This is a genomic window from Proteus sp. FME41, from assembly GCF_014897315.1.
Taxonomy (GTDB): Bacteria; Pseudomonadota; Gammaproteobacteria; order Enterobacterales; family Enterobacteriaceae; genus Proteus.
Genome location: NZ_JABUYL010000021.1, coordinates 1 through 57,671, shown reverse-complemented (window position 1 = coordinate 57,671; position 57,671 = coordinate 1). Strand labels below are relative to the sequence as shown.

Sequence of the window (57,671 nt, the reverse complement as noted above, 5' to 3'; positions counted from 1 at the left end):
GCCACTTGGCATAATGCCGCATCACCACCTAAAATTTTCGCATTAACTAACATCCCATCAGGTGCAATACTAATTCTTAGTTCACAAGTTTTACCTTTGTATAACTCTGGATCAATGAACTTCTGTTCTATTGCAACTTTCAGCTGACCTTTATAGCGATCGACACCTTCACCATTTGCACCAGTGCGATTTCCACCACCTTGCCCTGCTGCAGAGGCACCACTTTGTTTATTACCATCAGCCATTAAGCCATCAAGTAAACTATCAACGGCTTTACTTTGCTGTTGAGAGGCCGCTTTTGCTTTAGCTTCTGCGGCTGCTTTAGCCTTAGCATCTGCAGCAGCCTTTGCTTTGGCATCAGCTTCTGCTTTGGCTTTTGCATCGGCTTCTGCTTTGGCTTTTGCATCGGCTTCTGCTTTGGCTTTTGCCTCTTCTGCTTTCTGTTTTGCTGCTAATTCTGCTTGTTTTTTTGCTTCTGCTTCAGCTTGCTTTTTAGCATCCGCTTGTTCTTTTAAGATGCGATCACGCTCTGCTTTCGCTTGTGCGGCCGCTTCTTCTGCTACTTTTTGTTCTTCTTTCGCTTTAGTGGCAGCTAACGCAGCTTCACGTTTTTGAGCCTCTGCTGCCTCTTTAGCTTGCAAACGTTCAACTTCTAACGTTTTCAAACGTTCTTGTTCTTTCACTTGCTGCTGACGCAACTCTTCTTCTTGTTGCTCTGCACGTTCTTTACGCACTTGCTCTGCTTTTTGGACGTTAGCCTGTTGCGCTTTTTGCTGGTTATATTGTTGTACCACAGCATTAGGATCGACCATAATAGCATCAATAACTTGCCCGCCTTCTCCGCCTCCGCCGCCTAAATCCCATTTCTGAGTTAATGAACCCCAGATAAGCAACGCGATAACGAGCAAATGCAAGACGGTAGACAAGATAACTGAACCGCTCAATTTACTTCGGATTGGTTTCGTCTTCTTTCCCACGCTATTATCCAAACTTATTTCAACCTATTACATAGGCTGAGTCATTAAACCTACAGATTTCACACCTGCTTGACGTAACATGTTGAGCGCTTTAATTATCTCATCATAAGGAACATCTCTAGCACCGCCAATAAGAAACACAACTTTCGGATTTTTTTCCAATTGTCGTCTAGCTTCAGCCATAATCTGTTCTTGAGGCAATAATTCTAATACTTCTTGGTCAACTCGAATATTATATTGCCCAACGCCTGCAACTTCGACAATCACCGGAGGATTATCATTCGTTGAAACAGTTTGTGTATCTGTTGCATCAGGAAGGTCAACTTCAACACTTTGCGAGATGATAGGCGCCGTAGCCATAAATATCAGCAAAAGCACTAACAATACGTCAAGCAAAGGAACAATGTTAATCTCTGATTTTATGCCTCGGCGGTTACTGCGACCTCGTGCCATCAGCTTTCTCCTTCTGCGTTAACTATTTCTTTTCTGCTGAGGCAAAAGCTTGGCGATGTAAAATCGTCAGGAACTCTTCCATAAAGTTATCGTAACTTTGTTCCAGTTTAGTTACACGTTGCGTAAACCGGTTATAAGCCATAACTGCGGGGATCGCCGCAAATAAACCGATAGCTGTTGCAATCAACGCTTCAGCAATGCCGGGTGCGACCATTTGTAATGTTGCTTGTTTCACACTACCTAACGCAATAAAAGCATGCATAATTCCCCATACGGTACCAAACAGACCAATATATGGGCTGATAGAACCAACAGTACCGAGGAAAGGAATATGTGTTTCTAAGGATTCTAATTCACGGTTAAAGGAAACACGCATAGCTCTTGATGCGCCGTTGACCACGGCATCAGGGGCATGAACGCTCGCTTGGTGCAAACGTGCAAATTCTTTAAAGCCTGAATGAAAAATTTGCTCTGAGCCAGATAACTCATCACGACGAGCTTGGCTATCTTTATATAAACGAGCCAAATCAGTACCTGACCAGAATTTATCTTCAAAATCTGCGGCTTCACGATCAGCGGCATTCAGAACTTTAGTTCGCTGAATAATAATCGCCCAAGATGCAATAGAAAATCCGATTAAAATCAACATGATCAATTTAACTAAAAGCCCAGCTTTTAGAAAGAGATCGAAAACATTCATGTCAGCCACTACTTAAACTCCGCGATAATGGACTTAGGAAGCGCTACTGGCTTCATTTTTAATGAATCTACGCAGACAACTAGCACTTCTGCGCTACACAATATAGAACCATCTTGATTAATAAGCTTTTGAGAAAATGTCATCGAAGCACCACGTAATGTAGTAATTTCACTTTCTACTTGCAAAAGATCATCAAGTCGAGCTGGCGCAATATATTCTATTGATAATTTACGTACAACAAATACAACATGATCATACTCCCGTAAATCATGCTGATGAAAACCTTTTTCTCTAAGTAGTTCAGTTCTAGCGCGTTCAAAATATTTTAGATAATTGGCGTGATAAACAACACCACCCGCATCAGTATCTTCATAATAAACACGAACAGGCCAAAGAAACTGCATAATACCTTCCTTACATTTCCCGAGTTAAGTCCATAAATAATTAAGCTATAGGTTACTTAACTATACTTAAGAGGTGGCTCTAAGGGAATCATAGTAACGTAAAGAATAGAAAACACAGTTTTCAGCCGCCAATCATAAACTCTTCTTTGCAACACGCAATATGCTTTATGCCCTGAATAGAAAAAATATTTTTATTAGGACAGCATAAAAATGCTTGCTAATTAGAAATTCATAGATTGTCTTATTTATTAGTATTATTTTTAATAATATAAAAAAACCAGCTTTAAACTGGTTTTTCATATAAATCAATTAATTATTTACTATTGGAGTCTCATGAAGATAGTACCACTGCCAACATTCATCCTGAGAATTGCGTCTCAATAACGCGACCGACTCCCGCATAAGAATTTTCTTATTTTCATGATGTGTTTCTCGATATCTGACAACCGCCAAACAATCTGACTCATAAACTATTTTATAATCATCTGTTTTTATTTTCAGACCACTTCTTTTCCCTGCATTTTGTCTGAACAACGCAATAACCTCATCATAAGTCACTGCTTTTCCACTAACACCGACCATTGAAAAATCCGTAGATAACAAGTTTTCTATCTTGGTTATTGCATCTATTGATAATGGAAATTGCGTAAAAATAGTTTCAATCTCATCATGCAAAGATTTAATGCTTTCGATAATTAAATCGGTATTAAGATTCATCTTGTATTTCCTGTGTAATAGTTTTCTTTTTCAACGTAAATAATAAGGTCAGAGGCAATACACCAATTAAAGCACATATTAAAAACGTCATGCTATAAGCTGTTTGTGGTAAACAAAAAAGAGAAAGAATATTGAATATCATGGCAACAAATGTTGCACCGACACTAAAAACAACTTGTCTATTAATATTCCAGATAACACTCGCTTGAACTAATTTTTGTGAACTAAAATCATACAATGCTGTTGTTTGTGCCGTGTTTGCACCTATTCCCCCACCAATTCCAATAACTAAATAAGCAACAATTAGCAGTAGAACATCTGTATTACTATTCACAAATGTTAATAAGGCAATGCCAATACTGTGCAATAATAAAGCAAAAATAAATAAACGTTTCATACCCACTTTATTATAAAGCGCACCGCTTATTGTCATTGAAATAAAGGCACCTAATGCATACAGCAGCATAAAAACACCTGTACCTTGAGCTGTGAATTTTAAATATTGTTGTAAATAGAAAATAGCGAGAATATTTACCCCAGTAAAAACACCAGGAATACAGTAATAAATAAAAATAGAGAGCGATAAGTTTCTATTTTTTAATAATGCCAAATTAATAACAGGCGATGCATGATGTCGATAATGATAATAATAAAGTACTGCAAAAAAGACCGATAATATCGCTATGATTAATGCAAGTAATGTTGAGTGATACTCACCATAAGCCGATAAAGCAAACAATCCAAAAACGATAATCAAGCTAATAAGAATAATGCCTTTAATATCAGGTATTGTATTTTCTTTAGGCAAAGGTTCTTTAACCCAGATAAAAGCGAGAAATGCCGTCAGTAAGGAAAATGGAATATTGCTATAAAATACCCAACGCCAAGAAACGACATCAACAATAAATCCGCCTAGTGTGGGGGATATTGCTGGCGCTATCAGGGCTATTGCCATAATCAATGTTGAAATTTTACTTCTTTCATGACCTTGAAAATATTGAAACGTCAACGCCTGCCCAATTGGAATTAATAACCCACCACTTACGCCTTGAACAAAACGCCAGAAAATAAGCTCACTAAAAGAGTGGGAAAATCCCACCAACGCCACAGACACACTAAACATTAACATTGATGCCACCATCAATGTCTTAATACCAAAACGTTGAGATAACCAGTGGCTTAATGGAATAATTAATGTTAATCCTAAAATATAGCTATTTGAAACCCACGTGACGGAAACGATAGAGATCTGCATATCATCAGCAATAGCAGGTAATGCAATAGCTGACATAAAAATATTAATACAATCTATAAAAAAGCCCAGCAGAAATATAGATGCAATTCGATAGCGGTAAGTCATAAAAATCCTCCGCACATAGAGTACGGAAGATTGACGAATTTCGTCTATCTGACAAAATAGAACTTATTGTTTAATCAGAGTAAACAATCATGCAGAATCAAATTGATCGAATTCGCTCTTTTATTGCGGTTGTTGATACCGGATCATTTACTCAAGCAGCGAAATATTTACGTTTAAGTAAATCGATGGTAAGTATTCATATCAAAGCGTTAGAAACAGAATTAAATGTCTCACTGCTCAATCGTAATACTCGTCGATTCTCACTGACTGAGACAGGCGAAATGCTTTATCAAGATTTTCGGCAGGTGCTCATTCAGTTAGAGCAAACATTAGATAAAGCACGGTTGGGACAACAAGAATTACAAGGTTCATTACGTTTAGGTTCAACGGCTGAATTTGGTGAACATTATATTTTGCCATTGCTTAATCAATTTATGCAATTACACCCAAAACTAAAAGTACAGTACGCCTTTAATTCTTCTATTGAGGACTTAATAAATCATAAACTTGATTTAGCGGTTCGTCTTGGCACATTAAAAGACAGTAATTATCGCTCTACAAAATTGGCAGATTATGAGATAAGTTTAGTTATCTCTCCTTATTTATTGCAGAAATTTTCAATAAAAACGGTTGATGATTTAAGTATTATTCCCTATTTAGCCAACAGTAATTTACGTCAAAGTAAGCTTTCAACATCGTCGCAATTCAATGCCCTTCTCTCACAATTAGCTCAAGAGGCTTATTTTGAAACGAATACCATTGCTGCTTTAAAAAAAATGGTACTCGCGCATTCTGGAATGGCTATTTTGCCACATTGGTATATTCATCAAGAGTTATTAGATAAACAATTAGTGGTGCTGTTTCCTGAACTTTCATTTTTAACACAATCCGTTAATATTATTTTTCCTTATGGTGAACATATTCCAAGGAAAACACGCTTATTTATTGATTACTTAAAAGAAAATATTCAGTTATAGAAACAAGAGAATATGTTGTTTTAGGAAGAGTATTAGAAAATAAAATACCTTATTTCTTTTTCATTACATGAGCAGAAATAAGGTATTTTTTTAGAAGAAGAAATAACTTAACCCAACAACTAGAATAATAATTGCAGGGATTGGATGTAATAAACATTTTGCAACAACATGTTTAGGGCGAAACGCTAAGCCAAAAGTAGCCCCCGCACACACTGACCAAATCAGTAATATGCCTTGCCAAATTGCAAGTGAACTTGTGTTCGCTGCAAAACGGCTAGGGTCCCACATAATACAAAATGCCATCACCAACGCCATGATTAAAACAAGAGCCCGTATAGGGCCCTTGTCGAGTAGTTGGTAACTTTTATCCAACATTATTCTTCACTTTCTGAAGTTTTTTTAGCTTCAGCGTGCTCGTAAGCCAGTCCTGCGATCACCGCAATACTACAAGCGAAGAGTGTGCCGAGAAGCCATGCAAAATACCACATTCTCTATGCTCCTTAGTAAAGAGTATGATTATTGCCTTCGATAAATTTCTTATCAAGGCGACCATGCATTTTCCAGTAACACCAAATGGTGTACAGCAGAACCAGTGGTACGAAAATCAATGCAACAACAGTCATGACTTGCAGAGTAAACAAGCTAGAAGTTGCATCCCACATTGTTAAGCTTACATCTGGGAAAGTACTTGAAGGCATTACAAATGGGAACATTGTTACACCACAAGTTAGGATAACAGCAGCAATAGTCAGTGAAGTGAACAGGAATGCCCAACCTCCTTTATTTGCTTTAGTCGCTACAATCGCCAGTAAAGGTGCAATCAGACCTAATGCAGGCAGAGCCCATAATACTGGGTATTTATTGTAGTTAGTCATCCAAGCGCCAGCTTCATGAGAAACTGTTTTCAGTAGCGGAGATGATGGACCTGCTGTATCAATAGCACTTGTAACAATAAAGCCATCAATACCATAGATTAACCATACACCCGCTAATGCGAACGCAATGAAAGTAATTAATGAGGTAATGTAAGTTGCCTTACGAGTACGCTCATGTAATTCACCGCTAGTACGCATCTGAAGATAACTTGCACCATGTGCAACAATCATCATCAGGCTAATGACACCCGCTAATAAACCGTATGGGTTTAATAGACCTAATAGATTGATGATGCCGTTAGTTGTTCCGTTATAAGAAACACGTTGCATGCTATCGACTTCTAATGGAACACCTTGTAACAGGTTACCAAAAGCAACACCGATAACTAATGGTGGAACGAAGCTACCAATAAAGATGCCCCAATCCCACATACCACGCCATTTTGGCGACTCCAGTTTAGAACGGTAGTCAAAACCGACTGGACGGAAGAATAATGCCGCCAGTACAAGGATCATACCGAAGTAAAAACCTGAGAATGCCGCGGCATAAACCATTGGCCATGCAGCAAAGAGTGCACCACCCGCTGTGATTAACCAAACTTGGTTACCATCCCAGTGAGGTGCAATAGAGTTAATTAAAATACGGCGTTCTGTGTCATCTTTTGCGATAACTCGCAATAACACACCCACACCCATATCAAAACCGTCAGTGACCGCGAAGCCAATCAGTAAGATACCAATCAGTAGCCACCAAACAAACCGCAATACTTCATAATCAAACATAGTGGACTCCTGTGTTACTTACTTTGTGCAGAAGAAGCATTCTTCTGTTCAAAGTGATAGCGACCCGTCTTCAGGCTACTCGGCCCAAGGCGACCAAATTTGAACATCAGGAACATTTCGGCAACTAAGAACAGAGTATATAGACCACAGATAAGACCCATAGATACCAGAATATCAGCCTGTGTCAGTGATGATGTTGCTACAGCCGTAGGCAGGATTTCACCAATTGCCCATGGTTGACGTCCATATTCCGCAACAAACCAACCTGCTTCAATCGCAATCCAAGGTAATGGAATACCCAGTAACGCAGCACGCAGTAACCATCTATAGTTACCAATGCGGTTTGATAGAACGGTCCAGAAGGAGACAGCAATAATCAGTAACATTAAGAAGCCAACGGCAACCATGATACGGAATGACCAGAATAGAGGTGCAACATTAGGAATGGTGTCTTTTGCAGCAAGTTTAATTTGCGCTTCTGTTGCATCAACCACATTTTCAGTATAACGCTTCAGTAATAAGCCATAGCCTAAATCTTGTTTAGCTTCATTAAACGCCGCACGGACAGCAGGATCAGTATTACCTGAACGCAGTTCACTTAATAATTCGTAAGCTTTCATACCATTACGAATACGAACTTCATGCTGGCTCATCAGATCATTAAGACCTAATACAGGCGTATCGAAAGAACGCGTTGCAATAATCCCCATGACATAAGGGATTTGTAATGCAAACGAGTTTTCCATTTTTTCTTGATTAGGGAATGCAATTAGATTAAATGCAGCAGGCGCTGCTTCTGTATGCCATTCACCTTCAATTGCAGCCAGTTTGGTTTTCTGTACGTCACCCATTTCATAACCAGATTCATCACCCAGTACGATAACAGATAAGACAGCAGCGATACCAAAAGTAGCAGCAACGGCAAAAGAACGTTTTGCAAAACCGATATCACGGCCTTTGAGCAGGTAGTAAGAGCTGATACCCAGAACAAAGAATGCACCAGTACAGTAACCAGCAGCGACGGTGTGAACAAATTTAACTTGAGCGACAGGGTTTAAAACCAGATCAGCAAAACTCAACATTTCCATTCGCATGGTTTCAAAGTTGAAGTCTGCAGCGACAGGGTTTTGCATCCAACCATTCGCAACAAGGATCCACAGTGCAGAGAAGTTAGAACCGAAAGCAACTAACCAAGTTACCATCAAGTGCTGCTTCTTACCCAAGCGATCCCAGCCAAAGAAGAACAATCCGACGAAAGTTGATTCTAAGAAGAACGCCATCAGACCTTCGATTGCTAAAGGCGCACCGAAGATATCACCGACGTAATGAGAGAAATATGACCAGTTAGTACCAAATTGGAACTCCATGGTCAACCCAGTTGCGACACCCAGAGCAAAGTTAATACCAAATAACTTACCCCAGAACTTTGTCATATCTTTGTAAACTTGTTTACCTGACAGAACATATATCGTTTCCATGATTGCCAGCATAAACGCCATACCTAACGTTAACGGGACAAACAGGAAGTGATACATCGCTGTTAAGGCAAACTGTAACCGTGACAGTTCGACAATATCAAACATCTTGACTCCTTGCTCCTAGCAGGAAGACACCGACTTGCGGCAACCCGACTTTATTAAATTATAAAGCCTCATAACTACCAACAATAAATGCCTCTAAAAACAACAACGAATATTAAAGACCAAAAACACAATACCTTACAAATAGTACGCTTATATTTACATATAATAAATATATTTTGCGTGACCCAGATTTGAATTCTGAGTTTAGGTCAACAATACGACTTTTAGGTTTGTAATAGCATATTTGATCGCGTGCCAATTTAATCATATTCAGAAATTTTTGCCACAATTAATAACTTGACCCACATCAAAAAAACACTTTAATGTTAACTAGTTGCGAATAAATTACTCAATAGTTACCATTGTGTTAATGCAATGTTGTTTTTATTTTTAAGTGTAATTTATCTCCTTATATTTTCCATAATAAAATTAACTTTTTATTTTCATAACAGACCTAAAAATAAATACATTTAGCTGTATTTTATTAATCTTAATATCAAAATCATTTTTTTGCAGTTAAAAATAATAATGTTTAAAAAAAACAACCTATTAATTAATAAGTTGAACTTTACAAAATATAAATATATAAGGATTAACCTTAATTAAGACATCTAATACATTTTTAAATAAAGTCCAATATTGACTATCAATTTCTAATATTAGCAATATTCCACTTTATTTTTTATACTCTATATATGAAGTAGGTCAGATTTTTATTTCACTTAAAAAGAACATGTAAAAAACACCAAAAAAGATTATTTTTATATTAAAATCAAATAGATACCAAAAAACAAGTTGATATTTATTGTAAATTACTAAAAATTTTCACAATCCATTATTATTAAATACCATCACTTATAACGATACCATTTTAGTTTACTTACCCATTGTTTCCTGACATCACCTGTAGATATAAAAGAGCAAAATTTTGACATTAGTGTCATTTTTAACACATGGACTATAATAAGTACGTGTTTTTCTTTACCTATCTGTTTATCTATCGGCTTTGCAACACCTCCATTCACATGTTTGAAAACATGTTAAAAGTCAAATGAAGGTGTATTAATCGCAATATTAACTGCAGATAGGGATACTTAAGTGAAACCAAGAATAAAAAATGCCAGTTTCTTTTTTTTAGAAACTGGCATTGAAGATAGTATCAATCTAAAATTATTAACAGAATTGTTACTTACTTGATCAGTGATTTAATTGCTTCACCAATATCGGCTAAACTGCGGACAGTTTTAACGCCAGCGGCTTCAAGTGCAGCGAATTTCTCATCTGCTGTACCTTTCCCCCCTGCAATAATGGCGCCCGCATGCCCCATACGCTTGCCTTTAGGTGCTGTCACACCAGCAATGTAACCGACAACCGGTTTAGACACATGATCTTTAATATAAGCCGCTGCTTCTTCTTCCGCTGTGCCACCAATTTCACCGATCATCACAATCGCTTCCGTTTGTGGATCTTCTTGGAATAGCTTCAGAATATCAATAAAGTTAGAACCCGGAATTGGGTCACCGCCAATACCAACACACGTTGATTGACCTAAACCAACATCCGTTGTCTGTTTAACCGCTTCATAAGTTAATGTACCTGAACGAGATACAATACCAACTTTACCCGGTAAATGAATGTGACCAGGCATAATACCAATCTTACATTCACCCGGTGTGATAACTCCTGGGCAGTTAGGGCCAATCATGCGCACGCCCGCTTCATCTAATTTTACTTTTACTGTTAGCATATCCAAAGTAGGAATACCTTCTGTAATAGTAATGATGAGTTTGATACCTGCATCAATCGCTTCTAAGATTGAATCTTTGCAAAATGGTGCTGGCACATAAATAACTGTTGCAGTTGCACCTGTTGCCTCAACCGCTTCACGAACGGTATTAAATACGGGAAGTCCTAAATGTGTTGTACCACCTTTACCTGGCGTAACACCACCAACCATTTGTGTACCATAAGCAATTGCTTGCTCAGAGTGGAATGTTCCTTGGCTACCTGTAAATCCTTGGCAAATTACTTTGGTGTTTTTATCGATTAAAATAGACATTATTTTGCCTCCGCTGCTGCAACAACTTGTTTCGCGGCATCCGTTAGGCTTTTAGCTGCGATAATATTTAATCCACTATCCGCTAATTTTTTAGTGCCTAACTCTGCATTGTTTCCTTCAAGACGAACAACCACAGGAACATTTACGCCGACTTCTTCAACTGCGCCAATAATACCGTCTGCGATTAAGTCACAACGAACAATACCGCCGAAAATGTTGACTAATACAGCACTGACATTTTCATCTGACAAAATAATCTTAAATGCTTCAGTTACGCGTTCTTTTGTTGCGCCCCCCCCCACATCGAGGAAGTTTGCAGGCTCGCCACCGTGAAGCTTAACAATATCCATGGTACCCATTGCTAAACCTGCACCATTGACCATACAGCCAATGTTGCCATCTAATGCAACGTAGTTCAGTTCCCACTGTGCTGCTTGCGCTTCACGTGGATCTTCTTGCGATGGATCATGCAGTTCGCGCATTTCAGGTTGACGATATAATGCATTGCTATCTACGCCTAATTTGCCATCAAGACAAATCAGGTCATCTTCTTTCGTGATAACCAGAGGGTTAATTTCAATTAGCGCAAGGTCACGCTCTAAGAAAATCGTAGCTAATCCCATAAAGATCTTAGCAAATTGGCTGACTTGCTTGCCTTTTAAACCTAGTTTAAAAGCAAGTTCTCTTCCCTGATAAGGCATAGGGCCTGTCAGTGGATCAATAATTGCGCGATGAATAAGTTCTGGCGTTTCTTCCGCCACTTTTTCAATTTCTACGCCGCCTTCAGTTGAAGCCATAAAGACAACGCGACGGGTACCACGGTCAATAACGGCACCAAGATAAAGCTCTTTAGCGATATCGGTTGCGGCTTCGACCAAAATCTGAGTAACTGGCTGACCATTCGCGTCTGTTTGATAAGTCACTAAACGTTTGCCTAACCATTGTTCAGCAAATGCGCGGATCTCTTCTTTAGATTTAACGACTTTTACGCCGCCCGCTTTACCACGTCCACCCGCGTGAACCTGACATTTCACGACCCAAGGGCCTTGACCGATTTTTGATGCAGCTTCTTCTGCCTCGCGCGGCGTGGAGCAGGCGAAACCAGCAGGTGCTGGTAATCCATACCGTGTGAAAAGCTGTTTTGCCTGATACTCGTGTAAATTCATGATGTTCTATCCATAATCTTGTTGAAAGTCGGGCTTTCTTATTTTTTTGACTATAAGCCAGAAAAATCTGACTTCACGAACACACTGTACTTCTTTGATCCTTGTGTTTGTTGCTAAGTAGGCAGGAGGAGCATCTCCTGCCTAAAGCAATATTTATTACCTATACATCCAGTAATAAACGAGCTGGATCTTCTAGCATCTCTTTGACGGTCACTAAGAAACCGACAGACTCACGACCATCAATTAAACGGTGGTCATAAGATAAGGCCAAATACATCATTGGTAAAATAACAACCTGACCATCTACTGCCATTGGGCGATCTTTAATAGCATGCATCCCTAAAATGGCACTTTGTGGTGGATTGATAATCGGTGTTGACATTAATGAACCGAAAACACCGCCATTTGTGATAGTAAAGTTGCCACCGGTTAAGTCTTCAACGGTTAACTTACCATCACGGCCTTTTACTGCTAATGCTTTGATGTTTTTCTCAATATCCGCCATGCTCATTGCATCTGCATCACGTAATACAGGTGTTACCAGACCACGAGGTGTTGATACCGCAATACTAATATCAAAGTAGTTGTGATAAACCACATCAGTGCCATCAATAGACGCATTCACTTCAGGATAGCGTTTCAGTGCTTCAACAACCGCTTTAATATAGAAAGACATAAAGCCTAAACGAACACCGTGGCGTTTTTCGAATACTTCACCATATTGCGCACGTAAATCTTTGATTGGTTGCATGTTGATTTCATTAAATGTTGTCAACATTGCCGTGGTGTTTTTCGCTTCTAATAAACGTTCAGCAACACGTTTACGCAAACGTGTCATTGGAACACGTTTTTCACTACGGTGAGATAACAGTGCTTGAGGGACTTCGGCTGCAGGTTTTGCAACCGATTTATTGGCAACATGACCTTCAATATCTTGACGTGTTAAACGTCCACCCACACCGCTGCCTTTTACATCAGCAGGATTGACATCATGTTCAGCGACTAAACGACGCGCTGTTGGGCTTAATGCATCGTTATTGCCTTTCTCAGCAATATCAGCACTTTGTCGTTGTGCTGGAGTGCTATCTTGAACAGGTTTAACATCGGCAGGAATACCCGTACTGTCACCAAGACGAATTCGACCCAATAATTGGCGTGAACCAACGGTTGCACCTTCATCCTCAAGAATACTTTCTAATACACCCGCTTCACTTGCAGGGACTTCTAAAACCACTTTGTCTGTTTCGATTTCAACCAGCACTTCATCGCGTTGAATGCTATCACCAGGTTTTTTATGCCAAGTTGCGACCGACGCGTCAGCAACTGATTCAGGGAGATCCGGTACTAGAATGTCTACACTACTCATTTTCTATCCTTATTTATTCAACTTTCAGTGCGTCTTCAACCAGAGCTTTTTGTTGCTCCTGATGAACAGAGGTATAACCAACTGCTGGAGAGGCTGATGCAGGACGTCCTGCATAACGTAATGCGGCACCTGTTGGAATAGCATCACGGAAATTATGCTGGCTACAGTACCAAGCACCTTGATTTAGAGGCTCTTCTTGACACCAAATGAAATCTTTTACATGAGCATAAGGTGCAAGAATTTGCGCAAGATCTTCGTGTGGGAACGGATACAGTTGTTCAATACGAATAATGGCAACGTTGTTTTGCTTATTCGCACGACGTTGTTCTAATAAATCGTAATAAACCTTACCTGAACACATCACAACACGTTTTACATCAGCAGGTTTTAAATCATCAATCTCACTAATGGCAGGTAAGAACTTACCATTGGCTAATTCATCCAATTCAGAAACAGCCAATGGATGGCGTAACAGTGATTTTGGTGACATAACAATAAGTGGGCGACGCATACCACGTAATGCTTGACGGCGTAACATATGGTAAACCTGAGCCGGAGTTGATGGTACACAGACTTGCATATTTTGTTCTGCACACAGTTGTAAATAACGTTCTAAACGTGCAGAGGAGTGCTCTGGGCCTTGGCCTTCATAGCCGTGTGGTAACAGCATGACTAAACCACACATACGACCCCATTTTTGCTCACCCGAGCTAATAAATTGGTCGATAACAACCTGTGCAACGTTAGCAAAGTCACCAAATTGTGCTTCCCAAATAGTCAAGTCACGAGGTTCTGTTGTTGCATAACCATATTCAAATGCAAGAACGGCTTCTTCTGTTAATACAGAATCCCAAACATTAAATTGGCCTTGAGCATTATGAATATTCGCTAATGGCACATATACAGAACCGTTAGTTTGGTTATGAATAACAGCATGGCGATGGAAGAATGTACCACGACCAGCATCTTCACCAGAAAGACGAATGGTAATACCTTGGTCAACTAAAGTGGCATACGCTAATGTTTCTGCCGCTCCCCAGTCGAGTAACTTCTCACCTTCCGCCATAACAGCGCGGTCAGCGTAAATTTTTTCAACTCGAGATTGCATCGTAATTTCTGAAGGGACAGTACTCACACGACGCGCTAAATCTTGTAAGCGTGTTTTTTCGACTTTGTGTGGGTATTCTTCATTCCATTCATGATTTAAGTATGGTTCCCATGTGTAAGAATTCAGCCCCATTGGACGATATTCTTCAACAACACAATCTCCACGATCGAGTGCATCACGGTAAAGATTAACCAGCTCAGTAACATCATTAGCATCAAGCAGTGATTGCTCAACCAGTTTATCTGCGTAAATTTTACGTGGCGTTGGATGTTTCTTAATTTTTTGATACATCAAAGGCTGAGTTGCATTTGGCTCATCTGCTTCATTGTGACCATGACGGCGGTAACACACTAAATCAATCATCACATCACGTTTAAAGGTATTACGGAAATCCAACGCTAAGCGAGTAACAAATGCAACGGCTTCAGGATCGTCTGCATTAACGTGAAAAATAGGGGCCTGTACCATCTTCACAATATCAGTACAGTATTGTGTTGAACGGGCATCTTTTGGATTTGATGTGGTGAAACCGACTTGGTTATTGATAACAATACGAACCGTACCCCCTACTTCGTAACCACGTGCTTGCGACATATTCAAGGTTTCTTGAACAACACCTTGACCCGTTACCGCAGCATCACCATGAATCGTGATAGGAAGAACCATATTACTACGTGCTTCATCTAAACGATCACGACGTGCACGTACTGAACCAATAACAACAGGGCTGACAATTTCTAGATGTGAGGGGTTAAACGCTAAAGCAAGGTGGACTTGAGCCCCTTCTGTTGCAAAGTCGGATGAAAAACCTTGGTGATATTTAACGTCACCTGTTCCCAAATGCTCTTTATGAATGCCAGCGAACTCATCAAATAAATCAGCCGGTTTTTTACCGAGAATATTAACTAGAACGTTTAAACGCCCACGGTGCGCCATACCAAGAACCACTTCACGAGTGTCTTGTTTACCTGCATGACGAATTAAATCTTTTAACATTGGAACTAACGCATCACCACCTTCTAAAGAGAAGCGTTTTGCACCAGGGAATTTTGCGCCTAAATAGCGCTCTAAACCTTCAGCTGCCGTTAGCTCTGTCAGGAAGCGTAACTTTTCTTCTTTCGTAAATTGGTCTGCAACATTCACTGATTCTAAACGTTGTTGGATCCAACGTTTTTCTTCAGTGTTAGTGATATGCATATATTCAGCACCAATTGAACCGCAATAAATACGTTTCAGGGCTTCATATAAATCACCTAATTTCATGGTTTCTTTGCCGATAGCAAAAGAACCGACATTGAAAGTTTCTTCAAAGTCTTCTTTCGTTAGATTATGAAAAGCAGGATCTAAGTCAGGAACAGATTCTTGTTTCCATAAACCAAGTGGGTCGAGATTAGCATTTTGATGGCCACGAAAACGAAAGGCATTGATGAGCTGCAAAACTTTAACTTGTTTTGAGTCCGTCGCCGGATCGCTTACCGAGGTATGATATCGAGTGGATTCTTTTGCGAGGCGTCTGAAGTAGTCGCGGGTCTGAGAATGCGACTGTTCTACGCCTTGACTTGCGGGGAGTTGTTGAAAAATCTCTCTCCAACTTTCGTCAACAGAGTTTGGGTCAGTTAGGTAATCTTCATAGATATCTTCTATGTAAGACTGATTCTCTCCTGCTAGAAAGGTTGATTCTAGCCAGTCCTTCATTGCGCCGTTCTGCATTATGATCCCTTAAGCTATACAGCTTTAGTTCGCCGTGGATAACTAATACCGTGATTAAACGGTGTCGATTGCAAGGTTCTCTTATGACCCGCTATCTCGCAGGTTCTTTAAATATGGAGCTTTAGCTCTCAAGGTACCTTTAAGTACTGTCTAACAGTGTTTAAAGGTGCCTTACTATTTGTATCTCTCTATTTTAATAGCGTGATACAAACACACTGATTATCGCAAACGCCTAACTTAGTTTTTCCATTAACCGCCCTAACTATTTTAGGGCGGTTATTATTTTATGCACTACGTTTTAATAACATCGACTTAATATGACCAATCGCTTTTGTTGGGTTGAGTCCTTTAGGGCATACGCTGACACAGTTCATAATGCCATGGCAACGGAACACACTAAACGCATCGTTAAGATCATCAAGACGAGATTCTGTTTCTGTATCACGGCTATCAATCAAGAAACGATAAGCAGCTAACAACCCTGCTGGCCCAATAAATTTATCTGGATTCCACCAGAATGACGGGCAAGAGGTTGAACAACAAGCACAAAGGATACAATCATAAAGTCCATCAAGCTTTTCACGTTGTTCTGGTGATTGTAAGTTCTCACGAGCAGGAGGATTTTTGTCGTTATTAATTAAATACGGACGAATTTTCTCATACTGCGTATAGAACTGGGTCATATCCACTATTAAATCACGGATCACAGGTAAACCGGGTAACGGTCTGATCACAATTTTCTTACTTCCTTTCTGTAAAGATGAAATAGGTGTGATACAAGCCAAACCATTTTTACCATTCATGTTCACGCCATCAGAGCCGCAAACACCTTCACGACAAGAACGACGGAACGATAAAGTAGGATCTTTTTCCTTTAATTGAATTAATGCATCCAATAGCATCATGTCACGCCCTTCAGGAACTTCTAGGGTGTAATCTTGCATATGCGGCGCATTATCAACGTCGGGATTGTAACGATAAATCGAAAATTCAAGTTTCATATTTGAGTCTCCGCAACTTCAATAACACCGCTAATTAATATGTACGCACTTTTGGTGGGAAGGCTTCACGCAGTTTCGGCTGCATATTGACTTCACGTCGTGTCATTGTTTCGGTTTGCGGTTGATATAATGTATGACATAACCAGTTCGCATCATCACGTTCTGGGAAATCGAAACGGCTATGAGCACCACGACTTTCTGTACGGTAATTAGCTGATACCGCAGTGGCATAAGCTGTTTCCATCAAGTTATCTAATTCTAAGCATTCAATACGCTGTGTATTAAACTCACTTGAATTATCATCGAGTCGTGCATTTTGTAAGCGCTCACGAATAACTTTCAATTCTTCTAAGCCTTTCGCCATTGCATCACCTTCACGGAATACCGAGAAGTTATGTTGCATACAAGATTGCAGTGCTTTACGGATTTCAACAGGATCTTCGCCAGAGCGGTTATTTTCCCAGCGGTTTAAACGTGTTAGTGCAGCTTCAACATCAGAATCACTTGCTTCACGCATTGTCCCCTGTTCCATTAGGGACTCTTTTAAGTGAACGCCAGCTGAACGACCAAATACCACGAGGTCTAATAACGAGTTACCCCCTAAGCGGTTTGCACCATGAACAGAGACACAAGCAATTTCACCGACTGCGAACAATCCAGGAATAACAACATCTTCGCCCTTCTCATTTACACGAATAGCTTGACCTGTGACTTTTGTTGGAATTCCACCCATCATATAGTGACAAGTTGGAATAACTGGAATCGGTTCTTTAATTGGATCAACGTGTGCAAAGGTACGAGAAAGATCGAGAATACCTGGTAACCGTGATTCAAGGACCTCTTTACCAAGATGGTCGAGTTTCAATTTCGCATGAGGCCCCCAAGGACCATCGCAACCACGGCCTTCACGAATTTCAATCATGATAGAACGCGCAACCACATCACGACCTGCAAGGTCTTTGGCATTCGGAGCATAACGCTCCATAAAGCGCTCGCCGTCTTTATTCAGCAAATATCCGCCTTCACCACGACAACCTTCGGTCACTAATACACCCGCACCTGCAATACCTGTTGGGTGGAATTGCCACATTTCCATGTCTTGCAGAGGAACCCCCGCACGAACTGCCATACCGACACCATCACCTGTGTTGATATGCGCATTAGTGGTGGATTGATAAATACGCCCCGCACCGCCTGTGGCTAAAATAGTGGCATTCGCTTTAAAATAAACCACTTCACCCGTTTCAATACAAATTGCAGTACAACCCACAATATCGCCATCTTGGTTTTTCACTAAATCCAGTGAGTACCATTCTGAAAAGATAGTCGTATGATTTTTTAAATTTTGCTGATATAGGGTATGTAACAATGCGTGCCCTGTACGGTCAGCAGCTGCGGCTGTACGAGCAGCTTGTTCGCCACCAAAATTTCTGGATTGACCACCGAATGGGCGTTGATAAATACGACCATCATCTAGCCGTGAAAATGGAAGTCCCATATGTTCCAGCTCTAAAATAGCTTCAGGGCCGGTTTTACACATATATTCGATAGCGTCTTGGTCACCGATATAGTCAGAACCTTTTACGGTATCGTACATGTGCCATTCCCAGTTATCCTCATGGGTATTACCTAAAGCAACGGTAATTCCCCCTTGCGCGGAAACAGTATGAGAACGTGTTGGAAAAACTTTAGAAATTAGTGCACATGACAGACCCATTTGAGAAATCTGTAAGGCGGCGCGCATACCTGCACCACCCGCACCAATAACAACTGCATCAAACTCTCTTACTGGCAGATTCATTACACACCCCACACCACAATGGTTCCATAAATAAGATAAACCAACAGCGCAACAACAATAATTAGCTGCAACGTCAGGCGTAATGCCAGCGGTTTAATATAGTCCGTTAACACTTGCCACATTCCAATCCATGCATGGATAAGAATAGAAAGCAGCGTCAATATGGTAAACACTTTGGTTAAGGATGAGCTAAAGAACCCACGCCATACCTCATAGGTAATTTCAGTTGTTGCAATAAAGCCCACAAGGTAAAGAACATATAAAACGATGATGATGGCAGACGCGCGCAGGAATAACCAATCCTGTATGCCAGTACGGCCTAAAGTAGAAGAATTACTTACCATACTAATACCCCCGCCAATATTGATAAAACAACTGTAATAACCATGGATGCAGCCGCTGAATTGCGACCTACAATCAAGGTTTCATCAATAAAGCCGAAGTCCATTAACATGTGACGAATACCACCACAAATATGGTATGCCAATGCCGTTAGGATGCCCCATAAAATAAACTTCGCGAAGAAGCCAGTCATTATTTCAGCAGCTTGCTGAAAGCCTTCAGGTGAGGAGAGAGAGGTGCCAAGTAACCACAGTAAGATGCCAACTGCGACTAACATGATAACCCCAGAGACACGATGCAAGATCGATGCGATAGCAGGGAGTGGAAACTGTATCGTCTGTAAATCCAGATTGACAGGTCTTTGTTTTTTCACAATTTATGCCCACACAGCTTTTATAATTTTTCCTTCCTCCGGACCTGGATGGAAATCAAACAGCGAATGGGGTACAAAGGCACATTTTAAGTAAAATGTTAAATCCGTCTATTTTACGAAAATTGTGGATTCGTTACGCTGGTTCTCCATACAACAACGGTTCCGGAGACCTGCGCGCAGTATAAGTGCTTCACAAACTTATTACAATTACCACACAACTTGTGTGCCTGACATTTGCCTCGAACAGTGAGAGGGATCACTATTTAATACATATGATGCAAAAATGATTATCATTTTTGACACATAGATAACATTTGCATTACATTCACTGCATAATTTTAATGTTTATGTTTTTTTTGTGCGCAAACACGCTTCCAGAAACCTCAAACTTATGTAAAAGTGTTGTCAGTACTAATTCTAAGTGCATTGCATAAAAAAGCACCTAAAAAAACATAACATCAAAAGCTCCTTAACATAAGTGACACACTATAGACCTAGGATTTACGGGCACTAAATAAAATTCGCTAGGTACCTTACATCAACTATAGTTTCACTATCGAAGTGCATCTTTATGAAGATACCCTCGACTTTGTTAGGAGACATATAAGCGCTAAGGAGATTATAAATGGCTGGTAATAAAGCTAAGCTAACGATTGATGAAACATCTGTAGACTTGGACGTTCTATCCCCTACACTCGGTTCCAAAGTTATTGATATTCGTACTCTCGGCTCCAAAGGTTATTACACCTACGATCCCGGCTTTACCTCAACCGCATCTTGTGAGTCAAAAATCACCTTTATTGATGGTGATAACGGTATTCTACTTCACCGTGGTTTCCCAATCGGGCAATTAGCGACTGAATCAACGTACTTGGAAGTGTGTTATATCCTGCTATACGGTGAAGCACCGTCTCAAGAGCAATACGATACATTTAAAACGACGGTCACTCGCCACACAATGATCCATGAACAAATCACTCGTTTGTTCAATGGCTTTCGTCGTGACTCGCACCCAATGGCTGTACTCTGTGGTGTAACAGGCGCCTTAGCTGCGTTCTATCATGATGCATTGGATGTCAGTAATCCCGTTCACCGTGATATCACGGCATATCGCCTATTATCCAAAATGCCAACTGTAGCAGCGATGTGTTACAAGTACTCTATTGGTCAGCCTTTCGTTTATCCAAAAAATGACCTCTCTTATGCGGGTAACTTCTTGCATATGATGTTCGCAACACCTTGTGAAGAGTATGTTGTTAATCCAGTGCTTGAACGCGCAATGGATAGAATTTTCATTCTTCATGCAGATCACGAACAAAATGCATCAACCTCCACAGTACGAACTGCGGGCTCTTCTGGTGCGAATCCATTTGCCTGTATCGCAGCAGGTATTGCATCTCTTTGGGGACCTGCTCACGGTGGTGCTAACGAAGCGTGCTTACGTATGCTGGAAGAAATCAAAACGGTTGAACACATTCCTGAATTTATTAAACGTGCAAAAGACAAAAATGATTCCTTCCGTTTAATGGGCTTTGGCCACCGCGTTTACAAAAACTACGATCCTCGTGCAACAGTCATGCGTGAAACTTGTCATGAAGTGTTAAAAGAATTAAACCTCAATGACAGCTTGCTTGAAGTGGCAATGGAATTAGAGCGTATTGCATTAAACGACCCATACTTTATTGAGAAAAAACTGTACCCTAATGTTGACTTCTACTCTGGTATTATTCTTAAAGCATTAGGTATTCCATCCAATATGTTTACAGTTATTTTTGCTATTGCACGTACTATTGGTTGGATTGCTCACTGGAATGAAATGCACGAAGATGGTCTGAAAATTGCGCGTCCTCGTCAGCTTTATACTGGTTATGATGAACGCCATTTTAAAAGTGAAATTAAAAAGAAATAGTTGATTTTTATTAATTATTTATCTTACTAAGCCCCATTTAAAACCGGGGCTTTATAATTTTAGTTACTAGAAATTAATCCGCTTTTTAAATATTCTTGTGGTGTCTGACCTGTCATTTTCTTAAAAAATGTAATAAAGGCACTGTCACTGGCAAATCCTAATATCTGACTAATATCTATATAGCGATGATGAGTTGCTAATAATTCAATTGCTTTCATTAACCGCCACTGCTGACGCCATTGCTGGTAACTTAAGCCTGTATCTTTATAAAATAAACGCGTGATCGTTTTTTCACTCGCTCCCACATATTTCGCCATTTCTTGTAACGGTGGTGGCAAATCATCAAATGATAAACGCTTTAATCGCCTATCTTTCGGCATAAATAAATGATTAGGTTGTCGTTGAGCCTGTGCGATTTCATCAAAAAAAACAGCTAATAGATTCGCATAACGCCCTTCTTCCCACTGTGTATCAAAATCAGCCACTGAAATGCGCTCAAGTATTTCTCGCAAAAGAGGAGAAAGCGTAAATATCTCACTCTCTCTTGGAAATTTATCATGATATTTATCGGAAATATAAACAGAGCGATATCCCACAGAGGCATACATTTCGACTCGATGTTCTAATTTTGCGGGGATCCACGCAATTCTCATGGGAGGTAAAACAGAAACCCGAGAGGCTAAAGTAATTCGCATACATCCTGACTGCGTAAATAATAATTGTCCTCTATCATGAGAATGAAATCCTGAATCGTGCTTTCCCATTTCTGCAGCAATACCCACAACTGATGCAAGATACTCTTCTGGCACAAAGTGGTCGTATTGATTAAGCCAAGCCATCACTTGTCCTATTTGAAAAACAATATGTCTTTATGTTTATAACAAGACATTCATCATCTCGGTATTCTGTTCATCAAGATTTAAGGATGTAGGATAAAAAGATGAACAAAAAACTCTCTTTATGGTTAGCAATTGCGTTAATGATGTTCCCACAAATTGCAGAAACCATTTATAGCCCAGCACTTACTGATATTGCAAATGGCTTTCATGTCAGTGCAAACGAGGCTGGACAAACACTTTCGCTCTATTTCTTTGCGTTTGCATTGGGGGTCATTATATGGGGTCGGTTATGTGATGTCATTGGTCGTCGTCCGACAATGTTAGCTGGGTTGTTTATTTATGCTATTGCTTGTCTTGGTGTTTTCATGACACAAGATTTTTCAGTATTACTTGGATTGCGCATGCTTTCTGCTTTTGGTGCTGCAGTAGGCTCAGTAGGTACACAAACCATTATGCGTGATGTCTATAGTGGTGATGAGTTAGCGAAAGTATTCTCAGTTATGGGAGCCGCTATCGCACTAAGCCCAGCAATAGGTATGTTAAGTGGTTCATTATTAGTCAGCTATGCAGGTTACCAAGGGGTATTTAGTGGACTTGCCCTTCTTGCTGTAATTTTATTGTTATGGAGTGCTTTTGCTTTACCTGAAAGTCGCCCTGAAACAATAAAAACAGCACCATTAGGAGAAACTGCAACAAAAATGCTTAAGGATAAGCAAATTACTAAAACCGTATTATTAATTGCCTTTTTTAATATCAGCCTTTTTGCTTATTATCAGTTAGCACCTTTTATGTTTGATAAACAAGGTTATAACGCAAGCACCTTTGGTTATAGTGGTATTGTATTAGCAATAGGTGTCGGTATTGGTTCTTATATTAATAAAGCACTATTAAATCGTCATTGGTCATGTGGAAATTTAGTGTTGCTCTCTAGTATTATTGCCTTAATAAGTGCCATTAGTGTTTATGTACTACGTAACCACATTAGCTTTATTATTCCAATGATGACGAGTGTTGTTGCTTATGGTATTGCTATTCCAAATATCTTAGCCACAGCATTAGCACAATATAAAGATCGTTTAGGCACTGCAGGAGCATTATTAGGCTTATTCTACTATTTGTTAATTGGTGGCGGGCTTGCACTTGCAGGATGGGGGCAAAGTTTAGCAATCACTTTACTGATTTGTAGTCTAGGTTCATTGCTACTCTCTTTTTCTCGTCAAACGACAAAATAATAAACCTAAAAGAGCTCCTTATGTTTAATGTGAGCTCTTTTTATTTTGCTCTTTTTCTATAAAATCAGGAGGTGTAGCGTTAAAAAATGAAAAAATATAAGGATAAACTATGCCAAATGGAATGAGTGCAACTCCCAACAACCTTGAAAAGAAATTAGCCCAATTTAATAATGAAAATAATCATTATCCACTTGAATTACCTGAATTAACTCAACTTAAAGATACACCATTATCTGATAATGTATATAAACTTATCGTCAACTCATATAAAGCATTATTAAAAGAGATGAAGCAAAAGACAATTGATGAGAAAAAATGGAATAAACACTCTTCATTTGTTCATAAAAAGGCACAAGAATCTTATGAGGCCTTATCTCAATATAATGAAACCAGTCTGAAAAATATTTTAAATCAGCTTAATTCACCTGAAGGTTCACTTAATGAATTAGATCGTGAAATTATTAAGTACGACAACATTATTACAACCTTACCTGAATTCACGATTTTTCATCTTATTCGCTCATACGATAACAATATCCAGCCAAAATATATTTCGAGTTATACCTTAAATGACTCTGGATCTGCGACTGTTTTTGAAAACATCGAATTACGCCATATCGAAAAAATCTTAATTCAACGAAACTATCCTAATGCTTCTCGCCTTGTTGCTGGATTTTTTCTTGGACAATATGGTATTGAATATTTATCAAATCCCGATCAAATTTGGCCTTTTTATTATCAACACTCGGAATATATTGCGGAAGCGCTAAAACTTATTCCTGATCAGAGTAATAATGACAACAGCAAATTTAGCCTTGATTATGTACTTCGCGTATTAAAAACCTACCCTGTAATTCCATCACAATTTATTCCTAAAGTATTACAGCTTGCTTTAGGCGATATACAAATTTATCGCTTTGATGCACAAGAGCTTATTGAAAAACTGCCAGAATCTCACTTATTTATTCAAGAAGGTCTGGCTTCAAAGAAAAAAAACGCCCGAATTATTGCAATAAATTGGCTAATTGAACGTAATAATCATGATGCTGTTCCAGCGTTAATCGCCTTATTAAAGACAGAAAATGATGACGTTGTTCGTACGCTTTTAATTACTGCCCTAGAACATTTTGGTGAAGATATTTCAGATTACCTTGATCCATTAATGCTTTTTGCAGAAGCTGAAATTGGCTTAAGAAATCACATTCCAGATAATTTATCTTGGTTTGATTTTAAGGCTATACCTCAATTGACTTGGAAAAATAATAACGTTGTCGAGCCTCGTATCATTCAATGGTGGATAATTTTAGCGGTAAAATTAAAACGACCTGCGGGTAATTCGTTATTGCATCGCTATATCAATCTGCTTTCGATAAAAAGCCAACAAACATTGGCTCAATTTCTATTAATTGCATTTATTACCCAAGATGTTGATACATCATCAAAAGATAAAGTTTATCTAAGTTCAGGACTCTCTTACTCATCCCCCATGTCTGCAATTAAAGAAAAAGGCATGCTAGGGCTTATTTTTGCCATTGAAGGTTATATTGCCGTACCTTTATTACGGAATTATATGCGTGATCATTACGAACGCCGAGCACAAATAGAAGCAATGATTGACGCTATTGGCGAAAGTAACGACCCGATTATTATTCAATTTCTACTTTCTATCTCACGTCGTTATCGTGCTGCATCTATTCAAAATAAAGCACGTCAATTGATTACTCAGATAGCGCAACGTAATCATTGGACTGAAAGTGAGCTAGCGGATAGAACCATCCCCACCGCAGGACTTGATGATTCAGGTGTACTGACTTTAGAGTATGGAGAACGTACTTTTACTGCAAAAATTAACGATAAATTGCAATTTATCTTATTTAATTCAGAAGGCAAAGTAATAAAAACATTGCCTACTCCGCGCATAAATGATGACACAACATTAATTAAAGAAACTAAAAAATATTTCACAGCAAGTAAAAAAGAATTAAAGCAAATTATCGAATCACAAACAGCCCGTTTATACGAAGCAATGTGTATTCAGCGTCAATGGTCAAGTGCTGACTGGCAAGAATTTCTGAAAACAAATCCTATTATGCATAAATTAATAGAACGCTTAATTTGGCAAGAAATAAAAAATGATAAAGTGATTAATACATTTCGTCCTGCAAATGATGGCGCATTATTAAATATCGAAGATGAAGAAATTACACTACAAAGCGATTCATCGCTTCGATTAGCACACGGTATATTTTTAAATGAAGAAGAAAAGCAGGCGTGGTTAGCACATTTTAAAGATTACAAAGTGGTATTTTTATTTTCTCAAATAGAGCATAACGCCCCACTATTAGACGATAAACAAACTCAATTTGAAGATAGAAAAGGTTGGTTAACCGATGCCTATACATTAAGAGGAGCAATGGCAAAATTAGGCTACCAACGAGGCTCTGTAGAAGATGCCGGATTTTTTAATTGCTACTACAAGTATTTTTCGAGTTTAAATATTTCCGTCATAATCAATTTTAGTGGAAATGGTGTTCCTGAAGAAAATGTTACGGTCGCCCTGTTGGAATTAGTCTTTGAACGTGGTCGTCAGAGTGGATTAGAACGATACAAATTAGTGGTTAATGACATTCCTGCCATTTTATTATCTGAAAGCTATGCAGAATATTTAAAAATTGCAGAGTCTTGTGCTGGTTTCTCACCTGATTGGGAAAAAAAATTACCTTGGTAGATATTTTTATGCCTCTTCTTATCCCGTATTGATTAAAAATACGGGATTTTTAATTACGATTGAACCGATTTTTTGCTATCAATTTTTCAATTGATCTCATTAAGTGTTAATGCTTAATTTACTAAACAGACAATTCTTAAATTTTTCAAATATCACAAAAAATGCCTTTATTATCATTTATTCATTTTCAGCATTTCTTCCTGATATAGCTCTCTGTATAAAACTATATTGAATATTAATAAAGCTTAGTTATCTTTTTCAGCGTTTATCTCTATAAATTTAACAAATAGTACCTATTGGCTTTATTTGCCACATTGATAATCAAATTGTTCGTTACGCTAATTCATGGTAAAAAAAACTGTTTATCCATACATAGCTTAAGGAACTGGCGTGATAAAAAAAATCTTAGACATTTTTCCTCTTTTTGGGAAAAAAGATGTCGATATTACTGAGAAACATCTTCAAGAATCTCTTGTCCTGCTTGCTGTATTTGATGAAGGATTACCTAAGCGTGCATTAGATTATGTGCTGACAGGTACAAATCCTGAAATTCTTTTTGAATTAAATAAACTGGATGCAGCAAAAGCGGCGGTTTATTTTCATCGTGCAGGGACATTAGAGTGGTGGTATGCCAGTAATATTGATACAGGAAAGTACAGCAAAGTTATCACCCAAGGCCTTAATGCCCGTCATAAGCTCTACTCTAAGGTTGGTGAAAGCTTTTCCGCAGAACAAGTAGCGCGTTATGCAAAAGTCATTGCAGCGGCGTGTCAAGATATCAATATCAAAGTGACCACAACCGAAGTGCCAACTTGGGTTATTTATCTTTTAGTTGATGCGTTTTACACCACTTATGATAATGCACGTAATCTTAATTTAGAACATCGTAAACATTGGACGATGGCATTTATTGCCGACATGCTAGCAAATGAAGCTAATATTGCAGGAGAGAATGCGTTATTTGCAGTATTTGATAGAAAAGATGTTTCTGAATACTATGCATCAAATCTTAAACGTATTTATGAACTCACTGATTTAAAAGATTATCTGCTTTCACACCAAGATTTTATTAGAACTAAATTAATTGAAAAGCTTTCAGCTAATGGTTTAGTCGAGCTCATTAATTACTTAAATAAAAATACGGTACTACGTGATACTTTTGCAGATATTATTGTGTTACTTGCCACCAGCAGTTTAAAAAGTGTTAAAAAAGCGGCTGAGCCTATTTTAAATACCTTACCTGCTGAAATTGTAAAAGCGAATTTAACCCATGTTTTAATGAATGGGACACCAAAACAACGGACACAAGCGGCTGATTTATTTGCTCGCCAAGGCGAGAACCGCGATGTACTTGAAGAAGCATTAAAAAATGAAACCTCAAAAGCCGTTATCAAAAGTATCGAAAGTGCACTACAACGCTTTAGTGTTGTCGATAATGCCAATACGGTAGAGGCGATTGAAGCCCCTGATTTCACACCTTTAGAAGATACACCATTACCGGATAGTGCCCGCGATATTATGGTGAATAATTTTAATGAAATGTTAGCCAAAGCAAAAGAAAATGCTGAACGTGAAATTGAAGAAAATAAGACCTCTAAACACTCTTATAATTGGGCTCAGCGTCATTATAAAGATTTATCAAAGATTAATGAAAAACAGTGTCGTGCATTAGTTGATAAACTCAATAGTGGACAAGGCACGATCCAGTCGAATGAAATTCAAATTATCAAACACAAAAACCGTATTCCTAATTTACCTGAATATACGTTTTTTCATGCTGTGCGCGTAATTACTAATAACCGTCAACATGCCGATCACTTTTCATCTCACTATTTTAATGCTGATATTCCTGAGCGTTTATTAAATGATATTGAATTACGCCACGTAGAAGATGTTCTCCAAAAATGCAGTTTTCCACGCGCTTCTCGTGTTACCGCCGCATTATGCTTAGAATCTTACCAAGATGGCTTGCGCCGTTTTCGTAAACCAGAACAAGTGTGGCCATTCTTCTCTCAATATACTGACTATATTGCAGAAGCTCTAAATCTAATGCCTAATCAAAGTGAACAACGTTATCGTCAGTTTGAAACATCACAGGGCATTGAAGTCTTAGGCCGTTTCCCAACCATTCCTGCACAATTTATTCCGCGTATTATGGAATTGGCGTTAGGTGAAAATAAAACACACCGTATTACGGCACAAAAATTATTAGAAACCCTGCCAAATATCCATTTAAGTGCGCAAGAAGGATTAACCTCAAGCAAACAAGAAATTCGAGTTACTGCAATTGAATGGCTAGCACGTTTAAATAATCCAGACTCATTGCCTGCACTTAATGCATTACTGAAAAAAGAGAAGCGTGAAGTAGTTCGTGCTTCTTTATTAACGGCATTAGAGCAATTAGGCGAAGATATTTCGAGTTATTTATCCCCTAAAACCTTGTTAGCTGAAGCTGAAAAAGGCCTAAAAGCCAAAGCACCCGCCAGCCTTGCTTGGTTTAACTTCGATGCCATTCCTGCGTTAACATGGGAAAATAAGAAGGCGGTTGATCCTGCGATTATTCGTTGGTGGATTATTCTGGCTGTGAAATTAAAAATGCCAGGAGGCAATGCGTTATTACAACGCTATATTTCTTTGCTATCTAAAGAGAGTCAAAATAAGCTTTCCAGCTTTATTCTGCATACTTTTGTTGCTCAAGATATTAAAGGCCCAACGTTAGAAGAAGCCATGGTTGAAGCGCAACGTGAGGCTCCAGGTCGCTTAAGCAATTATCAAAACTGGGCTAAACGCTATCCTGAATATTACGCCAAATACGAAAATTGCACTTTAGAGTTTGTGATAGAAGAGATTAAAAACGAAGTTTTACGTCGTTATTTAGGCTCTGCCATTAGTGATAAAGGCATGCTTGCGCTTATCTGTGGTATTGAAGGCCATGTTGCGGTGTCCGTGTTACGTAATTATATGCGTGACCACTATCAGCGCCGTGCTCAAATTGAAGCAATGATTGATGCAGTTGCATCAAGTAATGACCCTATTATTATTCAGCTTCTTCTGTCGTTATCTCGTCGTTATCGTACTGCATCTGTACAAGAAAAAGCCCGTAATTTAGTCACTCAAATCGCAGAACGTAATGGTTGGAGTGCGGACGAATTAGCGGATAGAACCATTCCAACTGCGGGCTTTGACGATACAGGAACATTAGTACTGGAATATGGCGAGCGTATTTTTACTGCCAAAATGGATGCTAAACAAAAACTAGTATTGTTTAATCCAGAAGGCAAAGAAGTTAAAGCCTTGCCCGCCGCGCGCAAAAATGATGATGCAGAGCTGATTAAAGAAGCAAAAAAACTTTTCACTTCAAGTAAAAAAGAGCTCAAACAAGTTATTGAATTACAAAGTGTGCGTTTATACGAAGCCATGTGTGCTCAACGTCAATGGTTAAGCGCTGATTGGCAAGAGTATATTTTAGCTCACCCTATTATGCATAAACTGATTGAGCAACTAATTTGGCAAGAAGTGAAAGATGGCGAAGTGATCAATACATTCCGCCCTTCTGATGATGGCGCATTACTTAACCTTGAAGATGATGAAGTAACGTTACAAAATGATTCATTAATACAACTCGCTCATGCCGCGTTGGTTAATGAAGATGAGCGTAAAGCATGGATTGCACACTTTAAAGATTACAAAGTGAAGTTCTTATTCCCACAAATGGAACATAAAATCCCTGATTTAGATCTGACACAAACCGAAGTTGAAGATAGAAAGGGTTGGATCACTGATACCTTCACCTTACGAGGTATTTTAACCAAAATGGGTTATCAACGTGGCCCTGCAGAAGATGGTGGCTCGTTCTCTCACTATTACAAATTCTTCTCTAGTTTAAACTACTACGTCAACATCGGTTTCAGTGGTAGCTATGTTCCTGAAGAAAACATCCCTGCGGTCTTATTTGATTTAAGCTTTGAGAAAAATCAGCAAGATTATTGGGATCGTAACAATATTGAGTTAAAAGAAGTACCGCCAATCTTATTAGCAGAGAGCTATGCCGATTATCTGAAGATCGCAGAAGCTTGTGCAGGATTCGATCCTGAATGGGAAAAGAAAACACCTTGGTAAAAGATAGGGATAATTAGGAAAGAATATGGCTAAAAAAGCACCCGCAGATCAACAAGCAATCAGGGAAAGTGCTGAAGTTCGATTTGCTCAAGAGTTAGCGTGTTTAACAAAAGCAGATGTTAATAATCCTAAACCACAAGGATGGCTTCGCTCTCCTCGTGCTGTACGCCAATTTATTTTAGGTGATGATGCGTTAGGCATCACACCTAAGTTTTTCGGCGATGATGCCTTGGTTGATCGCGCAATTGTCACATTATTAGGTAAGCAAGGTTTAATGCTAGTTGGTGAGCCGGGTACGGCGAAATCAATGCTTTCTGAACTTTTTGCGGCAGCGATCAGTGGTGATTCTGGACTGACGATCCAAGGTACAGCGGGCACAACAGAAGATCATATCAAGTATTCATGGAACTATGCATTATTATTAGCAGAGGGCCCAACAGAGCGCGCATTAGTGGGTTCTCCGCTTTATCAAGGTATGTTGCACGGTAAAATTGTTCGCTTCGAAGAGATAACTCGTTGCCCTCCTGAAATTCAGGATGTGTTGGTTTCTTTGATGTCAGAAAAACAGTTGATGATCCCCGAAATGGGCGACGGTGCGCGCATTAGTGCAAAACCAGGTTTTAACCTTATTGGTACAGCAAACTTGCGTGACCGTGGTGTACACGAGATGTCTGCTGCATTAAAGCGTCGTTTTAATTTTGAAACCGTAAAACCTATTCGTGATCCCGCGTTTGAAATCAGCTTAATTCAATCACAACTTGAAAATGAATTAGGCTCTTTATCAAGTGAAATCACCGTACCGACTGATGTGGTGGAATTATTAGTCACAACATTCCAAGAGTTACGTTCAGGTAATACGCAAGAAGGCGGTAATATCAAAACACCTGATGCCGTTATGTCAACCGCAGAAGCAGTAAACATTGCTTATGCCTGTGCATTAGAAGCGCATTATTTAGGTGATGGCGTCATGAATGCAGGTGCCATTGCGCGCCAATTAATTGGTGTTGTATTAAAAGACAATGCTGATGACATCAAGCGTATTCGTTATTACATGGATAATGTCGCCAGAGAGCGTGCAAGAAACAGTAAAGTGTGGAAAGCGTTCTTTGATTCATCGAAAGAGTTTTGGCAATAAAACGCTGAGATTAATTGCGACACATTAAAATACGTTATTTATCTATTAAAGGCAGAGTTAACTGACTCTGCCTTTTCACCCAGAAAAGGGATCGACACGGTGACGCTACCTTCAATACCTTTGCCAGAAAGAATTGACCAAGCACGACTGAAATGGACGTCGTTACAGCAACAACATCTCTATTTTGCCCCTGTACGCCACCATAGCCCCGCTTGCGCTTATGCAGTTTTATCCTTAATTGATTCAGTAAAACCTGACTATATTTTAATTGAAGGCCCTGATACCTTTAATTCACTTATTCCTAGTTTAATCGATAAAGAGACTCAGCCACCCGTTGCCATTATGGGACAAGCCGAGTATTTGCATAATGATGGTGACCAAGAAGAGCGTGAAAAATCACTACACTCTGCTTATTTCCCCTTTTGTGAATACTCACCAGAATGGCAAGCATTGCGAGGCGGTTTACGTATTAATGCTAAAACACGCTTTATCGATTTACCTTGGGCGGCTCAAGTCAATAATGAAGAGTATAGCGATTCGCAAAGCCGTAGCTTACAAAAAGAACGTTATTTAGCCCATAGTCAATTTATTGCACAATTAGCCAAAAAATGTCATTGCCGTGATCATGATGATGTTTGGGAACATCTTTTTGAATTACGCAGTATTGAAGCCTTAGCCGATTGGCAATCTCTGTTTAATGATACTTTTATTTGGTGCGCGCTTGCACGTCTTGACTATGAACCTGAAGTGCTTGAATCTGAAGGTTCTTCACAACGTGAAACGCATATGTTGGCGCATATTCAACTCATCAAACAACAAGAACCGAATGCTAAAATTCTGATTGTTACCGGCGGTTTTCATACCCTTGCATTAATTGAAGGTTTATCGAATTCACAATCTCACTCTTTTGCCATGACTAGCACAGAACAAAAGCAATTCACTAAAATGCAAAAAATGGGTCAAAAAGAGCAAGCTTGGCTCATTCGCTATAGTTTTGACCGATTAGATGCACTTAATGGCTATGCTTCAGGTATGCCATCACCGGCTTTTTACCAACAAGCTTGGCAAAGCTTGATGCAACAGCATCATGATAAATTAGAAAATACGGACATATCTAAACAGCCCACCCACGTTTATCGCAATAAAATGGGTATCGCATTTCTAAGCTCGGTGGCTCAAGCGATCAGAGAAAAACAATTTGATAATCCACCTAGCTATTTAGCGGTAAAACTGGCGGCTGAACAGAGTTTACGCCTCGCGCTATTAAGAGATCATGCAGGTACAGGTCGCTATGATCTGCTTGATGGTTTACAAAGTGCCTTTATTAAAGGCAGTTTAGACGATAGCCAAAGTGAATTATGGGCTGAAATTAAAACCTGTTTTTCAGGCTACCTTTTAGGCAAAATTCCATTAGGTACGGCAACTCCACCCTTGGTAAATGAAACCTATGAGCGCGCCAAAGGCTTCCGCTTTAAACTGGATGATACATTAGCAAAAACCACAAAATGTGATGTTTACCGTAACCCCCAACACCGTTTAAGAAGCCGTTTTTTACATTTATTGGCTTTCTTAGACATTCACTTTGCACATCGCGTCAGTGGCCCTGATTTTCTTTCAGGTCACCAACTCGATTTGTTATTTGAAGAGTGGCAATACGCTTGGACACCTAATGTGGAAGGTGAACTGATTTCATTATCAGAGAAAGGCTCTCAACTTGAAGCTATCGCTCTAAATAAGCTGTTATCAATGGAGAAGCAGCTTGAAGAACAAGGGCAAAGTCGTTCGAGCCAGAGTGCAGTTACGTTATTAATCCAAGCAGCACTAATTGGACTCCACCAGCGCATTCCATCACTCTTTAAACTGTTAGACAGTTATATTCAGCAAGATTTTCGCCTTGAGTCCTTAACACAATGTGGGCATAAACTGATCCATTTATGGCGAGGCCGGCAATATCTTGATATTACTGACGAACTTGCGCTTGAAAATCGCCTACACCAAGTTATTCCACAGGCATTCTTTTGCTTAGAGCAACTCGCTCAGGGTGACGAACAACAACAAGAAAGCAATCTACAGGCCCTGCTCTCTTTGCGTGAACTAATTGAATTTATGCCATCACTTACTTATCAACATGATTATAAACGTGATTTCTATCAGCAACTCAATCGTCTTGATGGTCAATTAGATACCGTCCCTTTATTAAAAGGTGCTGTTGATGCGTTACGTTATTTAGGCTCATATATTGATGAAAATACGCTCGTTAGCGCATTAAATACCACCTTTAGTACGGGCAGTGATCCAGAACAATCCATCGGTTACTTTGTCGGAATTATGCGAGCTGCACCAGAGCTTGTTATTCGCTTACCTTTATTGGTTGATCACCTAAATACCCTATTACAGCAATGGGATGAAGAACGATTTATTCAGATCTTGCCTGATCTGCGTTTTGCGTTTAGCCAACTCAATCCCAAACAAAATGCAGAGCTTGCACAATATATTGCCAATGACATTGGTTTAGACACACAAGCCTTGTCATTATGGCAGTCAGAATTTAGTGCAAAACAGATGCTTGAAGCCACCAAACTCAATCAAAAATTACAACAGCGAATAATGGAACAAGGCATCATTTCTTGGTTTGATATTAAGAAAGCAGAGAAAGGAGACAATGCTCATGAGTCAGCGTGATGACGATATGCCTGAGGATAAAATACAACAAGCAAAACGCTGGCGCCTGATTTTAGGCCAATATGCTGATGATGCTTTAGGGCAAGCTACGTTTAATGCCGAGGATCTTAAAGTTGAGCGCACACTCGATTTTCTCTATCGTCGAGAATACCAGCGCCGAGGGCTTCGCCAAGAGCGTGGCCGTCATGGATCACTTGATGCATCGCAACTCACTGCCGTAAATTGGCTCAATCAAGCACGTAAGCTTTTTCCTAATAGCACCTTTGAACGTATGCAATCACAAGCTATTGAGCGCTATCAAATCAGTAGTTTTCTTAAAGATCCCAATACGTTAAAAGCAATGGAACCTACAAAAGCGTTAGCCAAAACACTATTAAGCTTACGCGGACGAATGAGCGAAGATACGCGGGATGCTGTTAAAACGATTATTCGTAAGGTAGTTGACGATATTCTACGTCAAATCCGTAATAATTTTCGCCAATCATTAACGGGTCGCCGTAATCGTTTTAGACGCTCTTTAGTGCCTAATAGTCGTAATTTTGATTGGCGTGCGACCATTGCAGCAAACTTAAAACATTATGATACTCAAAATCGCCGCTTAGTGATTGAAACCCCTTATTTTAACTCACGTATGCAACAGCATTTTCCTTGGGATGTGATCCTTTGTGTTGACCAAAGTGCGTCAATGTCTAGCTCAATTATGTATGCGGCTGTTTGTGCTAGTATTTTAGCTTCACTACCTGCGGTTAATGTCTCTTTAGTCGTTTTTGATACTCAAGTGGTCAATTTATCACATTTAGCTGACGATCCCGTTGAAGTTTTAATGACCGTACAGTTGGGCGGTGGTACTGATATTGCCGGTGCAATGCAATATTGCGAAAGCTTGGTTAAAAATCCTAAACGTACCGTGATTTCACTTATCAGTGACTTTGAAGAAGGGGGATCTCTAAGTCGTTTATTAGATTGCACGCAGCGCCTGAATAGCCAACAAGTCAAATTGCTAGGGCTTGCAGCACTTGATGATGAAGCTCAACCTGCTTATGACTCTGCGATTGCACAAAAGCTCGCAGATAGAGGTATGCAAGTTGCAGCATTAACACCTGAACATTTCGCACAATGGTTGGCAGAGGTAATGCAATGAGTTGGCAAACTGTTTACTTTCATTACGATGAAGATGCGCTCACTGTCTTTGCAAATGCAGGATTATTAAGACGCGCAAGAAAAGATGTTGAAAACGAAAAAGTTTCTCTCACTGATGCCAATACAGGGCAGTTTAGCAGTGATGGGCAACATGTTGTTTTACATGAAGCGGGTATCCAACAAGCCAGTTGCGATTGCTCTGCTTCCAGTTGTTGTAAACATATTTTAGCGGCCATTTTATGGCTACAAACCAATAACAGCACCGATAATTCCAATAATGATAATAGTGTTGATATATTGCCAGAAGCTATTACTGAACCCGTTAAAATTACCCCGCTGTTACCCACGCTATTTGCTCTTGATCCGGAAGTCTTAATCAAAAAGTCAGGTAAACCGGCATGTCGTGCCGCGATTAAATTAGTTGAACAGTGGGAAAATACAACCCTTAACTTAGAAGACACAGGTACTCAGCTAAAAATTCAATTACCCAATGTCGATGAGCCTGTTATTTTCTTACAAGCCAGTGGTTATGATGGCATGTTATCACCTTTTTCTGACTCACAGAAAAAAGCGTTTCATCTCGCTATTGTGGCAAAATTATTTGAACAACATACACAACCTTGGGTATGGCCTGAAGAGCTAATAACCGTACAATCATCAAAGCGCCCTCTTAATGAGGAAGAAATCGCGCTAATCAGCACCATTGAGCAGTTTATTTATGACTTATTGCGCCAAGGGCTATCACACATCAGCTTAAGCAGTGCCACACAGTTGCATTTACTCAATATGTCAGCGCGTGCAGAAGGTTTACCTCGTTTAGCCTCTTATTTACGGACATTGAGTACTCAAGTTAAGCTGTTAGCTGAAAGACATTTCACTATGGATGAAGCCAATGTCTTACGCTTATTAGCCCATATTTCGGCGTATCTATTTCAATTATCTAATGCGGCACCTGAACAGTTAAAAGCGTTGCGAGGGCAGCTTCGTCGTCAATATGATGATAAAAAAACCAGCCTCTCTCTCATTCCTGTTGGGGCGAATTGGTGGACAGCACAAAGCGGTGCATTAGGAGCAACCTTTACCTTTTGGGATAATGAAGAAAAACAGCTATTACAAGCAACACAAGCTCGCCCTAATCAGCTTGATACCCTGTTTAATCGTTATGGTGTTTGGAATAGTTTGTCATTATGGAAGCAGACTGCAGATAAATTAATGCGTCGCCCTTTTTTATTGCAAGAGCCTCGTATTTCTGATGAAGGAAAACTGGCGACTGTTGGCGAGAGCTTCGCTCAAAACCACACTGATTTTCTTGATATTGTGGATTACAACACCCTACAAACTGAACTAGGCATCAATAATTGGCAAGTATTACCCGATTATTTTGCCAATCAAGCTGAAGGATTTCTTTCTCCCCTTGTTTTACATATCAAAAACTACAAACCTTTAATTTGGTACGAAGTAGAGCAATGCGTTATTTGGGAGGTGTCTGATAATCATGAGAACTCAGCATTCTTGCGCCTTTATTGGGAAGGAACAACACAAAATAATCTAGAGGAATTGCGCTTTCTTACCAAAAAAGAGTTAGAAATTGTTGCAATCACAGTGCAACCTGTTCGGCGTGATCTCAATATGGATTTATTGCCAACAACCATTTGGATTAAAACAGAGAAAGGCATTGAAATGTTTTACCTCGATTTTGACCAATTTCCACGTAAGAAAAAGCAATCTGGTTTTATTAGCCGTATTCAAGAATATATGGCTAAACGTAAGCAACAAACAGCAATGCATCACAGTGAGCCTACGTTAGCACAAAAATTCTGTCGCCCTATTTTATCGGTATTAGAAGCTCAGGCGTGTACTGGGCGGGAATTACTCTCTGAAATGCAAAAAGAGCAATTAGAAATAAGCAAACACACCGCAGATGATTTAGGAATGACATTAATTGCTGATCAATTAGCCGATTATTTAGCATTAACTTCCCGTGATTCACGGGCATTATTACAGTTAATTTGGTTATGCGATAATCTGCAACAATTGCAAAGCCCATTACCTATTCAACTTAACGAGTAATTATATTAGCGAAAAAAGCTATCTCTCTAATTAAAGAGAGATAGCTTTTAAAATAAGAATAAATGGGTTTATGCGGGATTATCAATATCAACAAATGTCACATCTAAATGATGTGTTTGAGCCAGCCATTCACCTAATGCTTTAATACCATAACGTTCTGTTGCATGGTGCCCCGCAGCAAAGAAATGAACGCCCATTTCTCTTGCAATATGAATGGTCTGTTCTGAGACTTCACCTGTCACAAAAGCATCTACACCTTGCTCTGCGGCATCTTGAATAAAACCCTGACCGCCACCGGTACACCACGCAATACTACGGATAGCTTCAGGTGCATTATCACCACAATGCAATACATTGCGCTGTAACGCCTTTTCTAAACGTTCTTTTAATTCAATAGGTGTTAAAGGTAAATCAAACACACCTTTAGGCACTAAAGGTAATATTTCACCCTCAACTTTAACGCCCATTTTTAACGCTAATTGAGCATTGTTACCTAAGATTGGGTGCGCATCTAACGGCAAGTGATAACCAAAAAGATTAATATCATTACAGAGTAATGTTTTTAAACGGTTGCGTTTCATTGAGCGAATAACAACAGGCTCGTTTTTCCAAAAATAGCCGTGGTGGACTAAAATCGCATCGGCGTTTAATCGAACTGCTTCATCAAGTAAAGCTTGGCTGGCAGTCACGCCTGTGACTATCTTTTGAATATGAGGACGCCCTTCGACTTGAAGGCCATTAGGCGCATAGTCTTGAAAATTTTCAATACTGAGCTTCTCATTGATCACTAATTCCAGATCAGTGTTCTTCATTTTATTCATCTCCCTGTTATCACGAATGCCACTATTTATATAACAATCTAATAAATAGCAATAGGTTAAAAGCATCCGTTTAAGTAAACCATTATTCTTTATTGTAACGTAAAATTTGCGGATTATTTGAAGTTAAGAAAAAACAAGAAGGTAGCATTGCAAAATGCTTAAATAAGGGGGGGATAAAAATAACGCCTACTTACGCAGGCGTTAATTTGATGTTCTGTTATTTATGGCTATTTAATGCCACTTCTGATTTTGCCAGCCAAACTGGTTTATCACTTGTTTTAGACCATACACGGTGTATATAGCTATAAAATTGTGCACGTTTAGGGTGGAAAACCATAACAGGAAATGCCGCAACACCTAGCGCAACAGCACCAGTACGACGGGCCAAAACATGTTTTTTTGTATATTCGTTATAAGCTGGCATAGTGCTCTCCTGTATAGAGATTAATTTGATGTTGAAATTTTACCTCATTTGATGAAATTTTACTACTGATCAGACCACTAAATTCGTGCGAAAAATCACCTTTATTTTGCTTGATATGTAATTAAATTTCAGAACAGAAACAAAAATGAAACATAAATGACACAATCATTAACAAAATAAGATCAGTATTTTTACCTAACCAAAGTTGTAGTAAATAATTTCGATAATAAATTATCAAAAAAGAGAAAAATCAAATAAGGAAAGAGAGGTAGGATATTTAAGAATGCGGGTTTTAGTATTAATAACATAGATCTACTGCTAAGTAATATATAACTGAATAATACATTTAGCAGTAAGTAATGAAATATTTATTCAGGAAAATCAAGAGAATCAACATCCATTGAATGATGGATAAGACAAGCGATAAATAGGCATCATTTTTTAGTAGCTAATAAATTGAGTGTTTTTTAAACTCAAATTGTCTCAAATCATCACATACCCAATTGCACTCTCGCCCAATCCAAGGTGCTCGAACAAGTAGCTCAAATGTCTGTTTTAACTCATTATGGTATTTTTTTGCCTGAGTTACACCAAATTGCTGAACGGTATAACGTGCAATTTGATAAATATCTTCTTCTGCTAAATTAGAAAGTTTATACATTTAAGTCCTTTTCAGCTCTTGCAAAAATATCATCCATGTTATTTTTACTTTCTGGTGAATTCACACCATCTAGTGCCATTTTACGAACTATTTGGAGCCGTTCTTCTCTGATTTCCATCATACGTAAAGCATCTCTGATTACCTCGGAGGTATTTCCATGACGTCCTGAATTAATCATTTCACCAACAAAACCATTAAAATGTTCACCCAAAGTTACACTCGTTACTCGTGCCATAAATCCTTCCTGCATTGTATTACTAAGTAATACAACAGGAGTAATAAATGTATTTATTTGCCAGCTAATACCATAAAAAACACCCCAATATTGAAAACCAATTTTGGGGTGTTATCAATTTTATAGCTTAAAAATATCCCGAACTTATTTCTTAACCGTTTTACCTTTACCACGTAGGGTTTCGGTTAATCCTTTCAGGAAGTATCTTACCAGTTGATCACCACAGTTACGGTAGTTTTTATGTCCTGGTTTACGAAATACAGCGCTTAACTCAGGCTTAGAAACACGGAAATCCGCAAGCTCATAAATATTAAGAATATCAACATCTTTTAGCTCAAAAGCAACACGCAGTTTTTTTAAAATAATGTTATTTGTGATACGCTTTTCAACTTCTGGTGCAGGGAAGTTTTCATCTTTCCCACGACGATAAAAAATTAGGCCATTTAAAAAATGCCCCATTGCATTATCGTCACATTCGACAAATTCAGGTTCATCGTCTTTTTTTAACCAGCAATTTACCAACTCTTTTGTAACGGTGAAATCAGCCAGTTTCATGATTTCAACAACATGCGCATCACTTAAATCCAACATGTAACGGACACTGCGTAAAACAAAATTATTTTGCATTGATTATCCACTCTGTTTGTAATTCTAAATCAACCTCAATGATGGATATCAATGTTGTGATCTAAAAATATTTAATGATTAAAAAAATACACTCTACCTTTTGGTAGAGTGTATTCTATATAAATAACTTATTGCACTAACTTATTTGTTAGCAAAGACATTATTTACTATTTCAATGGCTTCTTTTTCAATTAATTCACGATGCTCAGGGCCACGGAAGCTTTCGCAGTAAATTTTATACGCTTCTTCTGTGCCTGAAGGACGAGCTGCAAACCAGCCATAATCCGTCATCACTTTTAAGCCACCAATAGACGCACCATTACCGGATGCATGTGTTAAGCGCGCAGTAATAGGATCACCCGCCAACGTACTTGCTGTTACCATTTCTGGCGATAAACGAGACAGTAGTGCTTTTTGTTCATGGGTGGCTGAGGCTTGAATGCGGTTATAACTTGGTGAGCCAAAACGCTGTGCGAGCTCGTTATAATGCTCTTGTGGATCTTTGCCTGTTACCGCTTTCATTTCTGCGGCTAACAAGCATAGAATAATACCGTCTTTATCCGTTGACCATGGTTTACCATTAAAGCGTAAGAAAGATGCACCCGCACTTTCTTCACCACCAAAGCCAAACTCACCACTAAATAAACCTTGAACAAACCATTTAAAACCTACAGGTACTTCAACTAGCTCACGGTCTAAGTCTGCCACAACACGGTCAATCATCGCACTTGAAACCAATGTTTTACCCACTTTCACCCCTTTAGCCCATTGTGGACGATGGCGGAAAAGGTAATTAATTGCAGCAGCTAAATAGTGGTTTGGATTCATTAAACCAGAAGGCGTTACAATACCATGGCGGTCATAATCTGGATCATTTGCAAAGGCTAAATCAAATTTATCACGTAGTTGCAATAAGCCTTCCATTGCCCATGGTGATGAGCAATCCATACGAATAACACCATCATGGTCAAGTGTCATAAAACGGAACGTCTGATCGACTTGATCGTTAACCAATTCAAGATCAAGACCGTAATACTCACCAATACGTTTCCAATACTCAATACCCGATCCACCTAGTGGATCAACGCCTAATTTTAAGCCTGCTTTTTTAATAGCTTCCATATCAACAACGTCACCTAACGCTTTGACATAAGGCATAATTAAATCTTGTGCTTCAATATAACCACTTGCTAATGCTTCGTCATAAGAAAGACGTTTAATACCCGCTAAGTTATTTTCAAGCAGCTCATTTGCACGTTTTTCAATAACAGAGGTTAAATCTGTATCGGCGGGCCCGCCATTGGATGGGTTATATTTAATACCGCCATCTTCGGGTGGGTTATGAGATGGTGTGATAACAATTCCGTCAGCGATGTCTTGATGTGCTTCGTTGTAAGTCAAAATAGAAAAAGAGACTGCCGGTGTGGGTGTATAGCCATTATTTTCTTGAATAATCACTTTAACTTTATTGGCGGCAAGCACTTCTAAAACAGAAATAAAGGCAGGCTCTGACAGTCCATGGGTATCTTTACCCACATAACATGGCCCTGTTACTCCATTTTTAGCACGTACTTCAGCAATAGCTTGTGCAATTGCCAAAATATGGGCTTCATTAAAGCTATGGCGATTTGCACTTCCGCGATGACCAGACGTACCAAACTTCACACGATGAGCATTATTGCTAGCTTGTGGTTTAAGTGAGTAATATTGCGACGTTAATTGTGCCACATTAATCAGATCACTTTGACGAGTATGCTGCCCTGCTCTTGGATGAATTGCCACAAATCTTCTCCTATTTAACATTACAAGCACGCTTTAAACAAAAGCCTTTGCAATGCATCAATTAACAATAGTGGTTAGATAGTTCCACACACCTTATCAATCTCATTAGCAGGAAATTGCATATCCTGCATGATGCTTTGTACCATCGTTCTTTTGCGCTCAGTATTTGAGTTAGTGATAACCCAAAATGGCGTGCCTGAAATATGGCGCGGTTTTGTATGACGTCCACTATCGAGTAATGTTTGTTCATCACCAGCAAAATAGATGCGTGTTCGTCCATGCACTGTTTCAGCAGATTGAGTAAAAGTAGCGCTATCTAGGCTATATAACGTAGAAAGGATCTGTAAAAAGCGATCAACTGATTTTGTTTTTTCTGCATAACTGTCAGATAACAGCAGTTCACGCATTTCACGGACCGGATTTTTTGCTGGTGTAATCGATTTAGGTTCAGCTTCCTGTTTAATAACAGGTGGTTGTACTGACTCAGTGACAATGACTGGCTGTACGGGCTGTTTGGCATCAAGCTTCAGTAGACGCCTTAAAATATCTGAAGCGCTTTCACCGATATGTCTAGTTTCGCTAGCAATATAGCGGTAAAGTTCGTCATCAATTTCTATCTTTTTCATTGCTACCCAGTACTATTTTCAAAAAAAAGTAATTAGGATTATAAGATATAATCTTTAAAAACAAAATAGGTAAAATTTCAATCACTTAAAGCGGATCTATTCGAGATCCTACCGTTTCAAAGGCTAAGCTTGGTATTTATCCTATTGTTTATCTCGGTATCATCTTCTATTCTTTGGACTTATTCGCACAAAGTCAGTTTTAAACACCGCCCTATCACACCACTCCAGCCATCAAATAATATAAAATTCTAAGTATTTATTTTTGAGCAATGTCAAGATTTCAACTTTTTAAATAAGTTTAGAATATACATCTAGATAACATCTATTATATAGTTTTTTATAAATTTCTCTTATCAATTATTTCTCTCCTGTATCACCCATTCATATTCTTGCGATAAGTTGGCTAAGTCCGTTTCACATGTCATCATAGAAAAAATCGCACTTATTTTGGTCACTGATATGAAACTCAATACAGTATTAAATTATCAACTGCATACACCTGAAACCCCACCTACATCCAATTTACCTATCGTCTTAATTCATGGCCTTTTTGGTGATCTCAACAATTTAGGTGTCTTAGGTCGCGCCCTTCGCCATGATAATTTGGTGATACAAATTGATGTGCGCAATCATGGTCATTCTCCCCACAGTGAAAGTATGAACTATCAAGATATGGCACAAGATGTACTCACATTGCTTGATAGCTTAAATATCCCAAAAGCGATTATTATCGGGCACTCCATGGGCGGAAAAATTGCGATGGCAATGACAGCCTTGGCGTCTGACCGCATTGCTCGGATTGTGGTCATTGATATGTCGCCCGTTGCTTACAATGTTCGTCGCCATGATAAAATTTTTGCTGCATTAGAAGCTGTCACTGACGCTCAAGTCACTCGTCGTCAAGATGCGGTAGAAATTATGCATCCTTTTATTCAAGAAGAGGGTGTTATCCCATTTTTACTTAAGTCATTTAAGAATGGTAAATGGTTATTTAATTTGCCCGCAATAAAAAAGGCCTATTCAGAGATTATTAGTTGGCAAGACGTTCCCGCTTGGCATCATCCAGTGTTATTTATTCGTGGTGGTTTATCACCATACATTTTAGATGAATATCGTGAAGATATTGCGCGTCAATTTCCACTTGCTACGGCCTTTGTTGTTGCGAACACAGGACATTGGGTACATTCAGAAAAACCAGACTCCGTTATTAAGGCTATTCGCCGCTTTTTAGCCAGAGCTTAATTGTCTAAAATCGTATTATTAATAAAATATCCATTGAGTAGAATGTCTAATTATTAGACTTAATAGTGCTATCTATTGATAAAAAGACGAAATCACAATAGGTTAAACTCAGGAAGCAGTGGCGAGACATCACTATGTGGGGTATTATTGGGCGTTTCACAATTAAGTCATTGGTATACGCCCTTTCACAGCAAAATTTATGGCAAAAGAACAAACTGATCGCACCACGCTGGATTTGTTCGCAGATGAACGCAGACCTGGGCGACCTAAAACAAACCCGCTTTCTCGGGATGAACAACTTAGAATTAATAAACGCAACCAATTAAGGCGTGACAGAGTTAATGGCTTACGTCGAGTTGAGTTAAAACTAAATGAAGATGCTGTGGATGCGCTTAATGAGTTAGCAACGGCACGAAATGTTAGTCGTAGCGAACTTATTGAAGAAATATTACTAGAGCAATTGGCACAAAATCATGCCTTAAAAATGCATCAAAATGAGAATAGCTAGCAGGTAAACCACACAAATTCGACAGAATTGCCCTGCTATTTTCGTCAGAATACATTTTTAGTTTTCGATGATGAAAACACAATGCTTATCTTTCACTAGTAATTGTTCAAACACAGACAAATAGACTCTAAATATTTCGAGGTGCAGCTAGGCGACAAGTGAATGAGTCACTAAAAGTATATAAAAGTATGCAACTAGTGCAAATAAACGCAGTCAATAACGCTACAACTTAAAATATGGCGAACATAGAATAAAAGAGGTTATCTCACTTTATGGCAATCATAGGTATATTCTTCGGCAGTGATACCGGCAACACTGAAAATATTGCCAAAATGCTTCAAGAAAGACTGGGCGCGGATAATGCCGAAGTTCACGATATCGCAAAATCCAGCCAAGAAGATATTGAAGCGTTCGATATTCTGTTACTCGGTATTCCTACTTGGTATTACGGTGAAGCACAGTGCGATTGGGATGACTTTTTCCCAACATTAGAAGATATTGATTTTAATGGTAAGCTTGTTGCGCTGTTCGGCTGTGGCGACCAAGAAGACTATGCAGAATATTTTTGTGATGCAATGGGAACAATCCGCGATATTATCGAACCTCGTGGTGCTGTCATTGTGGGTCACTGGCCAACTGAAGGTTATCATTTTGAAGCCTCTAAAGGGCTTGCAGATGATAATCACTTTATCGGTCTTGCGATTGATGAAGATCGCCAACCAGAATTAACCGAAGAGCGTGTTGACGCTTGGGTTGCTCAAATCAAAGAAGAAATGAGCTTAGACGAAATTCTGGGATAAAATAAATACTCAATATTGAGAATGATAATTATTCAATGGTGTGCTAAGATAGTGTGATAGGTAGGGGTGTTTATTTTTAAATATCATGCCTATAATCAATAAGGTTATTTATTCACCCGAGTGTTAATGAATAAACCCTATTTGTGAGCACAGAAATTAAATTCACCATTAGCAACAGGATTAAATCCGCATGACCGACAATAATAAAGCGTTAAAAAATGCTGGGTTAAAAGTTACACTTCCTCGCTTAAAGATCTTGGAAGTGCTCCAGGATCCTGAGTGCCATCATGTCAGTGCTGAAGATCTCTATAAAAAACTCATCGATATCGGTGAAGAGATTGGTCTGGCAACCGTGTATCGCGTCTTAAACCAATTTGACGATGCTGGTATTGTTACCCGACATAATTTCGAAGGTGGTAAATCAGTATTTGAATTAACTCAACAACAACATCATGATCATTTAATCTGTCTTGATTGTGGTAAAGTTATCGAGTTTACAGACGATGCGATTGAAGTACGCCAAAGAAACATCGCTGAACGTCATGGTATCAAACTTTCCAATCATAGCCTTTATTTATATGGCCACTGCGCTGAAGGCAATTGTAAAGAAGATAGCCACGCACATGATGAGAAATAATTCATTCTGGATAATCTCTCAGTAAAAAAAAGGAACTGTGAACAGTTCCTTTTTTATTGCCTAAAATCTGAGGGTAAATAGCTTTACTTAGCCACACTGATACTGTGTTTAATATGTTTTAAATGCACCACAATGGTAAATGTCACAATGACCAATAATGACCAAGAACCCCACTTACCTGCATGTACGGCAGACCACGCACCAATTTGGTTAGGATATTGCCAAACACCAAAAAATGTCCCGAAATTTTCAGCCAACCAAATAAAGAAACCAATCAGAACAAAAGCAAGTAATAGTGGCATTTTCCGTTCTTTATCATAAGGCGTAAAGTACACCACACTACGAGCATAAAGGCCTAAAATAAATGCCGTTAAATACCAGCGATAATCACCAATAAAATGATGAGAAAAGAAATTAATATAAATTGCGAGCGCAACTAAAGTTGCCATCCAATAAGGTGGGTAATGCTCAATTCGTACTTTTAAAAAGCGCCATGCTTGAATTAAATAACTTCCCACAGCAGAATACATAAACCCTGTAAATAAAGGCACTTCCCACAACTTTGTGTAAGCAAAATCTGGGTATTTCCACGAGCCAATCGCAGCCGATGTTTTAAATAACTCCATCACAAAACCCACGATATGAAAAAAACAGATCGCTTTTAATTCATCCCATGTTTCAAGTTTTCCCCAAACCATCCACAATTGGAAAATAATCGCGAGAATAAGTAAAACATCATAACGGGGTATACCGAATACCCCTTTACTTGGTGTTGCAAATAAAATAAAAAAGAAAAAGCCTGCAAATAAGCAAGATCGAGCCTCTTTTACACCGAAAAAAAGAAACTCCACAATAAATCTTTTTATACCTTTAAAAGGCCTCAATGGCGGTTCTAATAAAAAATCATCCAATCGCTTTAACATGCTTCTTCCTGAAAACTCACATTATTGAATAGCATTAAATGCAAAATAATAAATGGGGAGAGATAAAATGAATGGGAAGAAATTTGCCATAGAATGAAATAACGCACAAGGATGAAAAGGACGAAAAAGAAAGAGAGGAATGAAAAATAAAGGTATTTACCCCCCACTACGATACCCACTCTGACTGCCTTTTAGGGTAAATACCTTACGCAAATTCTGCGAAATAACTGAAGCACAAGAGATAAACATAACCCACTCACATTTATCTCAGACGACATGACATGACGACTTTACTGCATGATTTTTTACTTCATTACGTTTTACTGCATACAACTCTTTTACTTCTACGGTGTTACAACTTATTTACTGCAGAGGACAACTTCACTTTATTAACAAGACTTATTTTTATTTATCGTAACCGTATTTCGCTTTTTATTTTTATGGAGGATAAAGTGTGATTAATACACTTTATCCTCACGCAGATATTAGAAAATAGTAAATGGCATAATTACATTAAATTTAACGTCTTTTTCATCTTGGAAGATATTTCCAAAACCACCTTCATAACTTGGAATATCAGAATGGTTATCATAACGGGTATAGTGAAGCTTAAAGAGTGTTCCTTTAGCGCGACCCTCTTGAACCGTATACATAATATCCGCATTCCATGCACTTTCTCTGATACGCTGACCTTGGTCATAAATGGCTTTACCACTAGGCTTAGCATCCCACGCATAAACATAAGAAGTCCCTACCGCCCAGCCAGAGAGATCCCAATTTTTCAGATCATACATCACACCTGCATAAAGTGCTTTTTCACCATTGGCGTTAAAGTCAGAACGACCATCCCACCAAACATCAAGACGACCATTTGATGTTGCCCAACCCGGTGTCATACGCTGCAAGAAATAGCCTTGATTACCTTCCGCTTTAACCCACGTTCCTTCAACTTTGAAATCAAATACATTGTAGGTATAACCGAAAGTAAGCGCTTGTAGCCATGCCAGCCCATCATAAACATCATTAACGCCACCACCAGTAACTTTATCTTTCGCACCATAGAATTGGTAAGACGTTCTTAATGCATTATTGGCAATAGGGAAATCGTAAGAAACTTTACCAAAATACTGGTCGATATAGCCATCAGCCTGACCAAATGCACCTTCTAGCACTAAGCTATTTTTAAAATCATATTTAGCGCCAAATGAATGAAGATAACTGATGTTTGTTTCTAGATCAGCTTTACGGAAGTTATACATATTCCGATACCACGGTGCTTTATATTCATCAGTCCACATATAGGAGAAAGATAATTCACCGCTTTTATCGAAATCAAAAACGGCACCGGCTTCTGCACCACGGTAAGTTCCCGGTAAGAAGCTCCAGTGTGGACGCAATAAGCTTTGACCCTTAGGTTGAATATATCCACCTTGAGCCCAGAAGTTACCTAATTTGAATTTCGCAGCCGCTTTATACACACTCATGCCACTGCGATCGCCAGTCCAATTTTCATCCCAACGGCTTTTAGCATCACTAAAACCAATTTCATTGGGAGCAGCAGGACCACTATTATTGAGTTCAGCAGCACCAAAAGCGGCTAAATCAATACCGATAAAATCACCAAGATAACCTGATGAGAAATCTAAATTAGCGTTGAATGTAGAATGGTGTAAGTTAGCTTTGTATTTGCCGTAATCAGGGCTATTTGGTGTTAACTCTTTTCTGTCACGATCACGTTGCCAATAAAAAAGGCCACCCGTTAAGGTTGAGTCATCAATAAACCCTTCAGCATGAGACATTTTTGCAGGTAGTGCAGTTATAAGCAATGCGCCCATAACGGCAAGTGCCACCCTGCCTGGTTTAGCATGTTGCATAACCATAGCATTGTTTCCTCTTCGACTTTGACTAAAAAAGAAATAAGCACAATGCCTATTTCCAAATATAAAACCCCAAGTGGGGAAAAAACCTAAATTAGGTTAGGAACAGCATATTTTTCGCGACGCGAATTATCAACCAAAAAAAAAGAATTTTTATCAAAATATGACCAAGGGCACATAACTAAATGATCGTTTCATTTTTTTACTTTTATAAGCGCTCATGAAAAACAAATATAATTAATTGATTATATTATATTTTATGAGTCAATCTTAAAACGATATTCAATTTCGTTTCTATAGAAAGGAATAATAAGTAGTACTTATAAATAATCTTTTTTAACGATGTAAAATATGTGGCGTAAATCACACTTTTCTTACTACAGTTTTATTTAGTGTGATGGCATGAAAAAATGGAAGAATAAAGTGATAACAAGTTGATTATTTCAAATGAAATAAATAAAAATTTATCGTTTAAAATAAAAAAATCGAGCTTAATCTAACTGAAAACAATAAATATTGAAGATGAAGTGATTAAAAAGAATACAACATTAAAAATAAAATAGAAAAAAAATGCTCGATAAATAATTACCGAGCATTTTTTCATTAAGTGACTAAAGTGACTTAAAGTACGTCAGATTAACCTTGTTGAGAAATCTTTGCCCAAGTGTCACGTAAGCCCACGGTACGATTAAAGACTAACTTATCCGTTGTTGAAAGTTTATCAGCGCAGAAGTAGCCTTCACGCTCAAATTGATACGCTTTTTCGATAGCCGCATCTTTTAAGCTACGCTCAACAAAACCTTCACGAATAACTAATGATTCTGGGTTAATTGTTGATAAGAAATCATCTTCAGCCGCAGGGTTTGGCACGCTAAATAAACGGTCATAAAGACGAATTTCAGCAGGGATAGCATGTGAAATGCTTACCCAGTGGATAACACCTTTTACTTTACGTCCATCAGCAGGATCTTTATTTAGCGTCTCTGCGTCATAAGTACAGTAAATAGTTGTTATTTCACCTTGCTCATCTTTTTCAACACGCTCAGCTTTAATAACATAAGCATTACGCAAGCGAACTTCTTTACCCAATACCAGTCGTTTATATTGACGATTAGCTTCTTCTTTAAAGTCAGCGCGATCAATATAAATTTCACGGCTAAATGGCACTTCACGCGTACCCATTTCTGGTTTATTCGGGTGATTTGGTGCCGTTAAAATTTCTTCGCCTTCTGGCATATTTTCAATCACTAAACGAACCGGATCAATCACCGCCATTGCACGTGGTGCATTTTCGTTTAAATCATCACGAATACACGATTCCAGTGCTGCCATTTCAACATTGTTTTCTTGTTTGGTTACGCCAATACGTAAACAGAACTCACGGATAGAACCTGCGGTATAACCACGGCGACGTAAGCCAGAAATCGTTGGCATACGTGGATCATCCCAACCATTAACAATATTTTCTGTCACAAGTTGGTTCAACTTGCGCTTAGACATAATCGTGTATTCAAGATTAAGGCGCGAAAACTCATATTGACGAGGATGACAAGGGATAGTGATATTATCCAGCACCCAATCATATAAACGGCGGTTATCTTGGAATTCTAATGTGCATAAAGAATGCGTGATATTTTCCAGTGCATCAGAAATACAATGGGTAAAGTCATACATTGGGTAAATGCACCACTTATTCCCTGTTTGGTGATGTTCTGCAAATTTAATACGATAAAGAACAGGATCACGCATCACGATAAAAGGTGATGCCATATCGATTTTCGCACGTAAACACGCTTTACCTTCTTCAAAACCGCCCGCACGCATTTTTTCAAATAGTGCTAAGTTCTCTTCTATGCTACGTGAGCGATAAGGGCTGTTTTTACCTGGCTCTTTTAATGTACCACGGTATTCACGAATTTCTTCCGCACTCAGCTCGTCAACATAAGCTAAGCCTTTATTAATCAGCTCAATAGCATATTGATAAAGCTGGTCAAAATAGTCAGAGGAGTAATGAACGCTACCTTCCCACTGGAAACCTAACCACTGAACATCTTTTTGAATTGAATTGATATACTCCATATCCTCTTTTACAGGATTGGTATCATCAAAACGTAAATTACATTTACCCTGATAATCTTTAGCAATACCAAAATTCAGACAAATTGATTTCGCATGGCCGATATGGAGATAGCCATTAGGTTCAGGTGGGAAACGCGTTTGGACGCTATCATGTTTCCCTGTAGCCAGATCTTCGTCAATAATTTGACGAATAAAGTTCGTTGGGCGGGCATCTGCCTCATTCATGGTCATTTTTTCCTCAAAGCAAAACGCATAATTAACCCACTATAATCCAATAAGCAGGTTTCATAAATACCTTAGCTAAATACACCCCTGAGATATTTATCAAAATAGAGATAAAAAAACGGGAAGTTTGAAAGACTCCCCGTTTTATCGTCTTATTTAACCATCTCTTTATAGAGGATTAAATATCTGCATAGAATTTATTTTAATACTTTGTAGATAACGGTTTTATTTCCAACCACCTCGCCAGTGATTTGTTCAGCAATTTTATCAAAATCATCAATATTGCTGACAATTACAGGGCTTATCATCGATTTAGCATTAGCATTCAGATAATCAAGATCCATTTCTAAAATAGGCTGACCGAGTTTAACGTCTGCACCTTCTTCAACTAAACGCTTAAAGCCTTTGCCCCCTAATGCAACGGTATCAATCCCCATATGCACGATGATTTCAACACCATTATCGGTTTCGATACAAAAAGCATGGTTAGTATCAAAAATCTTAACAACCGTACCGGTTGCAGGTGCCATCACAATATTAGAGGTTGGTTTAATTGCAAGACCATCGCCTACAACACCACTGGAAAACGCTTCATCAGGTACATCTTTCAATGCCACGACTTCACCATCAAAAGGCGCCATCATCTCAAGTAATACTTTTGCATTTGTATTAGCTTGTTTTACTGGTGTTTTTTCAGTAGATACTGTTGTGGCAGAAGCCCCTTCATAAGCAGCAACAGGGCCTTGCGTTAATACATCACGCATTGCATTAGCCACTAATTCAGCGCGCGTACCCACAATAACCTGAACACTTTGTTTGTTTAAGCGAATAACACCTGATGCCCCTAAGCGTTTAGCGTAAGCATCATTAACCACAGAAGAATCTTTCACATTAAGGCGTAAACGAGTAATACACGCATCGATACCCGTTAAGTTATCAGAACCACCGATAGCCGCGATGTATTGACGTGCTTCTTGTTGAATACCTTCTTTGCTATTGGTAGGTGCTGTTTTTATATCTTCATCATAACCATCTGCGGTTTCATCACCGGTCACTTCATCTTCACGGCCTGGTGTTTTCAGGTTGAATTTAGTGATAGTGAAACGGAAAATACCGTAGTAAATAAAGAAGAAAACAATACCTTGAACAATCAGCATGTACCAATGCACAGCCAGCGGGTTACGTGATGATAAGAACATATCCACCAAGCCCGCACTAAAGCCAAACCCTGAAATCCACTCCATACTTGCGGCGATATACACCGAAATCGCCATTAAGAAGGCATGAATAACATAAAGTACAGGGGCAACGAACATAAAGGAGAATTCAAGCGGTTCAGTGATACCAGTGAAAAATGCAGCAAACGCACCCGCCATCATGATACCAGCAACTTTGGCTTTATGCTCTTTGCGCGCACAGTGGTAAATTGCAAGGGCTGCACCCGGTAAACCAAACATCATAACGGGGAAGAAACCCGCTTGGTAACGACCCGTTACTCCTACTGTAGCTAAACCAGAATCGATAGCTTGCTGACCCGCAAGGAAGTTAGGAATGTCGTTAATACCTGCAACGTCAAACCAGAATACAGAGTTTAATGCGTGGTGTAGACCAACAGGAATTAATAGACGGTTAAAGAATGCATAAATACCCGCACCTAATGCCCCCATATCTTTAATGCTTTCACCAAAACTGACTAATCCGCCATAAATCACTGGCCAGATATACATCAAAATAAAGGCGACGATGATCATGAGGAATGACGCTAAAATAGGGACTAAACGTCGGCCACTAAAGAAAGAGAGAGCGAGAGGTAATTCTACTTGGCTAAAGCGGTTGTAAAGTTCAGCGGAAAGTACCCCCACTAAAATCCCCACAAATTGGTTTTCTATTTTACCAAATGCGGCAGGTACTTGTTCTAATGGGATACCTTTGATCATGGAAACTGCCGCAGGTGAACAAAGTGTTGTGACAACCAAGAAACTCACAAAACCCGTTAATGCGGCAGCACCGTCTTTATCTCTTGACATACCATAGGCAACACCGATGGCAAACAAGACTGACATGTTTTCGATGATAGCAGCACCAGATTTGATAAGTAAGGCAGCAAGCGCGTTATCGCTACCCCAGCCTACTGGGTCAATCCAGTAGCCAATCCCCATCAGAATTGCTGCTGCAGGTAATGTAGCAACAGGCACCATCAGCGCCCGCCCTATCTTCTGCAGATAACTTAAAATATTCACAAACTCCCCCTTGGATAGTCCCTATTCGGGATCTTATTCATACTCATTCATATTTTATAATAAAATTGATGAGCTAATTATTTAATTCCATTTTCAGTCTAAAAAAATTATTTCGTATCGCAAATTAATTAGTCATAATTTGTGACTGAGGTCACCAATATAGTATATTTTTTAGCTGAAATGCTGGCTAAGTCCGAAAGCTTATTTTATGATTAAAAATATCTTTTGGCGGGACATTTGGGTCATCGACTAAAAATGAAAAGAAATTCGTGTTATAGATGAGCCACTGATAATCACACATTGAAATAACACGTTCTTGAATTATCAGATTTGTCTTTTTTCTATGAGGTTACTATGAGGTTAATCCCCCTATCCACGGCAAAACAAGTTGGTAAATGGTCTGCAAATTATATCGTTGAAAAAATCAACGCATTTAATCCAACATCAGATCGTCCTTTCGTACTTGGTTTACCGACTGGTGGCACGCCATTGGCGACATATAAAGAATTAATTGAATTACATCGTGCAGGAAAAGTTAGCTTTCAACATGTTGTTACGTTCAATATGGATGAATATGTTGGTATTCCATCAGATCATTCACAAAGTTATCGTACTTTTATGTATGAAAACTTCTTTAGCCATATTGATATTAAAGATGAAAATATCAATTTATTAAACGGTAATGCAGAAGATCCTGATACAGAATGTGCACGTTATGAGGCTAAAATAAAGTCTTATGGCAAAATCAATCTGTTTATGGGTGGTGTCGGTAATGATGGTCACATTGCATTTAATGAGCCAGCATCATCGCTTTCTTCACGTACTCGTATGAAAACACTGACTGAAGACACTCGCTTAGCCAACTCACGTTTCTTCGACAATAATGTTAATCATGTTCCTAAATACGCACTGACTGTTGGTGTTGGCACATTATTGGATGCTGAAGAATTAATGATTTTGGCAACAGGTGTTAATAAAGCGCAAGCAGTACATGCAGCCACAGAAGGCGCTGTTAACCATTTATGGACGATTTCCTGTGTTCAGCTTCACCCTAAAGCGATTTTAGTGTGTGATGATCCTGCCACAATGGAATTACGCGTAAAAACATTGCGTTATTTCCAACAGATCGAAGCGCAAGAGTGTCAGAAATACCAAGACTAAGTTTAGTAAAATAAGTACCTACTGATTAAGTAGTGGAAAAGGCTAAGCTCTCTTACTTATCAGCCAGAATTTACTGGCTGATATCGGCTTTTTAGATTGACTTCCCTTATCAGGAGACAAAGGTATGTTTGCCTTAACAAATGCTGTTATTTATACAGGTTACGACCGTTTAGAAAATCACGCCATTATTATTAACGGCTCCCGTATTGAGCAGGTTTGCCCACAGGATCAACTGCCAAAAGAGATTACAGTTCGTGATATGAAAGGGGCAATTATTTCTCCTGGTTTTATCGATTTGCAAGTGAATGGCTGTGGTGGCGTACAATTTAATGATACACCTGAAAATGTTACCGTTGAAACGCTAGAAATTATGCAAAAAGCCAATGAGCATTTAGGCTGTACCAGCTATTTACCTACGTTAATTACCTGTTCTGATGAATTGATGAAAACAGGCATTGAAGCAACACGTGCCTATATGAAAAAACATAAAAATAAAGTGCTGGGATTACATTTAGAAGGCCCTTATATCAATGTGATTAAAAAAGGGACTCATGATCCGCAATTTATTCGTCAGCCAAGTGCTCAGATGATTAGCTATTTGTGCGATAACGCCGATGTCATCGCAAAAATCACCCTTGCACCAGAAATGGTTGATGAAAAGTATGTTCGTCAATTAATCAAAGCAGGTATCATTGTTTCAGCGGGTCATTCCAACTCAACGTATGAAGAAGCGCGTAAAGGTTTCCGTAATGGTATTTCATTATCAACGCACCTTTATAACGCGATGCCTTATATTACAGGAAGAGGTCCAGGGTTAGTGGGAGCTATTTATGATACACCTGAGGTTTATGCAGGTATCATTGCCGACGGCATGCATGTTTCATGGGCAAATATTCGTAATAGTAAGCGTTTGAAAGGTGAAAAATTACTGTTAGTCACAGACGCAACCGCCCCTGCAGGGCTTGATCCTAATAAAAATGAGATGGATAGCTTCGTTTTTGCAGGAAAAACCATATATTATCGTAATGGATTATGTGTTGATGCTGATGGCACATTAAGTGGATCATCACTCACCATGATTGGCGCAATTAAAAATAGCGTGATTCATGTCGGTATTCCATTAGATGAAACATTACGAATGGCAACGCTGTATCCAGCTCGTGCCATTGGCGTAGAAAAAGAACTCGGGACAATTGAAGTAGGAAAAATCGCTAATCTCGCTTCCTTTGACAAGGACTTCAACCTTTGCACAACGTTTGTCAATGGTATTGAAATAACTGATAACTAATGGGTGTATATGCTGATGAGTCATAACAACACTGAAACGCAAATTGGCAATATCGATCTTGTTAAACAACTTAACAGTGCGATTGTGTATCGACTGATTGATCAACACGGGCCAATTTCCCGTATCCAAATAGCCGAACAAAGCCAACTAGCGCCAGCCAGTGTGACTAAAATTACTCGCCAGCTACTTGAACGCGGCTTAATTAAAGAGGTCGATCAACAAGCCTCAACCGGTGGACGCCGTGCTATTTCTATTATTGTTGAACACCGCCATTTTAATACGGTCAGTGTGCGACTGGGGCGTAACGATGCCACAGTTGCCCTTTACGATCTGAGTGGTAAAGCAATTATTGAGCAGCACTACCCTATTGAGCAAAGCACACAACATGAAGTTGAAGCCCTACTGATCAATGCTATTGATGATTTTATTAAGCAAAATCAACGTCGTATTCGTGAACTTATTTCAATTTCCGTGATCTTACCCGGTCTTGTTGATCCCAATAAAGGCATTGTGCGCTATATGCCTCATATGAATGTGGATAACTGGGCTTTAGTGAGTAGCTTAGAAAAACGTTTTAGTCTGCCTTGCTATGCGGGTCATGATATTCGAAGCTTGGCATTAGCTGAGAACTACTTTGGCGCCACAAGAGATTGTGAAGATTCACTGTTAGTCCGAATTCACCGTGGTGCTGGTGCTGGTGTTATTATTAATAATAAAATACTTCTCAATCAACGCGGTAACTTAGGCGAAATTGGTCACATTCAGATAGACCCTCTTGGTGAACGCTGCCACTGTGGTAATTTTGGTTGCTTAGAAACGATTGCATCAAACACCGCGATTGAAGCTAAAGTGCGCTATCAATTAGAGCAAGGCTATCCAAGTCAGCATTTATCACTGACACAATGTCAAATTCAAGATATTTGTCGTGCTGCTGTAAAAAATGATCCCCTAGCGGTCGAAACGATCAAACAAGTGGGTTTACATTTAGGTAAAGCTATTGCGATTGCAATTAACCTTTTTAACCCACAAAAAGTCGTCCTAGCTGGTGAATTAACTGAAGCTGCTGAAATCCTATTTCCATCTATCCAAAGTTGTATTAATACACAAGTATTGAAAGAATTTAGAGAAGAGCTTCCTGTTGTTACCTCAGAGCTTGATCACCGTTCTGCTATCGGAGCCTTTGCTCTGACTAAACGTGCAATGCTTAATGGAGAACTGCTTCAGCAGCTATTAGAAAAGTAGTTTTTTGCTGATAAATTATACTTATTCAATTGAATAGAGAGTTTTAGGCTTTTTAGCGCTAAATAATCCTAAAATTCAATCAGTAAGTTCTTATAAAAGAGAAATGTTGTGTGACTTTATCACTTCATTTCTTTTTTTATACCTTTTTTACCCCACATCTTGACTTCATTACCCCCCAAGACTTTCTTCTTATTGCTTTGTTTTTTCTTTTTATTCACTCTTTGTGCTCCCTTATTTTTAGGGATATTTTTTATCAATAAGGTTGTTTTTTGGATCTTTTTTCGACAAAATGATTAACCATCGAGCAAACGGACACGTTTCTCGAAAATTAATGCAAAAAGCAGTTGACGGATTTGTCTGTAATACGCATAATGCGCCCCGCAACGCCGACGAAGGTTATGCAAAAAAAGATGGCTATGTAGCTCAGCTGGTTAGAGCACAACACTCATAATGTTGGGGTCACAGGTTCGAATCCCGTCATAGCCACCATCTTTTTTGCGGGAGTGGCGAAATTGGTAGACGCACCAGATTTAGGTTCTGGCGCCGCAAGGTGTGCGAGTTCAAGTCTCGCCTCCCGCACCATTTTAACCTCGTCAAGTATTTATCAGTTGGGATATCGCCAAGCGGTAAGGCACCAGGTTTTGATCCTGGCATTCCCAGGTTC

The 57,671-nt window shown here is 39.0% G+C and carries 46 protein-coding genes and 2 tRNA genes (1 of these 48 running past the window's edge); 18 read left to right on the top strand and 30 right to left on the bottom strand.

Annotated elements, in window-relative coordinates:
* The 6 genes from tolA to INT04_RS16185 form a co-directional block, all read right to left on the bottom strand.
* A protein-coding gene (gene tolA, locus INT04_RS16210) for a cell envelope integrity protein TolA (protein ID WP_193017145.1) crosses the window boundary here: on the bottom strand, positions 1 to 977 show its 5' portion. It extends 91 nt beyond the left edge of the window; 977 of the gene's 1,068 nt are visible here — the first part of the coding sequence; its start codon is at positions 975 to 977; its stop codon lies beyond the left edge, outside the window.
* Positions 978 to 1,004: 27 nt separating this feature from the next.
* Positions 1,005 to 1,430 carry a colicin uptake protein TolR gene (gene tolR, locus INT04_RS16205; protein ID WP_193017144.1) on the bottom strand — a complete coding sequence of 142 codons (426 nt, stop codon included), beginning with the start codon at positions 1,428 to 1,430 and terminating at the stop codon, positions 1,005 to 1,007.
* Between the two features lie 22 nt (positions 1,431 to 1,452).
* Complete coding sequence (tolQ, locus tag INT04_RS16200) at positions 1,453 to 2,139, bottom strand: Tol-Pal system protein TolQ (RefSeq protein ID WP_193017143.1); 687 nt, start codon at positions 2,137 to 2,139, stop codon at positions 1,453 to 1,455.
* Complete coding sequence (ybgC, locus tag INT04_RS16195; protein ID WP_193017142.1) at positions 2,139 to 2,534, bottom strand: tol-pal system-associated acyl-CoA thioesterase; 396 nt, start codon at positions 2,532 to 2,534, stop codon at positions 2,139 to 2,141. The genes tolQ and ybgC overlap by 1 nt, the downstream gene beginning before the upstream one ends.
* 309 nt (positions 2,535 to 2,843) lie before the next feature.
* The gene (locus INT04_RS16190) at positions 2,844 to 3,251 is read right to left on the bottom strand and encodes a DUF4440 domain-containing protein (RefSeq protein ID WP_193017141.1); all 408 of its coding nucleotides are present in this window, start codon (positions 3,249 to 3,251) and stop codon (positions 2,844 to 2,846) included.
* The gene (locus tag INT04_RS16185; protein WP_193017140.1) at positions 3,241 to 4,611 is read right to left on the bottom strand and encodes an MFS transporter; all 1,371 of its coding nucleotides are present in this window, start codon (positions 4,609 to 4,611) and stop codon (positions 3,241 to 3,243) included. The genes INT04_RS16190 and INT04_RS16185 overlap by 11 nt, the downstream gene beginning before the upstream one ends.
* An 89-nt stretch (positions 4,612 to 4,700) precedes the next feature.
* Here INT04_RS16185 and INT04_RS16180 point away from each other — a divergent pair, with 89 nt between their 5' ends.
* On the top strand, positions 4,701 to 5,588 hold the full coding sequence (locus tag INT04_RS16180) for a LysR family transcriptional regulator (RefSeq protein ID WP_193017139.1): 888 nt from the start codon (positions 4,701 to 4,703) through the stop codon (positions 5,586 to 5,588).
* A 90-nt stretch (positions 5,589 to 5,678) separates the two neighbouring features.
* Here INT04_RS16180 and ybgE read toward each other — a convergent pair whose 3' ends face one another.
* The 12 genes from ybgE to sdhC form a co-directional block, all read right to left on the bottom strand.
* Positions 5,679 to 5,963 carry a cyd operon protein YbgE gene (gene ybgE, locus INT04_RS16175; protein ID WP_193017138.1) on the bottom strand — a complete coding sequence of 95 codons (285 nt, stop codon included), beginning with the start codon at positions 5,961 to 5,963 and terminating at the stop codon, positions 5,679 to 5,681.
* A complete protein-coding gene (gene cydX, locus INT04_RS16170; protein WP_004244425.1) occupies positions 5,963 to 6,076 on the bottom strand; it encodes a cytochrome bd-I oxidase subunit CydX in 114 nt (37 codons plus the stop codon). The genes ybgE and cydX overlap by 1 nt, the downstream gene beginning before the upstream one ends.
* A gap of 12 nt (positions 6,077 to 6,088) precedes the next feature.
* Complete coding sequence (gene cydB / locus INT04_RS16165) at positions 6,089 to 7,246, bottom strand: cytochrome d ubiquinol oxidase subunit II (RefSeq protein WP_193017137.1); 1,158 nt, start codon at positions 7,244 to 7,246, stop codon at positions 6,089 to 6,091.
* A gap of 14 nt (positions 7,247 to 7,260) precedes the next feature.
* Positions 7,261 to 8,829 (bottom strand): cytochrome ubiquinol oxidase subunit I, encoded by a 1,569-nt coding sequence (cydA, locus tag INT04_RS16160; protein ID WP_193017136.1) that lies wholly within the window; start codon positions 8,827 to 8,829, stop codon positions 7,261 to 7,263.
* Between the two features lie 1,189 nt (positions 8,830 to 10,018).
* A complete protein-coding gene (gene sucD, locus INT04_RS16155) occupies positions 10,019 to 10,888 on the bottom strand; it encodes a succinate--CoA ligase subunit alpha (RefSeq protein ID WP_193017135.1) in 870 nt (289 codons plus the stop codon).
* Positions 10,888 to 12,054, bottom strand: a complete 1,167-nt coding sequence (gene sucC, locus INT04_RS16150; RefSeq protein ID WP_072070203.1) for an ADP-forming succinate--CoA ligase subunit beta — start codon at positions 12,052 to 12,054, stop codon at positions 10,888 to 10,890. The genes sucD and sucC overlap by 1 nt, the downstream gene beginning before the upstream one ends.
* Positions 12,055 to 12,214: 160 nt before the next feature.
* Positions 12,215 to 13,420, bottom strand: coding sequence for a 2-oxoglutarate dehydrogenase complex dihydrolipoyllysine-residue succinyltransferase (gene odhB / locus INT04_RS16145; RefSeq protein ID WP_193017134.1), 1,206 nt, complete (start codon positions 13,418 to 13,420; stop codon positions 12,215 to 12,217).
* A 13-nt stretch (positions 13,421 to 13,433) separates the two neighbouring features.
* Positions 13,434 to 16,238 (bottom strand): 2-oxoglutarate dehydrogenase E1 component, encoded by a 2,805-nt coding sequence (gene sucA, locus INT04_RS16140; protein WP_193017133.1) that lies wholly within the window; start codon positions 16,236 to 16,238, stop codon positions 13,434 to 13,436.
* Between the two features lie 284 nt (positions 16,239 to 16,522).
* The gene (locus tag INT04_RS16135; RefSeq protein WP_193017132.1) at positions 16,523 to 17,239 is read right to left on the bottom strand and encodes a succinate dehydrogenase iron-sulfur subunit; all 717 of its coding nucleotides are present in this window, start codon (positions 17,237 to 17,239) and stop codon (positions 16,523 to 16,525) included.
* Positions 17,240 to 17,273: 34 nt separating this feature from the next.
* Positions 17,274 to 19,040 carry a succinate dehydrogenase flavoprotein subunit gene (gene sdhA / locus INT04_RS16130; RefSeq protein ID WP_193017131.1) on the bottom strand — a complete coding sequence of 589 codons (1,767 nt, stop codon included), beginning with the start codon at positions 19,038 to 19,040 and terminating at the stop codon, positions 17,274 to 17,276.
* Positions 19,040 to 19,384 (bottom strand): succinate dehydrogenase membrane anchor subunit, encoded by a 345-nt coding sequence (sdhD, locus tag INT04_RS16125; protein WP_006537664.1) that lies wholly within the window; start codon positions 19,382 to 19,384, stop codon positions 19,040 to 19,042. Before sdhD ends, sdhA begins: the two co-directional genes overlap by 1 nt.
* A complete protein-coding gene (sdhC, locus tag INT04_RS16120) occupies positions 19,378 to 19,758 on the bottom strand; it encodes a succinate dehydrogenase cytochrome b556 subunit (RefSeq protein WP_193017149.1) in 381 nt (126 codons plus the stop codon). The genes sdhD and sdhC overlap by 7 nt, the downstream gene beginning before the upstream one ends.
* Positions 19,759 to 20,380: 622 nt before the next feature.
* Here sdhC and INT04_RS16115 point away from each other — a divergent pair.
* The gene (locus tag INT04_RS16115; protein ID WP_193017130.1) at positions 20,381 to 21,664 is read left to right on the top strand and encodes a citrate synthase; all 1,284 of its coding nucleotides are present in this window, start codon (positions 20,381 to 20,383) and stop codon (positions 21,662 to 21,664) included.
* Between the two features lie 59 nt (positions 21,665 to 21,723).
* Here the strand turns inward: INT04_RS16115 and INT04_RS16110 are convergent, their stop codons facing one another.
* The gene (locus INT04_RS16110) at positions 21,724 to 22,503 is read right to left on the bottom strand and encodes an AraC family transcriptional regulator (protein ID WP_193017129.1); all 780 of its coding nucleotides are present in this window, start codon (positions 22,501 to 22,503) and stop codon (positions 21,724 to 21,726) included.
* A 101-nt stretch (positions 22,504 to 22,604) separates the two neighbouring features.
* Here INT04_RS16110 and INT04_RS16105 point away from each other — a divergent pair, with 101 nt between their 5' ends.
* The 7 genes from INT04_RS16105 to INT04_RS16075 all read left to right on the top strand — a co-directional run bounded on the left by INT04_RS16105 (position 22,605) and on the right by INT04_RS16075 (position 37,609).
* Positions 22,605 to 23,735: a multidrug effflux MFS transporter gene (locus INT04_RS16105; RefSeq protein ID WP_193017128.1), complete on the top strand. Its 1,131-nt coding sequence runs from the start codon at positions 22,605 to 22,607 to the stop codon at positions 23,733 to 23,735.
* Between the two features lie 109 nt (positions 23,736 to 23,844).
* Positions 23,845 to 26,463, top strand: a complete 2,619-nt coding sequence (locus INT04_RS16100; RefSeq protein ID WP_193017127.1) for a DUF4132 domain-containing protein — start codon at positions 23,845 to 23,847, stop codon at positions 26,461 to 26,463.
* Between the two features lie 390 nt (positions 26,464 to 26,853).
* Positions 26,854 to 30,582, top strand: coding sequence for a DUF4132 domain-containing protein (locus INT04_RS16095; RefSeq protein WP_193017126.1), 3,729 nt, complete (start codon positions 26,854 to 26,856; stop codon positions 30,580 to 30,582).
* A 25-nt stretch (positions 30,583 to 30,607) separates the two neighbouring features.
* The gene (locus INT04_RS16090; protein WP_193017125.1) at positions 30,608 to 31,717 is read left to right on the top strand and encodes an ATP-binding protein; all 1,110 of its coding nucleotides are present in this window, start codon (positions 30,608 to 30,610) and stop codon (positions 31,715 to 31,717) included.
* Positions 31,718 to 31,816: 99 nt separating this feature from the next.
* Entirely contained in the window at positions 31,817 to 34,399 is a 2,583-nt protein-coding gene (locus INT04_RS16085; protein ID WP_193017124.1) for a DUF5682 family protein, read from the top strand.
* Positions 34,386 to 35,540 (top strand): VWA domain-containing protein, encoded by a 1,155-nt coding sequence (locus INT04_RS16080; protein WP_193017123.1) that lies wholly within the window; start codon positions 34,386 to 34,388, stop codon positions 35,538 to 35,540. Before INT04_RS16085 ends, INT04_RS16080 begins: the two co-directional genes overlap by 14 nt.
* Positions 35,537 to 37,609, top strand: coding sequence for an SWIM zinc finger family protein (locus tag INT04_RS16075; RefSeq protein ID WP_193017122.1), 2,073 nt, complete (start codon positions 35,537 to 35,539; stop codon positions 37,607 to 37,609). Before INT04_RS16080 ends, INT04_RS16075 begins: the two co-directional genes overlap by 4 nt.
* A 68-nt stretch (positions 37,610 to 37,677) precedes the next feature.
* Here the strand turns inward: INT04_RS16075 and INT04_RS16070 are convergent, their stop codons facing one another.
* The 7 genes from INT04_RS16070 to seqA form a co-directional block, all read right to left on the bottom strand.
* The gene (locus INT04_RS16070) at positions 37,678 to 38,421 is read right to left on the bottom strand and encodes a type 2 GTP cyclohydrolase I (RefSeq protein ID WP_193017121.1); all 744 of its coding nucleotides are present in this window, start codon (positions 38,419 to 38,421) and stop codon (positions 37,678 to 37,680) included.
* A gap of 226 nt (positions 38,422 to 38,647) precedes the next feature.
* Positions 38,648 to 38,854, bottom strand: a complete 207-nt coding sequence (locus INT04_RS16065; protein ID WP_072070216.1) for a YbfA family protein — start codon at positions 38,852 to 38,854, stop codon at positions 38,648 to 38,650.
* Positions 38,855 to 39,302: 448 nt separating this feature from the next.
* The gene (locus tag INT04_RS16060) at positions 39,303 to 39,515 is read right to left on the bottom strand and encodes a type II toxin-antitoxin system RelE/ParE family toxin (RefSeq protein WP_226894140.1); all 213 of its coding nucleotides are present in this window, start codon (positions 39,513 to 39,515) and stop codon (positions 39,303 to 39,305) included.
* On the bottom strand, positions 39,508 to 39,750 hold the full coding sequence (locus INT04_RS16055) for a type II toxin-antitoxin system ParD family antitoxin (protein ID WP_193017120.1): 243 nt from the start codon (positions 39,748 to 39,750) through the stop codon (positions 39,508 to 39,510). The genes INT04_RS16060 and INT04_RS16055 overlap by 8 nt, the downstream gene beginning before the upstream one ends.
* A 144-nt stretch (positions 39,751 to 39,894) precedes the next feature.
* Positions 39,895 to 40,377, bottom strand: a complete 483-nt coding sequence (locus INT04_RS16050; protein ID WP_193017119.1) for a DUF1456 family protein — start codon at positions 40,375 to 40,377, stop codon at positions 39,895 to 39,897.
* Positions 40,378 to 40,518: 141 nt separating this feature from the next.
* The gene (gene pgm, locus INT04_RS16045; protein WP_193017118.1) at positions 40,519 to 42,159 is read right to left on the bottom strand and encodes a phosphoglucomutase (alpha-D-glucose-1,6-bisphosphate-dependent); all 1,641 of its coding nucleotides are present in this window, start codon (positions 42,157 to 42,159) and stop codon (positions 40,519 to 40,521) included.
* A 74-nt stretch (positions 42,160 to 42,233) separates the two neighbouring features.
* Entirely contained in the window at positions 42,234 to 42,785 is a 552-nt protein-coding gene (gene seqA, locus INT04_RS16040; RefSeq protein WP_193017117.1) for a replication initiation negative regulator SeqA, read from the bottom strand.
* A gap of 459 nt (positions 42,786 to 43,244) precedes the next feature.
* Between seqA and ybfF the strand changes: the two genes are divergently transcribed.
* The 4 genes from ybfF to fur all read left to right on the top strand — a co-directional run bounded on the left by ybfF (position 43,245) and on the right by fur (position 45,972).
* Entirely contained in the window at positions 43,245 to 44,027 is a 783-nt protein-coding gene (ybfF, locus tag INT04_RS16035; protein WP_193017116.1) for an esterase, read from the top strand.
* A 199-nt stretch (positions 44,028 to 44,226) separates the two neighbouring features.
* On the top strand, positions 44,227 to 44,535 hold the full coding sequence (gene ybfE, locus INT04_RS16030; RefSeq protein WP_193017115.1) for a LexA regulated protein: 309 nt from the start codon (positions 44,227 to 44,229) through the stop codon (positions 44,533 to 44,535).
* A 272-nt stretch (positions 44,536 to 44,807) separates the two neighbouring features.
* Positions 44,808 to 45,335 carry a flavodoxin FldA gene (gene fldA, locus INT04_RS16025; protein WP_004244384.1) on the top strand — a complete coding sequence of 176 codons (528 nt, stop codon included), beginning with the start codon at positions 44,808 to 44,810 and terminating at the stop codon, positions 45,333 to 45,335.
* 190 nt (positions 45,336 to 45,525) lie between these two features.
* A complete protein-coding gene (gene fur / locus INT04_RS16020; protein WP_193017114.1) occupies positions 45,526 to 45,972 on the top strand; it encodes a ferric iron uptake transcriptional regulator in 447 nt (148 codons plus the stop codon).
* 83 nt (positions 45,973 to 46,055) lie between these two features.
* On the opposite strand, the gene INT04_RS16015 is transcribed toward fur, so the two are convergent.
* From INT04_RS16015 to nagE, 4 genes are all read right to left on the bottom strand, one after another.
* Positions 46,056 to 46,895 (bottom strand): DUF817 domain-containing protein, encoded by an 840-nt coding sequence (locus INT04_RS16015; protein WP_193017113.1) that lies wholly within the window; start codon positions 46,893 to 46,895, stop codon positions 46,056 to 46,058.
* 485 nt (positions 46,896 to 47,380) lie between these two features.
* Positions 47,381 to 48,775, bottom strand: a complete 1,395-nt coding sequence (chiP, locus tag INT04_RS16010; RefSeq protein WP_193017112.1) for a chitoporin ChiP — start codon at positions 48,773 to 48,775, stop codon at positions 47,381 to 47,383.
* Between the two features lie 633 nt (positions 48,776 to 49,408).
* Positions 49,409 to 51,076 (bottom strand): glutamine--tRNA ligase, encoded by a 1,668-nt coding sequence (gene glnS, locus INT04_RS16005; protein WP_193017111.1) that lies wholly within the window; start codon positions 51,074 to 51,076, stop codon positions 49,409 to 49,411.
* Positions 51,077 to 51,273: 197 nt separating this feature from the next.
* Positions 51,274 to 53,316 (bottom strand): N-acetylglucosamine-specific PTS transporter subunit IIBC, encoded by a 2,043-nt coding sequence (nagE, locus tag INT04_RS16000; protein WP_193017110.1) that lies wholly within the window; start codon positions 53,314 to 53,316, stop codon positions 51,274 to 51,276.
* Positions 53,317 to 53,670: 354 nt separating this feature from the next.
* Here nagE and nagB point away from each other — a divergent pair, with 354 nt between their 5' ends.
* The 5 genes from nagB to INT04_RS15975 all read left to right on the top strand — a co-directional run bounded on the left by nagB (position 53,671) and on the right by INT04_RS15975 (position 57,589).
* Complete coding sequence (nagB, locus tag INT04_RS15995) at positions 53,671 to 54,477, top strand: glucosamine-6-phosphate deaminase (RefSeq protein WP_193017109.1); 807 nt, start codon at positions 53,671 to 53,673, stop codon at positions 54,475 to 54,477.
* A 124-nt stretch (positions 54,478 to 54,601) separates the two neighbouring features.
* A complete protein-coding gene (gene nagA / locus INT04_RS15990; RefSeq protein ID WP_193017108.1) occupies positions 54,602 to 55,765 on the top strand; it encodes an N-acetylglucosamine-6-phosphate deacetylase in 1,164 nt (387 codons plus the stop codon).
* A gap of 9 nt (positions 55,766 to 55,774) precedes the next feature.
* Positions 55,775 to 57,007 carry a DNA-binding transcriptional regulator NagC gene (nagC, locus tag INT04_RS15985; protein WP_193017107.1) on the top strand — a complete coding sequence of 411 codons (1,233 nt, stop codon included), beginning with the start codon at positions 55,775 to 55,777 and terminating at the stop codon, positions 57,005 to 57,007.
* A gap of 412 nt (positions 57,008 to 57,419) precedes the next feature.
* A tRNA-Met gene (locus INT04_RS15980) sits at positions 57,420 to 57,496 on the top strand.
* Between the two features lie 8 nt (positions 57,497 to 57,504).
* Positions 57,505 to 57,589: transfer RNA gene (locus tag INT04_RS15975), tRNA-Leu, on the top strand.
* Positions 57,590 to 57,671 lie beyond the last annotated feature (82 nt).

What these genes read in the sequence shown, in the direction of transcription:
- ybfF (WP_193017116.1), top strand. Translation starts at nt 43,245, where the DNA reads ATGAAACTCAATACAGTATTAAATTATCAACTGCATACACCTGAAACC.
- INT04_RS16190 (WP_193017141.1), bottom strand. Translation starts at nt 3,251, where the DNA reads ATGAATCTTAATACCGATTTAATTATCGAAAGCATTAAATCTTTGCAT.
- INT04_RS16065 (WP_072070216.1), bottom strand. Translation starts at nt 38,854, where the DNA reads ATGCCAGCTTATAACGAATATACAAAAAAACATGTTTTGGCCCGTCGT.
- odhB (WP_193017134.1), bottom strand. Translation starts at nt 13,420, where the DNA reads ATGAGTAGTGTAGACATTCTAGTACCGGATCTCCCTGAATCAGTTGCT.
- ybfE (WP_193017115.1), top strand. Translation starts at nt 44,227, where the DNA reads ATGGCAAAAGAACAAACTGATCGCACCACGCTGGATTTGTTCGCAGAT.
- INT04_RS16105 (WP_193017128.1), top strand. Translation starts at nt 22,605, where the DNA reads ATGAACAAAAAACTCTCTTTATGGTTAGCAATTGCGTTAATGATGTTC.
- sucD (WP_193017135.1), bottom strand. Translation starts at nt 10,888, where the DNA reads ATGTCTATTTTAATCGATAAAAACACCAAAGTAATTTGCCAAGGATTT.
- cydB (WP_193017137.1), bottom strand. Translation starts at nt 7,246, where the DNA reads ATGTTTGATTATGAAGTATTGCGGTTTGTTTGGTGGCTACTGATTGGT.
- sucA (WP_193017133.1), bottom strand. Translation starts at nt 16,238, where the DNA reads ATGCAGAACGGCGCAATGAAGGACTGGCTAGAATCAACCTTTCTAGCA.
- nagB (WP_193017109.1), top strand. Translation starts at nt 53,671, where the DNA reads ATGAGGTTAATCCCCCTATCCACGGCAAAACAAGTTGGTAAATGGTCT.
- glnS (WP_193017111.1), bottom strand. Translation starts at nt 51,076, where the DNA reads ATGAATGAGGCAGATGCCCGCCCAACGAACTTTATTCGTCAAATTATT.
- ybgC (WP_193017142.1), bottom strand. Translation starts at nt 2,534, where the DNA reads ATGCAGTTTCTTTGGCCTGTTCGTGTTTATTATGAAGATACTGATGCG.
- sdhD (WP_006537664.1), bottom strand. Translation starts at nt 19,384, where the DNA reads ATGGTAAGTAATTCTTCTACTTTAGGCCGTACTGGCATACAGGATTGG.
- nagA (WP_193017108.1), top strand. Translation starts at nt 54,602, where the DNA reads ATGTTTGCCTTAACAAATGCTGTTATTTATACAGGTTACGACCGTTTA.
- sdhA (WP_193017131.1), bottom strand. Translation starts at nt 19,040, where the DNA reads ATGAATCTGCCAGTAAGAGAGTTTGATGCAGTTGTTATTGGTGCGGGT.
- fldA (WP_004244384.1), top strand. Translation starts at nt 44,808, where the DNA reads ATGGCAATCATAGGTATATTCTTCGGCAGTGATACCGGCAACACTGAA.
- chiP (WP_193017112.1), bottom strand. Translation starts at nt 48,775, where the DNA reads ATGGTTATGCAACATGCTAAACCAGGCAGGGTGGCACTTGCCGTTATG.
- INT04_RS16115 (WP_193017130.1), top strand. Translation starts at nt 20,381, where the DNA reads ATGGCTGGTAATAAAGCTAAGCTAACGATTGATGAAACATCTGTAGAC.
- INT04_RS16080 (WP_193017123.1), top strand. Translation starts at nt 34,386, where the DNA reads ATGAGTCAGCGTGATGACGATATGCCTGAGGATAAAATACAACAAGCA.
- cydX (WP_004244425.1), bottom strand. Translation starts at nt 6,076, where the DNA reads ATGTGGTATTTTGCATGGCTTCTCGGCACACTCTTCGCTTGTAGTATT.
- INT04_RS16075 (WP_193017122.1), top strand. Translation starts at nt 35,537, where the DNA reads ATGAGTTGGCAAACTGTTTACTTTCATTACGATGAAGATGCGCTCACT.
- INT04_RS16070 (WP_193017121.1), bottom strand. Translation starts at nt 38,421, where the DNA reads ATGAAGAACACTGATCTGGAATTAGTGATCAATGAGAAGCTCAGTATT.
- INT04_RS16135 (WP_193017132.1), bottom strand. Translation starts at nt 17,239, where the DNA reads ATGAAACTTGAATTTTCGATTTATCGTTACAATCCCGACGTTGATAAT.
- INT04_RS16015 (WP_193017113.1), bottom strand. Translation starts at nt 46,895, where the DNA reads ATGTTAAAGCGATTGGATGATTTTTTATTAGAACCGCCATTGAGGCCT.
- INT04_RS16100 (WP_193017127.1), top strand. Translation starts at nt 23,845, where the DNA reads ATGCCAAATGGAATGAGTGCAACTCCCAACAACCTTGAAAAGAAATTA.
- INT04_RS16055 (WP_193017120.1), bottom strand. Translation starts at nt 39,750, where the DNA reads ATGGCACGAGTAACGAGTGTAACTTTGGGTGAACATTTTAATGGTTTT.
- INT04_RS16185 (WP_193017140.1), bottom strand. Translation starts at nt 4,611, where the DNA reads ATGACTTACCGCTATCGAATTGCATCTATATTTCTGCTGGGCTTTTTT.
- nagC (WP_193017107.1), top strand. Translation starts at nt 55,775, where the DNA reads ATGCTGATGAGTCATAACAACACTGAAACGCAAATTGGCAATATCGAT.
- INT04_RS16050 (WP_193017119.1), bottom strand. Translation starts at nt 40,377, where the DNA reads ATGCAAAATAATTTTGTTTTACGCAGTGTCCGTTACATGTTGGATTTA.
- INT04_RS16060 (WP_226894140.1), bottom strand. Translation starts at nt 39,515, where the DNA reads ATGTATAAACTTTCTAATTTAGCAGAAGAAGATATTTATCAAATTGCA.
- fur (WP_193017114.1), top strand. Translation starts at nt 45,526, where the DNA reads ATGACCGACAATAATAAAGCGTTAAAAAATGCTGGGTTAAAAGTTACA.
- seqA (WP_193017117.1), bottom strand. Translation starts at nt 42,785, where the DNA reads ATGAAAAAGATAGAAATTGATGACGAACTTTACCGCTATATTGCTAGC.
- INT04_RS16090 (WP_193017125.1), top strand. Translation starts at nt 30,608, where the DNA reads ATGGCTAAAAAAGCACCCGCAGATCAACAAGCAATCAGGGAAAGTGCT.
- INT04_RS16110 (WP_193017129.1), bottom strand. Translation starts at nt 22,503, where the DNA reads ATGGCTTGGCTTAATCAATACGACCACTTTGTGCCAGAAGAGTATCTT.
- sucC (WP_072070203.1), bottom strand. Translation starts at nt 12,054, where the DNA reads ATGAATTTACACGAGTATCAGGCAAAACAGCTTTTCACACGGTATGGA.
- INT04_RS16180 (WP_193017139.1), top strand. Translation starts at nt 4,701, where the DNA reads ATGCAGAATCAAATTGATCGAATTCGCTCTTTTATTGCGGTTGTTGAT.
- tolR (WP_193017144.1), bottom strand. Translation starts at nt 1,430, where the DNA reads ATGGCACGAGGTCGCAGTAACCGCCGAGGCATAAAATCAGAGATTAAC.
- ybgE (WP_193017138.1), bottom strand. Translation starts at nt 5,963, where the DNA reads ATGTTGGATAAAAGTTACCAACTACTCGACAAGGGCCCTATACGGGCT.
- cydA (WP_193017136.1), bottom strand. Translation starts at nt 8,829, where the DNA reads ATGTTTGATATTGTCGAACTGTCACGGTTACAGTTTGCCTTAACAGCG.